The following is a 57671-nucleotide window of genomic DNA, read 5'->3' on the forward strand; positions in this document are numbered from 1 at the left end:
AAGCCATTAGGATAGAAGTAAATAGAGAGTTAGATGTTTTAATAGAATCAATTCCCAAAATGGTAAATTTTTTAAATCCAGGTGGTAGATTGGCAATTATTACATTTCATTCACTAGAGGATAGAATTGTAAAAGAAGGATTTAGAGAATTGTATAAGGATTGCATATGTCCTCCCCATCTACCTAAATGTATATGTAATAAGACTAGAGAAGTAGAAATTATAACTAGAAAACCTATAATACCTAGCAAGGGGGAAATAGATAGAAATCCTAGATCTAGATCGGCAAAGCTTAGGATAGCAGAGAAACTTAATGTTCTAAATAATAAAGGGGGAGAATAAATTGTTAGTAGCGAAAGAGCTTAGTTATTACCCTGAAAAAAAAGTGGAAGTAAAAGAAAATCCAAAACATAATAGGAGAAATAGTACTAAGAAAGTACAGGAAAAAAGAAAAAAAAGCAGTAGTTTTGCTAAATTAGTAATTTTAAGTATACCTATGTTTGGTTTAGGAATAGCCTTATTTATATTATTTGGATATGCTAATATAACTGCAGTAAGACATGAAATAACTAAATTAGAAACACAGAAGATTAGACTTGAGAAAGAAAAATTAGATTTAATAGCAGAACTTGAAGGGATAAAATCTTCAACAAAAATTTCAGAAGATGCAATTACTAAATTGGGTATGGACTATCCAAGTGAAGGACAAATCGTGTATGTGACAGTAGAGGAGAATATAATTAAAGATAAGGAGAAACCAGGCATAGATAAACAAATAAAGAAAATGTTCAGCATGGTTACAAACTTATTTTAGGAGGTGTTTGTCTTGGGAAAACCAAGCTACTCATCTAAGAAAAGATTATTATTTGTTTTTGGTGTAGTAGTTCTTGTTTCTATACTTTTAATAGGAAGATTAGGCTATTTACAGATAGTAAAGGCTGAAGATTTAAAAAAAGGGGCATTAGAGCAATGGACTAAAGGAATAACTATAAAATCAAAAAGAGGAATTATTTATGATAAAAAAGGTAAAAAATTAGCTGTAAGCATTAGTACGTCAACTGTATGGGCTAGTCCAGCCGATATAGAAGATCCTAGCGAAACAGCAAAGGAAGTAGCAAGAGTATTAAATTTAGATGAAGAAGCCGTATATGCTAAGATTACTAAAAAAATTAGAACTGAGAGAATTAAACAATGGATAACTAAGGAAGAAGCTATAGAGTTAAGGAAATTAAAATTAAAGGGCATAGAAATAGTTGACGATAATAGGAGATATTATCCATATGGTAATTTTGCTTCTTTTGTATTAGGTTTTACTGATATTGACAATAATGGATTATATGGTATTGAAAGAACCTATGATAAATATCTAACTGGAACTCCAGGAAAATGGGTAAAGATAACAGATGCTGCAAGCAGACAATTACCCTTTGATGGTGAGAAAATATATGAAGCATCAGATGGCTTATCTGTTGTTCTAACTATAGATGAAACCATACAACATTTTGCAGATAAGGCTGCAGAGGAAGCTTTTATAACTACAGGTGCTAAAAATGTTTCTATTATAATGATGGATCCAAAAACAGGGGATATTTTAGCAATGTCTAACAAACCAGATTATGATCCTAATGACCCAAGGACTCCATTAGATGAAAAAACTAAAAAAGAATGGGAAAACTTACCACAGGAAGAACTCCAAAAGCGTTGGTATGATATGTGGAGGAATTTTGCAATTAATGATGCATATGAACCAGGTTCTACATTTAAGGTGATTACTGCAGCAGCTGCCATTGAAGAAAATGTTGCAACTCCTGATACTCATTTTTATTGTAATGGATTTATAAGGGATATAAAGGGTGTAGTATTAAAATGTTCTAGATGGTATAACCCCCATGGAGATCAAACTTTAGCAGAGGGAATGAATACTTCTTGTAATGTTGTTTTTGTAAATTTAGGTAGAAAAGTAGGAAAAGAACGTTTATATAAATACATAAAGGCATTTGGATTTGGAGAAAAGACAGATATAGATTTAAATGGGGAGCAAGGAGGTATTATTCCAGCCAATACTGAAAATATCAAGGAAGTAAATTTAGCTACTATGTCTTATGGCCATGGTATTGCAGTTACTCCTTTACAGTTAATTAATGCAGTATCTGGGATAGCTAATGGTGGAAATTTAATGAAGCCTCGACTTGTAAAAGAGTTGATTGATGATGAAGGCAAGAGTGTTGAAACTTTTGAACCAGAGATAAAAAGAAAGGTTATATCAGAATCTACTTCTAAAACTATGTTAGGGATGATGGAGAAGGTAGTCAGTGAGGGTACAGGAAGTAAAGCATATATACCTGGATTTAGAGTAGGAGGGAAAACAGGAACTGCTCAGAAAATTATTGATGGTAGATATGTACCAGGAAAGTATATTGGTTCTTTTATAGCTGTGGCACCAGCAGACGATCCACAGGTTGCGATTTTAGTTGTAGTAGATGAACCTGTTGGTCCATATTATGGAGGTACTGTAGCAGCACCTATAGCTAAAACGGTCTTAGAGGAGACTTTAAATTATCTTGAAATTACTCCAGTTTTTACAGATAAGGAAAAGTCACAAATTATTGAGAAGGTCATAGTGCCTGATATAAGAAATATGAAAATTGGTAATGCTGGAAAAACATTAACGGATTTAGGACTAAAATATACTACTGAGTATTTGGATATAACTTCTGAATCAGTTGTAATAGATCAATTTCCACTGCCTAAGACTGAGGTTCAAAAAGGTTCCATAGTGGATTTATATGTGAATGAAAAAATAGGGGAAAAAATTATGATGCCTTACCTTATTGGAAAGGATAGAGAAGATGTAATAAAAATCCTTGATGAGCTGAACTTAAATTATGAGTTAAATGGAAATGGAAAGGTTAAGGAACAAAACCCAGTACCAGGTGAAGAAATCCCTATTAATACGAAAATAGAGGTTGAATTTGGCGAAACATAAGAGTAATATAGTTAGAGGCAACTTAAATAAAGTTGCCTTTTAATTAAATTATTCAATAAGGATAAAAGAAAGTAGGTGCAATATGAATCTAAAGGATATAATAAAAGATTATAAATTTGACTTAATTAAAGGAGATTTAGACACTGAGATAACTGGAATTGAAAATGATTCAAGGGAGATAAAAAAAGGTAATCTATTTATTGCGGAAAAAGGATTTACTGTAGATGGACATAATTATATCCATAAGGCAATAGAAAATGGAGCAGTAGCTGTGATTTTAGAAAAAGAAGTATCTATTTCAGAAGATATTACAATAATAAAGGTAGAAGATTCAATAGATGCATTAGCAAGATTATCAGGTGCTTTTCATAAAGAACCATGGAGATCTTTAGACATGATAGGTATAACTGGAACAAATGGTAAGACATCTATAACTTACTTTATTAAAAGTATATTAGAAGAGAATAATAAAAATGTGGGAATTATTGGAACTATTGGGGCAGTTATAGGAAATGAAAGGGTAAAGATTGATAATACTACACCAAATGCTTTGGTTATTCATGATTTGCTAAAAAGAATGGTAGATATGAAAACGGATATTTGTATTATGGAAGTTTCATCTCATTCTTTAGAATTAAAGAGAGTAGAGTACATGGATTTTCAAATAGGAATATTTACTAATCTTACTAAGGATCATTTGGATTATCATAAAACTATGGAGAAATATTTTAATAGTAAATTAAAACTTTTCTATAAAACAAATAAATTTAATATAATAAATATAGATGATAATTATGGGAAAAAGATTGTTGAAATAGTTGGAGAAAGAATACCTTTATTGACATATGGGATAGAGGATAAAGCAGATATTTTTGCAACTAACATAGAATTTACATTATCTAAAGTTGAATTTACCTTAAATACTCCAAAAGGCAGTATTAATATACTTCTAAATGTACCGGGAGAATTTAGTGTATATAATGCATTAGCAGCAGCAGCCTGTGCATATGCATATGAAATTCCCTTAGAAATTATAAAAAAAGGTTTAGAATCTGTTGAAGGAATAAAGGGAAGATTTGAAGTTGTACCTACTAATACACCCTATACAGTTATTATTGATTTTGCCCATACTGCAGATGGACTTGAAAAGGTACTTACTGTAATTGATAAATTTACAGAAGGAAGAAAGCTAGTTGTTTTTGGAGCAGGAGGTAATAGAGATAAGACGAAAAGACCTGAGATGGGGGAAACAGTAGGTCGCCATGCAGATTTATCTATTGTTACATCAGATAATCCAAGATATGAAGATCCAGAAATGATAATTGAAGATATATTAGTTGGGATAAAGAAGGTTAATGGGAATTATGTAAAAATAGTAGATAGAATAGAAGCTATAAAATATGCAATAGATAATGCAAAACCTAAGGATATAATACTTCTAGCTGGAAAAGGACATGAAACTTATACAATAATTGAGGATAAAACTTTTCCATGCGATGAAAGACAAATTGTTCTTGATTATATATGTTTAAAGGATAATTAGCAATAGGATTAGATACTTGAGAGGAGAAAATTAAATGATAGAATATATAGATATTTTTAGAACAATTTCCATTTCTTTTTTAGTTACTCTAATACTTGGACCAATAATAATTCCTTTATTAAGAAAGTTGAAAATTGGTCAAAGTGTTAGAGATGATGGTCCACAAACCCATCTAAAAAAATCTGGTACGCCTACTATGGGTGGAATTATTATTTTTATAGCACTGGCCATTACTGTATTGACTTCTGGTATGTTAAACAAGGATGTGTATGTTCTTTTAATATCCACCTTTGGATTTGGACTAATTGGATTTGTTGATGATTATATTAAAGTAGTTAAGAGGAGGTCATTGGGACTAAAGCCTCATCAAAAATTAATAGGTCAAATAATATTGGCTACTATACTAGCAATTTACCAATCTTCTACTTCTGTTTTAGGGACTAAATTAATTGTACCATTTTTAAAAAATCAATATTTAGATTTAGGTCATTTTTATATTCCTTTTATTGCATTTGTAGTAGTAGGTACTGTAAATAGCGTAAATTTAACTGATGGATTGGATGGATTAGCATCGGGTGTTACCTTAATAGTATTATCTTTTTTTGGACTTATGGCATTAAATTGGGGTATGGGAAGCATCTCCATATTTTCAACAGCTTTAGCAGGGGCTTGTTTGGGATTTTTGGTACATAATGCACATCCAGCAAAGGTTTTTATGGGTGATACAGGTTCTCTTGCTTTAGGTGGAGCTGTATCGGCAATAGCCATACTTTTAAATATTCCTCTTGTAATACCTATAGTAGGTGGGGTTTATTTTATGGAAGCATTATCTGTAATTATACAGGTAACATCATTTAAACTAACAGGGAAAAGGGTGTTTTTAATGGCACCATTGCATCACCATTATGAGCAGAAAGGCTGGAAGGAAACTAAGGTAGTAGCAGTATTTTGGACTATAACGGTTGTTCTTTGTTTAATTGGAATTTTAAGTTTAATTTAAGGAAAGTGAGCTGGTTTTATGTATTTAAAGAATAAAAGAGTCTTAGTTTTTGGGCTTGGGATCTCTGGACTATCAACTGTGAAAGCCCTTCATAAACTAGGTGCACAAATAATAGTATGCGATTCTAAGACTAAAGATGAGTTGAAGGATTTTTTTGACAAAATTAAAGATATATATGTTGAAAAACATTTGAATACTAACGAAATTCCTTTAGAGGATATTGATTTAATAGTTAAGAGTCCTGGTATTCCGCCAACAGCTCCTATTTTATTAAAGGCTCAAGAAAAGAATATTGAGGTCATCACAGATATAGAACTGGCATATAGGATTTCTCCTACAGATAATATAATAGCTATAACAGGAACAAATGGTAAAACAACTACTACAACTTTAGTAGGTGAGATTTTCAAAAAAGCTAATTTCAATACATATGTTGCAGGAAATATTGGAGTTGGTATATTATGGGATATGGTAAATGCTAATGAAGATGATGTTTTTGTAATAGAAGCAAGTAGTTTTCAATTAGAAAATATTATATATTTTAAACCAAGAGTGAGCCTTGTAACTAATATTGCACCAGACCATTTAAATTGGCATGGCTCTTTAGATAACTATATCCTTGCCAAGAAAAAAGTATTTAAAAATCAAGAAAAATCTGATTATACAGTGTTAAATTATGAGGATAAAACTCTTAGAGAAATAAAAAATGAGATTAATTCAAAGGTAATTTGGTTTAGTGCAAATCAAAAACTTGATAATGGAGTATTTATAGATGGAGATTATATAGTATTGAAAGATGGACAAAATCTTTCTAAGATTTTACCATATAGAGAGCTGAAAATCTTAGGTAAACATAATTTAGAAAATGCTCTTGGAGCCATAGCTATTTCTTGGGTAATGGGTATAAATCTAGAAGACATAGCCGAAGTATTAAGAGAATTTCCAGGGGTAGAACATAGAATAGAATATGTAAAAACTATAGATGGAATGTCATTTTATAATGACTCTAAGGGAACAAATTCTGACTCAACAATAAAAGCAATTGAAGCATTAAATAGTCCTATAATATTGATTGCAGGAGGATATGATAAAGGGGCTGAATTTGATGAATTAATTTTATCTTTCAATGGAAAAATTAAAGAATTAATACTCTTAGGTTCAACTAAAGACAAGATCAAGGAGACTGCAATAAATCATGGATTTAATAATGTACATTTAGTAGAGAATATGAAGGAGGCAGTTAAATTAGCTTATTATTGTGGTGAAGAAAAAGATAATATTTTACTATCTCCTGCTTGTGCATCCTGGGATATGTACAATAATTTTGAAGAAAGAGGTCAAGATTTTAAAGATGCCGTTTATGGTCTAAAGGGGGATTAAAATGGCAAAGAAAAATTCAGTGAAAAAGAAAAAGGCAGTTGATTTTAGTTTGCTAATGGGAACCCTAATGTTAGTATTTATTGGTATTATAATGGTATTTAGTTCATCTTGGCCAGAGGCTATGCAGGATTTTGGAAATGGGTATTATTTTTTAAAAAAGCAAATAATAGCGGCATCAATAGGTTTAGTTGGAATGATAATTTGTATGAATATTGATTATAGAATTTGGAAAAAATATTCATTTTTAATATATCTACTATCTTTGGGTTCTGGCGCATTACTTTTTACACCTTTAGGCAAATCTCTTAAGGGTGCAAGGAGATGGGTTAACTTAGGTTTTACAACTTTTATGCCATCTGATGCCATAAAAATTGGTTCAATTATTTATTTTGCAAACTTTCTATCAAATAAAAAAGAGAATATTAGAACTATTAAACAGGGTACTGTACCAGCTTTAATTATTATAGGTATATCCTGTGGCTTTATATATATACAAAAGGATTTAGGCACTACAATTACTTTAGCAGGTGCTTTAATGAGTATGTTTTTCATAGCAGGTATGAATTTATCTCACTTAATTTTTATGGGAGTTGGTTTAATAGGATTGGGATTTTTAGCATTGTCAGGAGAAAAAAATGCGTATAGACGAAATAGGATAACAGCATTTAGAGACCCCTTTGCTCATAAACTTGATATTGGTTGGCAAGCAGTACAATCTTTGTATGCTTTAGGTTCAGGAGGATTATTTGGTTTAGGTCTAGGTAAGAGCAGACAAAAGTTTTCATATATTCCCGAATCTTACAATGATTTTATATTTTCAATTATAGGAGAAGAACTAGGATTTTTAGGTACTTTAACTGTCGTACTGATATTAATGTTAGTTATTTGGAGAGGAATACGTATTGCACTTAGTATAGATGATAGCTTTGGTTGTTTTTTGGCTTCAGGCATCACTGCTTTAGTAACTGTTCAATCCTTAATTCATATAGCAGTAGTAACATCATCTATACCAACCACAGGGATTACACTTCCTTTTGTATCTTATGGAGGTACTTCTTTGATGATTTATATGTCTGCTATAGGGATACTCTTAAACATTTCAAGACACGCAAATTTAGATAGGAGTTGAACAATATGAAGTATTTAATAACAGGGGGAGGCACAGGAGGGCATATTTATCCAGCCTTAGCCATTGCAAATGAAATAAAAGATAAAGATAAAGATGCAAAAATTCTTTATGTAGGTACAAAAAAGGGATTAGAATCAGAGCTTGTTCCAAAGGAAGGATTTCAATTTAGAACCATAAGGGTTAAGGGAATGCCAAGAAAAATAAATAAAGAATCTTTTATAGCTCTTAAAGAATTATTTCATGGAATAAATGATGCTAAAAAAATTATAAATGAATTTAAACCAGATGTAGTAATAGGTACTGGTGGATATGTATGTGGTCCAGTAGTATATATGGCAAAAAAGAAGAAAGTTCCAGCAATGATACATGAGCAAAACGCCTTTCCTGGTATTACTAATAAGATATTATCAAGATATGTAGATAAAGTAGCCGTAACCTTTGATGAAGCAAAGAAATATTTCAAACATCCAGATAGAGTCATAAATGTTGGGAATCCAATTCGTAAGGAAATTCTTAATATTGATAAAGAAGAAGCTTATAAAGCATTAAATATAGATAAATCCATTCCTCTTATTTTATCTTTTGGAGGAAGTGGAGGACAAAAAATCCTAAATGATGGAATGTATTATCTTATAAAGGAAGCCGCAGATAAAAAGGATATACAGATAATACACGTAACAGGCAAAAGATTTTATGACGGATTTATAGATAGTTTGAAGAGAGATAATATTAAATTAGATAATAATATTAAGGTTTTTCCATATTTTTATCAGATTCCCGAAGCTATTAATATAGCTTCTCTTGTGGTTACTAGTTCAGGGGCAATTACTTTAGCAGAAATATCAGCAGTAGGGGTGCCTAGTATTTTAATACCAAAGGCATATACTGCTGAAAATCACCAAGAATTTAATGCTAGAGCTTTTGAAGATAAGGGAGCTGCCATATTAGTGCTTGAAAAAGATATAAGAGGGAATATATTAAATGACATTATATATGATGTAATTAAAGATAAAAAAAGATTAGAAGAAATGGCAAAGAATAGCAAAAAACTTGGAAAAGCAGATGCCTCTGAGAGAATATTTGAGATTATTAATACAATTGTTAAACAATAATATGTAACTTCATCTACGCCAATGCATAATATGGTCATATATACTTATTATGAGCATATGTGGAGGTGGTTAGATGGAGAAGTATATTATTAATGGTGGAAATAAATTAACAGGTGAAACCTCAATTTTAGGTGCAAAAAATGCAGTATTGCCAATACTGGCTGCTACAATTATAGGTGGAAATAAAAGTATTATATCAAATATCCCTAATTTGAGGGATGTGGAAATAATGAAGCAGATACTCATAGATTTAGGATGTACTGTTGATGTAGAAGGAACTACTATGATAGTTGATTCTAAACCATTGAATCAAATAGTAGTTCAGGAAGAATTGGTTAGGGAGATGAGGTCATCTATTATATTTATGGGTGCCATGTTAGCAAGGACTGGAGAAGTTATAATATCTTATCCAGGTGGCTGTGAAATAGGACCAAGGCCGATAGATTTACATCTTAAGGCATTAAAAGATATGGGAGCAGAAATTGAGGAATCTCATGGACATTTATATTGTAGGACTGGTGGACTTAAAGGTTGTGATATACAATTGGATTATCCCTCTGTAGGAGCTACAGAAAATATAATTTTAGCAGGAGTAACAGCAGAAGGTACAACGATAATCAGAAATGCAGCTAGAGAGCCAGAAATAGTTGATTTACAGAATTACTTAAATAAATCTGGGGCAAGAATTTCTGGAGCTGGCACATCGGTTATCACTATAGAAGGAGTAAAGATTCTTAGGGATGTAAAACATAGTATAATATCAGATAGAATTGTAACTGGTACAATTATGGCTGCTGCAGCAATAACTGGAGGGGATATAATAATTAATAATGTTATTGTAGACCATGTTCTTGGAATTGTAGCAAAATTAAAAGAAGCAGGAGTTACTATATATAGTAATGGTAATTCTATGAAGGTAACGGGACCGAGAAGGATTAACTCTATTGAAATGTTGCAAACTCTTCCTTATCCTGGATTTCCAACGGATATGCAGGCACAAATGATGGCTATTTTATCAATAGCAAATGGAACTAGTATAATTTCTGAAACAGTGTTTGAAAATAGATTTAAACATGCGGAGGAACTCGTTAGAATGGGTGCAAATATTAAAACATTTGGAAGGGTTGCAGTTATTAAAGGTGTGAAGGAGTTAACTGGTGCCAAGACTACAGCAAAGGATTTAAGAGGTGGTGCTGCTCTAACCTTAGCAGGACTTGTTGCAAAAGGAACTACTGAAGTTAATAGTATTTATCATATTGAAAGAGGATACGATAATCTTCATCTAACTTTACAAAGCTTAGGTGCAGATATTAACAAGGTAAAATAGCAGCAAAGGCTGCTATTTATCTAAAAGGACAAGCTTAGGGGTGGAAATAATGAAAAAGCTTTCACGTGTGGAAAGAAAAATTAGAAGAAGAAGATTATTTTTTCGGTTTTTATTATTAATTTCTTTTATCTTGTTATTGTTTATATTTGCCCTTAATTCCAATTTTTTTCTTATAAGTAATATAGAAGTATTAGGAAACAATAAAATTTCAAAAGATGTTGCAATTAGTGCATCTTCCATAAATTTAGGAGAGAATATATTTAAAATAAGTACGAGAACTGGAGAGAAAAATCTAACAAAATTACCATATGTTAAGGAAGCAAAAGTAAAAAGGAAGTTTCCTAAAGGAATTATTATTGATATTATAGAACGTAAAGCAATACTACAAATAAAAGAGATTTCGTCAATTAGGTTAATAGATATAGATGGATATATATTAGATATAGTAGATACAGAAGATGAAAAACTACCACTATTAGTAGGTTTAAATGTAGAAGATAAAAAACCAGGAGATAATATATTATCAATATTGGAATCTAAAGGATGTACTGAGTTTATATCTGAGGGACAAGCTAGAGGAATATTATCAAAAATGAAAAAAATTGATATGGTAGATAATAACAATGTTAATATAATATTAATTGATGGTATTTCTGTTGCCTTTGGTACCCTTTATAATGTAAAATATAAAGTAGGTTTATTAAATGAAATTTTAAAGGATATTGAAGAAAAACAATTGCCATGTAAAATGATTTTAATGGATAGGGGAGATAACCCTATTATTGTACTTAATGAAGAAGGGGAGGGATAAAGTGAAAAATGCTAAGGAATATATTGCATTAACTGTAGTATCAATTTTTTTAGGAATTATTTTATCCATCCAGTTTAAAACCATAAATAAAACTGTTGGTGAAGGAATTTTACCTACTCAAAGAGCACAACAATTAGCCTTAGAGCTTAAAAAAGCTCAAAATGAAAGAGAATCCCAAACCAAAAGAATTGAAGAACTGGAAGCTAAAATAAAACAATATGAAATGGGTGAAGTAGATAAAAATGTATATGCAGAAAATCTATATAAGGATACAATGAAATATAGAATGCTTGCAGGATATTTAGAATTAGAAGGACCAGGAATTGTAATGGAAATAAATGATCCGCCTGTAGATTTGGAGTTTGGTGAGGCCTATAGTATAGTAGATGAATTGGATTTAGTGCTTCAAGTAATATCTGTTTTAAATGCAGCTGATGCTGAGGCTATATCTATTAATGACCAAAGATATACAGCTTTTACAGAAATAGAGAAGGCTGGAAATCATATTGAAATTAATGGAGTATCAACATCTGCACCAATTGTCATTAAAGCTATTGGCAAATCAGAAACATTGGAATCTGCTTTAAATCTTAAAGGTGGGATAGTAACAGTACTTAGAAATTATGATTATCTTGTTCGAGTAAATCAGGAATCTAATATTATTATACCTAAATGTAGAAGAATCAAAGAATTTATTTACTCGACTCCAGTTGAAGAAAATACAAAGCAATAGGGGTGATTATTATGAAAAGAGATAATCCCAAGATCATCCTAACTTTATTTAGTATTATAGTAGGTATTTTTATAGCTACTCAAATAAAAATGAAATTAGAAACATATGCTCCAGCAACTATTAAATCATTACAGGCTACAAAAGCTGAAATAATTGCTATTAATAATGAAATCTCCGAATTGAATAAAATGATAAAAGTAAAAGAGGAAGAATTAGAATTGCTTGAAAATATTGCAAAGGGTGACGATAATATTATTGATTTCCTTTTACAAGAGCTTAAATACAATAAAGTACATTCTGGACAAACTGCATTAAAAGGGCCAGGAATAGTCATTACTATGTATGATAATCCAGAGGAAAGAAGTGCAGAATTTGATCTTAATGATGATATTATTCATGATGTATATATATTAAACATTATAAATGACTTAAGAGTAGCAGGCGCAGAAGCTATAAGTATAAATGGAGAAAGGGTACTTGCTACTTCAGAAATAAAATGTGGTGGTCCTATTATTAGGATAAATGGAAGAAGCTCAGTAACTCCCTTTGTTATTAAAGCTATAGGAGATCCTAAGCTATTATATGCTTCTGTTATTGCACCTGGGACTTATGGGGATATCTTGAAGAATGTTTATGAAATGGGTTTTGAAACAAGAGTAGAAGATCAGGTAATAATCCCAGCTTTTACTGGAATATTTAATTTCAAATATGCTAAATTAATAGGAGAGGGTGATTAAATTGTTTTTTGCATTAATTGGAATTTTAATAGGAGCTGTAATAGGCTTCATCTTACCATATACTTATAATACATCCTACTCACTTTATATATCTGTAGCAATACTGGCTTGCTTAGATTCAGTATTTGGTGGTATAAGATCTAATCTTGAAAAAAACTTTAATATAAATATATTTATTTCAGGTTTTTTTGGAAATGCAATATTAGCAGCATTTCTTGCATATTTAGGCGATAGATTAGGAGTTCCTTTATATTATGCTGCCATATTTACCTTTGGTGGGCGACTCTTTGAAAACTTTGCAAAGATTAGGAGGATTCTGTTATTCAAAAAAAAGGAATCTAATTAATTTATAAAAAACAATATGAAATATAAGATTATCTACAATAATACAAGGGGGAAAAAAAATGTTTGATTTTGATGTTGATGTAGATCAATTTGCTAAGATAAAGGTTATTGGTGTTGGTGGTGGCGGAAATAATGCAGTAAATAGAATGGTTGAACATGGAGTTAGAGGTATTGATTTTATTGCATTAAATACAGATAGACAAGCACTATATTCTTCAAAAGCAGAAGTAAAACTACAAATAGGAGAAAAATTGACCAGAGGATTAGGTGCTGGTGCTAATCCAGATATTGGTGCAAAGGCTGCAGAAGAAAATAGAAACGAAATTATGGAAATTGTTAAAGGCGCTGATATGATATTTATTACTGCTGGGATGGGGGGTGGGACTGGTACAGGAGCAGCACCAGTTGTTGCAGAAATAGCTAAGGAATTAGGAATCCTTACAGTAGGAGTAGTCACAAAACCATTTACATTTGAAGGGCCTAAAAGATTAAAACATGCTGAGCAAGGAATAGAAGAATTGAAATCTAAAGTAGATACCTTAGTTACTATACCAAATGATAGATTACTTCAAGTTTCAGATAAAAAGACTACTATGGTTGAAGCATTTATGATGGCAGATGAGGTACTTAAACAAGGAATTCAAGGAATATCAGATTTAATAGCAGTTCCTAATCTTATAAACTTAGACTTTGCAGATGTTAAAACTATAATGCATGATAAGGGAATAGCACATATGGGCATTGGACAAGCTGCAGGAGATAACAGAGCCACAGAGGCTGCAAAACAGGCAATAAAATCTCCATTATTGGAAACTTCCATAGAAGGTGCTAAATCAGTATTGTTAAATATTACAGGCGGAGAAGACTTAGGTATTTTTGAAGTTAATGAAGCAGCAGACTTAATTAGGGCATCTGTAGATAAAGATGCAAATATTATATTTGGTGCAGGTATTGATGAAGAGTTAAAAGATGAAATTAAAATAACTGTTATTGCAACAGGATTCGATATATTATCCGTAGACAAAAACAATACAACATTAGGAGTAAATGATATTAGCCCTAGTGATAGTGTAAAAGATGAGGCAGCATCTACCTTAGACGATGAAGAATTAGATATTCCAATTTTTCTTAGAAGAAGAGATAAGAAAGGACTATAATGAATTAAGTAGAAAAACGTATCTTATTGTTGAGATACGTTTTTTATTTTGCCCATAAAATGACAAAAAATTTATAATTTATGTCCTATAATCTTTATTAGAGAATAAAATAAATCAAAGGAGGTATTCCTTTGTATATAATAGCAGAATATTTATTTATTGAAAATTTTATTATAAACTATGCCATATTACAAAGTACAAAAGTTGTCACTAGAACAAAAGTAAAGAAAAGCAGAATTTTTATTACTGCAACAATATCAGCTTTGTATCCCTTTGTTTTGTTTTTTCCATTCTTGGATTTTCTTACAAAATTTTATATGAAAATAATTATATCAATTATTATAATAAAATTGGCATATAATTCTAAATCCTTTGTTTTATATATAAAACAATTGTCTGCTTTTTATATTATATCCTTTATATTTGCAGGAGCAAGCTTGGGCATTTATTATTTCAATAATACTTATTATAATATATTGTTTAAACATAAGACAGTAGGAGGATTTCCTGTAAAATATATAATAATGGGAATAATATTAAGCGGAATTATGATAAAAAACATACTTTGTTATTATCAAGAAAAATTATCACAAGAAAAAGAATTATTGGAGGTAACTGTTTACTTAAATAATGAAAGCTCATCTTTTGTAGCATTAACGGATACAGGAAATTCACTAATAGAGCCATTATCTAAATTACCAGTTTTTGTTGTAGAGTATAAGGTAATAGATAAGCTATTGCCTCAGCCAATAAGACAAATTTTTGATTATAAAAAAGAAAATGATTTTACAGCTATAGAAAATGCCATGAAAGAACTAGAAGAAGAAATAATTATTAGATTTATACCATTTAAGTCCATTGGTTCAAAACATGGTATGTTAATAGGATTTAAACCAGATTATATAAAAATTATAGAGAATGGACTTGAAGAAATTCATGATGAGCTGTTAATAGGTATAGTTAATGATAAACTTTCAATAGATAATAATTATAGGGGTTTATTGAATTTAAGTATATTAAATAGGGGGAATTTAAATGTTAACAAAAATTAAAATGAAATTACATATACTCTTAAATAAGATATTAAATAAATTAAAGTTAAATAGGGGGATTTATTATATTGGTAGTGGAGAAGTATTGCCTCCTCCTCTAAAACCTGAAGAAGAGGAATATTACTTATCCTTACTTAAGGAAGATGAAAGCATAAAAGGTATTCTTATTGAGAGAAATTTAAGATTGGTAGTATATATAGCAAGAAAATTTGAAAACACTAAAATATCCATAGAAGATCTTATTTCAATAGGTACAATAGGGCTAATTAAAGCTGTAAATACTTTTGATCCAGATAAAAATATAAAATTAGCTACCTATGCATCTAAATGTATAGAAAATGAAATTTTAATGTATTTAAGACGAACTAGTAAAATGAAATCAGAAATATCTTTAGATGAACCATTGAATATTGATTGGGATGGGAACGAGCTTTTGTTATCTGATATTCTTGGTACAGATGGGGATGTAATATTTAAAGATATAGAGATGGAAGTAGATAAAACACTGCTTAAGCAAGCCATAAGTAAACTTTCTAGTAGAGAAAAGGCTATAATAGAAATGAGATTTGGTCTCTATAATGGAAAAGAAAAAACTCAAAAAGAAGTAGCAGATTTGCTAGGGATTTCTCAATCCTATATATCAAGATTAGAAAAAAGAATAATCAAAAGGCTTAGGAAGGAAATGGTAAAATTGATGTAAATTGGTTTGCCTCTAATATTATTTTCTGAATAAAAATAATATTAGAGGCAATAATTTTATACGAAAGGGGCAATACAGCATGAAAGGATGAAAGTAAATGCATATGTCTAAAGTTGAGATATGTGGAGTAAATACTTCAAAGCTTCCAGTACTAACTAATGATGAAATGCAAAAGTTATTCATTAAAATAAAAGCAGGAGATTTAAAAGCAAGAGAAGAATTTATACAGGGTAATTTAAGATTGGTACTTAGTATTATTCAGAGATTTAATAGACGAGGAGAACATGTTGATGATTTATTTCAGGTAGGTTGCATTGGTTTGATAAAGGCTATTGACAATTTTGATTTAAGTCAAAATGTAAGATTTTCTACCTATGCTGTACCTATGATTATAGGAGAGATAAGGAGATATTTAAGAGATAATAATTCGATTAGGGTATCTAGATCTCTCAGGGATATTGCCTATAAGGCTTTAAATGCTAGGGAACAATTAATTAATAGAAATTCTAAGGAACCCACTATATATGAAATAGCAGAGGAGCTAAATCTTCCTAAGGAAGATGTGGTATTTGCGTTAGAGGCAATTCAAGAACCAGTTTCTTTATTTGAACCTATATTTCATGATGGAGGGGACGCTATATTCGTTATGGATCAAGTTAAGGATGAAAAAGCTGAAGATGAAATATGGTTGAAAGAAATAGCACTTAGAGAAGCTATGGATAAATTAAATAATAGAGAAAGACAAATTTTAAATTTAAGATTTTATGAAGGAAAAACTCAAATGGAGGTTGCAGAAGAAATAGGGATTTCCCAAGCACAGGTATCAAGGCTAGAAAAAAATGCATTAAGACAAATGAGAAAATATGTTTAATTACTAAATTCTAGTCATATTTCACCCTTATTATGATATATCATAATAAGGGTGAAATATTTTTAAAGGGGTGGGATTATGTTAAAATTATCAGAAATAAGAGAAAAGGAAATAATAAATATAAACAATGGGGAAAGAATGGGATATATTGATGATTTTGAATTAAATCTAGAAAAAGGTTGTATAGATTCAATAATAATAAATGGAATTAGCAAGGTCTTAGGTATATTTGGAAAAAGTTCTGAAATAGCTATTAATTGGAATGATATAATAAAAATAGGTACTGATACTATTTTAGTGGATTATAAGAGTGATATATCTAATTAGACTTTTTTTATTCATTATAATATAATAAAATTGAGAACATTGAAAGAGGTGAAAATATGAAATGTCCATTTTGTTCATACTTTGAATCAAAGGTGATAGACTCTAGACCTACTGATGAGGGACAAACAATTCGTAGAAGACGAGAATGTATAGAATGTAGTAAGAGATTTACCACATATGAAAAAATTGAAGAAATACCTTTAATTATAGTAAAAAAGAATGGAAATAGGGAATCCTATGATAGAAATAAACTCTTAAATGGGATAATAAAAGCATGTGAAAAAAGACCTGTTTCAATAAATACAATTGAAAATTTAGTAGATGAAATTGAAAAGAATTTGGACAATTCCTTACAAAGAGAAATTAAATCTGAAAAGATTGGTGAAATGGTAATGGATAAGTTAAAAGATATTGATGAAGTATCATATGTAAGATTTGCATCAGTATATAGACAATTTAAAGATTTAAATTCATTTATGGAAGAGTTAAAAAAGATATTAGACGAAGGAAAATAGGAGATAAATATGGGAGTTATAGAAAAAAATAAAAAAGATATATTATATTATGAAATAGAAGGATTTAATCTTGATAAGAAGATGAAGCACGTTTTTTCCACTAGATTTGGTTGGAAACAGGATAAACTGTTTAATAATTTATCTGAATTATTAAATATACCTGAGGAAAATATATATAGGATAAAACAGGTTCATGGAACAGATGTATTGATCATTAGAGATCAAGATAATATTAAGGTGAGCTTACAGGAAAAAGATGGTCTTATAACAAATAAAAAAGGTGTAGCGATTTGTACCTATCATGCTGATTGTGTACCTATTTATTTTTATGATAAGGTTAAAGAAGTTATAGCTTTAGCTCATGCTGGATGGAAAGGAACTTTAAATAATATCAGTAAAATAATAATAGAAAATATGATTCAAAATTTTAATTGTAATATAGAAGATATTTTAGTGTCTATAGGGCCTTCAATAGGACCTTGCTGTTATGAAATAGGACATGATGTAGAAAAGCTTTTTAAAGATAGGTATTATAATTATTCAGATATAATTATAAATAGGGATAATAAAATGTATTTAGATTTATGGAAAGTAAACAAGATAAATCTGATAAACTTAGGTATAAATGAGAGGAATATTTTTGAAGGAAAGTTTTGCACATCTTGTAATATAGATAAACTATATTCCTATAGAAGAGAAAATGGTACAAAAAACAGAATGATTGCCGCCATAACCTTAAATCAATAAGCTAGGAATGATAAAATGAAGAAAATTGATTTAAATAAAATAATAATGCAAAATATTTTGCATCATGCAGATATAGGAATTCATGTAATAGATAAGGAGAGACGAACTGTTATCTATAATGAAGTTATGGCTAGATTAGAGGGGGTAGATAGAGAACAAGTTGTTGAAAAGGATATATTAGAAATATTTCCAAGCTTAAATGAAGAAACTTCTACCTTAATAAAAGTTCTACATACTGGACGAGCAATTTTAAATAGTACTCAGACTTATTTAAATTTTAAAGGACAGAAAATAACTACTATAAATTCTACCATACCACTTTATGCTGATGAAAAGATAATAGGGGCCCTTGAAATAGCTAATAATATAACTCATATTAAAAATTTATCAGATCAATTAATAGAGTTACAAAATGAATTATCTTCAGCAAAATCATCTAAAAGGAACTTTAAAGCTAAGATAAAAAGATATAATTTCGATGATATAATAGGTGAGGACATATCTATATCATTAGCTAAGAGAATAGCAAAAAAAGCTACTAATTCAAGTTCATCTGTATTGATATATGGAGAAACAGGAACTGGTAAAGAATTATTTGCTCAAAGTATTCATTATGGAGGAATAAGGGCAGATAAGCCATTTATAGCTCAAAATTGTGCTGCTATACCAGAAACGCTTTTAGAAGGAATATTATTTGGAACTGATAAGGGGGGATTTACTGGTGCAATAGAAAGGGAAGGAATTTTTGAACAGGCTAACGGCGGAACTTTAATGTTAGATGAGATTAATTCTATGTCCTTACCTTTGCAAGCAAAGCTTTTGAGAGTATTACAAGAGGGCTATATAAGACGGGTTGGAGGCATAAAGGATATACCAATTGATGTACGAATAATAGCTACAACAAATGAAGAACCAATAGAAAGCTTGAGAAAGGGAATTCTCAGAAAGGATTTATACTATAGATTAAATGTTATTTCTATACGTATACCATTATTAATTGAAAGAAAAAATGATATATATTTATTATCAAATTATTTTATCAATAAATATAACTCTTTATTTGGAAAAAAGGTAGAAAACATATCTGAAGATATATTAAATTCTTTTATGGAATATTCTTGGCCTGGAAATGTTAGGGAATTAGGCAATGTAATAGAAGGGGCTATGAATATAGTAAATGATGATGAAAAAACTCTAAAAAGAGAAGATTTTATTTCCTCGATTTATATAATGCAAGATAAACCTTTGAAGAATTCAGCTATTTTTCAAGAAAAAAACAAATCTTTACCTAATATTTTGGAGGATTTAGAAAAAGATATTATATTCAGTACTTTAAGGAATAACCAATATAATATATCTAGAACTGCTAAAGAGTTGGGGATAAAAAGACAAACTTTACAGCATAAGTTAAAAAAATATGGGACTGACGCAAAAATATAGGCATTATAGTGCAAGTATTTTTGCGTTTTTTTAATTTAAAAATTCTAAATTATTAGAAAATATTTTGTGCTAATATGTTAAACTATCTAAAATACAGACTCTTATATAAAATTGTAATTAATTAAATAGTTGGCAAAAATATTGCATATATAATTATAAGGTGAAAATGAAAATAAAATTAGGGAGGTATAAAATGAGAAAAGAAAATGTAAAAGTTATAGTATGGGGTTTGGGCTCAATGGGTAAAGGTATTGCAGAAATGCTTTTAAACAAAAAAGGTGTAGAAATAGTTGGAGCAGTTGTAAGAGGTGATAAAATAGGTAAATCCATGTATGATTTCCTAGATATGGAAAGGGGAGATAGAGAAGATTTACTTACAGGCTCCTATGAAGATGTTATAAGAGAAGGTGTAGCTGATATTGTAGTAATTGCTACTGATTCCTTTACAAGAGATTCATTTGATAAGATGAAATATTGTCTGGAAAGAAAGATTAATGTAGTGTCTACTGCTGAAGAAATGGCATATCCACAAGCGCAAGAATCAGAATTAGCTAAAGAACTAGATAGAATAGCTAAAGAAAATGGTGTTACAGTATTAGGTACTGGTATCAACCCAGGACTTATAATGGATTTATTAGTAATTACATTAACTGGAGCATGTATAGATGTTGAAAGTATTAAGGCAGAAAGAATAAACAACCTTTCTCCATTTGGACCAGCTGTAATGCATGGACAAGGAGTTGGCATAACTGTAGATGAATTTAATAAAAGAGTAGCAGAAGACAACCTAGCTGGGCACGTAGGATTTCCAGAATCTATTACAATGATAGCAGATGCATTAGGATGGAAATTAAGTGATGAAATTGAATTACACAGAGCACCAATTGTATCATCAGTATATAGAAAAGCTCCTTATGCAGAAGTACAACCAGGAGATGTAGCTGGATGTAATATGAAAGGTTTTGGTTATGTTGATGGAGAATTAAAGATCGAAATGCTTCATCCACAACAAGTAGAGCCGCAATTAGAAGGCGGAACAACTGGAGATTATATAACTATAAAAGGGACACCAAATGTAAATATGCAAATTACCCCAGAAGTACCTGGTGGTATTGGAACAATAGCTATGACAGTTAATATGATTCCAAATGTAATAAATGCAAGACCAGGCTTAAAAACTATGATAGATTTACCAGTTCCAAGAGCTATTATGGGAGATATGAGAGAGTTAATAGAAGAATAATTGATAATTAAAACATAAAGAATTAAATATGTAGGGAACGACACTCTTGTCGTTCCTTATAGAATATGCTTTGTACAACAATTTCTTTTATATTTTGTATTGTATTAATGATTTTAATTGTTAATTGTGAACTGTGCATTGCCAATTGATTAAATGGAGGGATATAAATGGATGCAAAACGTGGTGATTGGGTAAGAATTCATAATATAGTGTTGGAAGTAGGAGAAAGGGCAACAAATATTCCAGAGGATACACAGAATGTGCCATTGGAAATGTGGGTTAAAGGATTTTTACTTAATGATAGTGCAAACATTGGTGATAGTGTAAAAGTAGAAACTTATATTGGAAGAACAGTGGAAGGCAAATTATTGGAAGTTAACCCTTACTATAAACATGACTTTGGGAAATGTGTTCCTGAACTTTTATATATAGGACGTCAAGCAAGAGAATTATTAGCAAAGGATGGTGAATAATAATGACTAGAGATATGAGTTATGATGCTGTTATAGCAAGAAGACCGGAGATAATGAAAAAAGCAGTAGGTATGGATTATGACATATTTGAATCAGGTAGTGTAGCCTTTGATTATGAAAAGATGATGAGAGAAACGGGATATAGCTTACAAGAAATTGAAGAAATTCAAGGAAGAACAGGAGTAGGCAATACACCTTTATTTGAATTAAGAAATTTAACAGAATTAGGGAGAATGTTTGCACCAAAAGGAAAAGGAGCTAGAATTTTTATTAAAGATGAAGCGGGTAATCCTTCAGGAAGTTTTAAAGCAAGAAGAGCAGCTACAGCTTGTTATCATGCAAAAAAATTAGGATATAAGGGTGTTATAGCTGCTACATCAGGTAATTATGGGGCTGCAGTAGCATCTCAGGCAGCTATGCAAGGATTGAAATGTATTATAGTACAAGAGTGTTATGACTCAAGAGGAGTAGGTCAACCAGAAATAATCGAAAAGGCTAGGGCATGTGAAGCCTATGGTGCAGAAGTAGTTCAGCTTACAGTAGGGCCAGAACTATTCTATACTTTTCTAGTACTATTAGAAGAAACTGGTTATTTTAATGCTTCTTTATATACTCCATTTGGTATAGCGGGAGTTGAAACTTTAGGATATGAATTATCAATGGAGTTTAGAGAAAGAGAAGGAAAAGATCCAGATGTAGTAGTAGTTACAAATGCAGGTGGAGGAAACTTAACTGGCACTGCTAGAGGTTTAATAAAAGCAGGAGCTACAAATACCGAAATTATAGCTGCCAGTGTTAGTCTAAAAGGACTTCATATGGCATCAGATACACAGTTTAATAAGAAATCCTTTACTACAGGACATACAGGATTTGGTATTCCATTTGCAACTTGGCCAGATAGATCTGATGTTCCAAGGTCGGCAGCAAGACCTTTAAGATATATTGATAGATATGTTACTATGAACCAAGGTACAGTATTTTACATGACAGAGCTATTAGCACAATTAGAAGGACTTGAAAGAGGACCAGCAGGAAATACAGCTTTATCAGCTGCATTTAAAATAGCTCAAGAAATGAATGAAGACCAAATAATTGTAGTACAAGAGACTGAATATACAGGAGCAGGTAAGCATATTAATCCACAACTTACATTTGCTAAGGAAAATGGTATAGAGGTTATAGTTGGAGATCCTGCTGATGAAACACCTGGAAAAAATATTATACTTCCAAAAGATCCATCATTTGTAAAAATATATGAATTAGATTTAAATAAGAGTAGAAAATCTCTTATTAGAAACGCGATAAATCATGTTAATGCAACTAAGGTAACAAAAGAAGATATAGAATTCCTTGTTGAAGAAACTAAATCCAATGTTGAATTTGTGAAAAGTGCATTAGATGAACTAGGAATAGTCTATTAATTAGGAGGTTATAGAATGAGCAGAGAAGATGATTTTCAAGAAAGAAGAAAACATTTAGCTAATTTAACAGAAGAAGAGTTAGAAAATAGATTTTGGGAGTTAGCTGGAAAGATTGTTGACCCAATTGTTGAATTAGCTAGAAAGAATACATCTCCATCTATTGAAAGATCAGTATTACTAAGAATGGGTTTTTCAAGTATAGAAGCTAAATCTATTGTAGATGGAGCAATTGATAGAGGTCTAATAACTAAAGGTGTAGGACATATAGTATATAAATTAGCTAAAGAAAAAAAACTAGATATTAGGGAAGCAGGTCTCAAACTAGTTAAAGGTGAAATGTGGGATGATGTAGTAGTTTTATTTAAAGGAGGTGCCAACTAATGGAATTAAAGCCAAATAAAAAGTTAGATATAGAATATATCTTAAAAGATATTGATAAATATAAACCTAGAAGAAGAGGTTGGCACTGGAGAGAAGGAGTAGGAGAAAAAAGACAAATTGGTAAATTTGAATATTACGATACATCTGTAAATCTTGAGAATAGTCAACCACTACCAGCAGCTAAGTATTTTGATAATATAGACCCTCAAAATAAGGCAGTTATTACAACTGAAATCGCTTCAGGAAGATTTGAAGATGATATTAGACGTATGAGAATGGCTGCGTGGCATGGAGCAGACCATATAATGGTTATTAGAACAGCAGGGCAATCTCATTTTGAAAGCCTTATAGAAGGAACTCCTCAAGGAGTAGGTGGAATTCCTATTTCAAGAAAACAAGTTAGAGCTCAAAGAAAAGCTTTAGATTTTATAGAAGATGAAGTAGGTAGACCAATTAATTATCACTCTTATGTTTCTGGAGTAGCAGGTCCAGAAATTGCAGTAATGTTTGCTGAAGAAGGAGTAAATGGAGCTCATCAAGATCCTCAATATAATGTTCTTTACAGAAACATTAATATGATCAGATCCTTCGTTGATGCTGCAGAAGCTAAGAGAGTTATGGCATGGGCAGATATAGCACAAATTGACGGAGCTCACAATGCAAATGCTACTGCAAGAGAGGCTTGGAAGGTAATGCCAGAACTCATGGTACAACATGCTATAAACTCAATTTTCTCAGTTAAAGTTGGAATGAAGAAAGAAAATATCTGTCTTTCAACAGTACCACCAACAGCACCACCAGCACCTTGTATGAGATTAGACTTACCTTATGCTGTAGCATTAAGAGATTTGTTCAGAGAATACAAGATGAGAGCACAAATGAACACAAAATATATGGAGTCCTCTACTAGAGAGGCAACTGTAACCCATGTACTTAATCTATTGATTTCTCAATTAACTAGAGCAGACATTCAATCTACAATTACTCCTGATGAAGGAAGAAACGTACCATGGCATATATATAATATTGAAGCAATAGATACTGCTAAGCAAGCTTTTGCAGGTATGGATGGTTTAGGAGCAATGGTTGAAATTAAGAGAAATAAAGGTGAATTAGCGGAAAAGGTTAGAGAATTAAAAGAAAGAGCAATTTTATTTATGGAAGAAATCATTGAAGTTGGTGGATACTTCAATGCAGTAGAAGCAGGGTTCTTCGTTGATTCTGGATATTATCCAGAAAGGAATAGTGATGGTATAATTAGAAAAGCTAATGCAGGAGTAGGGGAAGGAACAGTATATGAAAGAGATACTGATTATATGGCTCCAGTAACTGCACATTTTGGATATAATAATGTGGTTCAATATGACGAAGATTTAGTAGATAATCCAGCTGCTTTAATTGGTGGAGGAACATTTGAAGACTCATCTAAGATTATATTTATAGATGAATTAGATGAAAATGATAATGTAAATGTAAGATTAGAAGAGGTTAAAGAACTAAGAACTACATCTAAGATTAAACCTGAAATGGAATGGTTAGGGGATGGTATAGTCCTAACAACATTATTCTTACCTACTGATGAAAGAACTGCTGAATTTGCTGCAATTGAAATAGGTAAGAAAATGGGCTTAGAAGATGTAGAAATAATTCATAAAGAAATAATGCAAGAAGCCGAAGGAACTCGTGTAGAATTAAAAGGAAGAGTTACCTTTACTATAGATACTAATGAGCTAATTATTCCACCTAAACCAAAGGAATTAACTGAAGAAGAAATTCGTGCAGATATTAAAGCTAAGCCGCTGAAGGTTGTAGCAGCAACTGTTGGCGAAGATGAACATTCCGTAGGAATTCGTGAAATCATTGATATCAAACATGGTGGAATAGAAAAATATGGTATTGAATGTCATATATTAGGCACATCTATACCAGTTGAGAAATTAGTTGATGCCGCTATAGAATTAAATGCTGATGCTATTCTTTCATCAACAATAATTTCCCATGATGATATTCACTATAAGAACATGAAGAAATTACATGAATTATGTATTGAAAAGGGTATAAGAGATAAAATCATTCTGGCTGCTGGAGGAACCCAAGTATCCAATGAATTAGCCATCCAATCTGGTATGGATGCTGGATTTGGTAGAGGAACGAAAGGTTCCCATGTAGCTACGTTTTTAGTTGAAAAGAGAAGAGAGATGTCTAATGAAGATTAATCTATTAGTTGCAGAAATAGGTAGTACTACAACAGTAGTTAATGCATTTAATGATTTAGATACCTGCCCAAAGTTTATTGGGCAGGGTCAATCAGCCACATCTGTATTAGAAGGTGATGTTAATATTGGACTAAAAGGGGCTATAGATGATTTAGCAAAAAATCTTGGTGAAAAATCTATAGACTATGATGAACTTATAGCCACCAGCTCTGCAGCAGGAGGTCTTAGAATGACCGTTCATGGATTGGTATATGATATGACTGTTAAAGCTGCTAAAGAGGCTGCATTAGGTGCAGGGGCTAATATTAAATTCATTACAGCTGGTAGGTTACGAAAGTCTGATTTAAGAAAGATAGAAGAAATAAAACCTAATATTATCCTAATTGCAGGTGGAGTAGATTATGGTGAAAGAGATACTGCTCTTTACAATGCAGAGCTTATTGCAGAAATGAATTTAAACATACCTGTTATATATGCAGGAAATATTGAAAACCATGAAGATGTAAAGGAGATATTCCAAGGAAAAGAAACGGAACTTTATATAGTTGATAATGTCTATCCAAAAATTGATGAATTAAATGTAGAGCCTACAAGAAAAGTAATTCAAGAAGTATTTGAAAAACATATAATTCATGCACCAGGTATGGAACATGTGAGGGAAATGGTAACAGGACCTATTATGCCAACACCAGGTGCTGTAATGGAGGCTTCCCAACTTCTATATGATGATATTGGGGATTTATTAACTATTGATGTAGGAGGAGCCACAACAGATGTTCATTCTGTTACAGAAGATAGTGACGAAATATCAAGAATTTTAATAAATCCAGAACCTAAGGCTAAAAGAACTGTGGAAGGTGATCTTGGAGTATATGTAAGCATGAAGAATGTAGTTGAAATGGTGGGCAAAGAAGAATTAACTAAGGAATTAAAGATTTCTATGGAAGAACTTGAAAACTTAATTTTTCACCACAAGCCAATTCCAGAAACTAATTTAGAAAAAAGGTTTGTAGAAGAATTAACATTACATGCTACTATTACAGCTGTGAGAAGACATGCAGGTGGGTTGAAACATTTATATGGACCATCTGGAAAGAAAACCATTGCAGAAGGTAAAGATTTAACTCAAGTGAAATATATAATAGGTACAGGTGGTGCGCTAACTAGATTACCTAATAGAAAAAAAATACTTAGTGAAATTGCACTTTCAAACAAAGGAAATGATTTGCTTCCAAATACTGAAGCAGAAATTTTAATAGATAATCATTATATAATGGCATCACTTGGAGTAATGGCTAAAAAATATCCACAAGTAGCTTTAAAGCTTTTGGAAAATAGTCTTAAGGGGGAATAAAATGTGAGCTATCCCAAAATGACAATTAATTTAAAAACCATAAGAGATAATGTACGGGCTGTATCTGGACTATGTAATGATAAAGGTATAAAGGTGGCAGGGGTAACTAAGGTTTTTGGTGGAAATCCAGCAATTGCTAAAGCATATATTGAAGGTGGAATATCTTATTTAGCTGATTCTAGAATTGAAAACCTTATAAGATTAAAGGACTTGAATATACCTAAGATAATGTTAAGATTACCTATGAAATCTGAAGTAGATAAAATAGTAGATTATGCAGATATTTCCCTTAACTCAGAATTAGATACTATTACTTCTTTATCAGAAAAAGCCTTAGAAAAAAATAAAATTCACAAGATTATCTTGATGGTAGATTTGGGAGATTTAAGAGAAGGATATTATGATGAGAAAGCTTTATTTGAAGATGTAGAAAAAATAATAGAATTAAAGGGAGTTAAACTCATAGGTTTAGGTACTAATTTAACTTGTTATGGCGGAGTAATACCAAATAAACATATCTTAGATAGATTAGCTAAGTTAGAGGAAAATATAGAAAAAAAGTATAATATAGAATTAGAAATATTATCTGGTGGAAATTCAAGTACAATACATCTCTTATTAAAAGATACTAAAATAGATAAGATAAATAATTTGAGGCTGGGGGAATCTTTAGTACTTGGTACTGAATTTGCTTATGGAGAACAAATAGAAGGTACGAAAAATGATGCCTTTAAGCTTCAAGCAGAAATTATTGAAATAAAAGAAAAGCCTTCCGTTCCTACAGGAGAAATAGGAAAAGATGCTTTTGGCAATATACCTACCTTTATAGATAGGGGTATTAGGAAAAGAATACTCTGTGCAGTAGGTAAACAAGATGTGGATTTTGAAACTCTTCATCCCTTAGATGAGGACATAATTATTCTTGGCGGTAGCTCAGATCATCTTATATTAGATGGTTCAGATAGTAAAATAGATTATAAAGTAGGAGATATTATTGAATTTAGGATGTCCTATGTTAGCATTCTAAGGGCAATGACATCTAGATATGTTGAAAAAGAGATAATAGAATAATTAAAAGAATGATTAAAAAAGCTTTGAAGGAATTACTTCAAAGCTTTAATTTTATTTATAAAGAATAATAGATAATTTGTTTATTGAAATATTTTTATAAATATAATATGTTATAATAAACAATAAAACAACTTTAAAAAATAATCAAATATTATTAATAGATTATATAAAAGCTATTAGAAAAAATTGAAATAAATTTTAGGTGGGATTAATTATGATAGAAAAGATTAATGATATTACTTATAGTATATTAAATGATTTAAAGGAATTAAATGAATATATTTATAATAATCCAGAACTAGGAAATGAAGAGTTTAAATCTTCAAAGGCTCATATAGAGCTTTTAAGGAAATATGGTTTTCAAGTAGAAGAAGAATATCTTGGTATAAAAACTGGATTTAAAGCTTATTATAAAAGTAAAAAAGAAGGACCTGCAATATCTTATTTATCTGAATATGATGCTTTACCTAAAATAGGACATGGTTGCGGGCATAATTTACTTGGTACTACTAATACAGGAGCAGCTATAGTTTTAAAGTATTTATTAGATGACATAGGAGGAACTGTTGTAGTATTTGGAACTCCAGCGGAAGAAACCAATGGAGCAAAGGTTAAAATGGTAGAAGAAGGAGCTTTTGAAGGTATTGATGTAGCCATGTTAGCCCATCCATCTTCTACATATAGTAAAAGTGGTACATCCCTAGCTATGGAAGCTATACAATTTACATTTAAAGGAAAAGCTTCTCATGCTGCTTCAGATCCAGATAAAGGTATCAATGCCCTTGATGCAGTAATAATGACTTTTAATAGTATTAATGCCCTAAGAGAGCATATATTGCCTTCTGCTAGAATTCATGGGGTTATAAGAGAGGGAGGTAAAGCTGCAAATATAGTTCCAGATTTAGCTATTGCTCAATTTTATGTAAGGACTCCCAGGAAAGCCTATTTACAGAAATTAACAGAAAAGGTTAAGAATTGTGCTAGAGGTGCTGCATTAGCAACAGGAGCTAGTCTACAAATATCTAATTATGAGCTTGGATATGATGATTTAGTTACTAATGAAACTTTATCAGAAATATTTACAAAAAACCTTAAAAGTCAAGGAGTACAAAATCCTGATAATATAAAATTAACCTTCGGTTCTGTAGATATGGGAAATGTAAGTCATGTATGTCCTGCTATTCATCCCTATTTTGGGATACATGGTGATGATAGTATTGCGGCACACACTGAAGAATTCAGAGATGCTACACTAACAGATAAAGCCTATGAAAATATGATTATTACAATTAATGCTTTAGTAAATACAGGAGTTCAAGTTATTCAAAATAAGGATTTACTTGAGAAAATAATAGAAGAGTTTAATGCTAGTAAAAATTGATTAAATTCATTTCTTATATGATATAATACTATATATAATATAAAGGTAATTAGGTGATTAAATGGATTTGTTTACTTTGAGTATGGAAGAAAAGCTTAAGAAAAGTGCACCCTTAGCCGATAGAATGAGACCTGAAAAAATAGAGGAATTTGTAGGGCAAGAACATATATTAGGTGAAGGGAAATTTCTAAATAGAGCTATAAAGGCAGATAGGATTACTTCTATGATATTTTTTGGACCTCCTGGAACAGGTAAGACTACTTTGGCCACTATAATAGCCAATACTACAAATATGCTTTTTGAAAAATTATCAGCTGTAACATCTGGAGTAAGAGATATCCGAGAAGTAATGGATAGGGCTGAAGAAAATTTAAAATTGTATAACAAGAGAACTATTCTTTTTGTAGATGAAATTCATAGATTTAATAAGTCACAACAAGATGCATTACTGCCTTTTGTAGAGAGAGGAATAATTATTTTAATCGGTGCCACAACTGAAAATCCCTACTTTGAAGTAAATAAAGCTTTATTGTCTAGGGTAATGGTTCTAAAACTAGAATCTTTAAATAGAGATAATCTGAAAAAATTAATTTATAATGCTTTAACTAATTCAGAAAAAGGATTAGGTAATTATAAAGTAAATATAACAGATGAAGCAATTGATTATTTAATAACTATTTCCGATGGAGATGGGAGAACGTTACTCAATTCTTTAGAAATTGGAGTTCTTTCAACACCTATAGATGAAAACGAAATGATTGAAATAGATTTAGATACAATAAAAGAATCTATTCAAATAAAAACGGCTAGATATGATAAAGGTGGGGATGAGCATTATGATACTATTTCTGCCTTTATTAAAAGCATGAGAGGTGGAGATGCCGATGGAACTTTGTATTGGTTAGCAAAGATGATTAATGCAGGGGAAGATCCCAAATTTATAGCTAGGAGAATAATTATATGTGCATCAGAAGATGTGGGAAATGCAGATCCCAATGCACTGAATATAGCAGTGTCTGCTTTTAATGCAGTAAATGTAATAGGTATGCCAGAAGGACGAATACCCTTAGCACAAGCGGCGGTATATATAGCTGCTGCTCCAAAAAGTAATGCAGTCTACGTTGGTATAAATAGTGCATTAAAAGATATAAGGGAAAAAGAAATAGGTAAGGTTCCAACTCATTTAAAAGATGGTTCTTACCCTGGAGCTAAGAATTTGGGCAATGGTATAGGCTATAAATATCCTCATGATTATGAAGGAGCTTTTGTTCAACAACAATATTTACCTACTGAATATATAGACAAAAAATATTATGTACCTACAGAAAATGGATATGAAAAAGAGATAAAAGAAAGATTATTGACTTAAAAAAAGTATAGTTATAATTTGTTTTTATAGTTTTTCTAAACTAATATTGATAGGTGATAATATGTTGGAACAGTTTAATTGTAAAAATGTAGTTATTGTTAACAACAAAGGAGAAATTATTTATTTTACCATGAATAATTTGCCTATTTATGACTTGGAATTAGAGAATACTATGGGCAGGAAGGTTACCTCTCTTTATAAAAATTTAGATAACAATAATAGTTCTATGATTGCCTCTATAAAAACAGGAAAATCTTTTATAAACTTAAAACAAGGTTTAAAAACACAAAATGATAATTTAGTTTATCAGGTGGGATCTACATATCCGCTTATAGAGGGAAATAAGGTAATTGGTGCCATTGAATTTGCAGATATTGTAGATGAAAATAATATTAGTATCTACAATAGAGACTATAAATATAAAATATATTATAGACAAAACGGTACTTGCTATACAATTGATGATATAATTACAAGAAATGCTAAAATGCTTGAAATTAAGGAAAAAATTCGTAGAGTATCAAAGACAGAATCTACAGTTTTAATTCAAGGTAATACAGGTACGGGAAAGGAATTAGTTGCACAATCAATTCATAATTGTAGTAATAGAAGAGATGGACCTTTTGTTTCTCAGAATTGTGGAGCTATACCAGAAAATCTATTAGAAGGTATTTTATTTGGTACAGCAAAAGGTAGTTTTACAGGTGCTGAAGAAAAAGAAGGACTTTTTGAATCGGCTAAAGGAGGAACTCTATTTTTAGATGAGATAAACTCTTTAAGTCCTATATCACAAGTAAAAATTTTAAAAGCAATTGAAGAAAAAAGAATTAGAAGAATAGGAGGTACTCAAGAGATACCTTTAGATATAAGAATTATTGTGGCATTAAATGAAGAGCCACAAAAACTTATGAAGGAAGGTAGAATGAGGAGTGATTTATATTATAGACTTTCAGTAGTTCAAATAATTTTACCAGATTTAATTCATAGAAAAGATGATATTGAAATTCTATCTAATTATTATATAGAAAGATATAATAGGGAATTAGGATATAAGGTGAGGCCTATTTCAAAAGAGTTACTTTCTGCATTTGAAGATTATCATTGGCCTGGTAATATTAGAGAGCTGAAAAATGTAATAGAAGGTGGTTTTAATGTTATTATTAGAAATGAAATTACCCTAAAGGATATACCAAAAAGAATTTTAGAAAGTAAAAATACTCTTCCAATACAAGCTTTACAAAGCTCTAATTATGATCTAAAAACATATTTGGAGAATCATGAAAAAAATATTATCTTAGAAGCATATAAAGTGCACCAAAATAATTTAAGTTTAACAGCTAAATCTTTAAAGATTTCAAAACAATTACTAAAATATAAGATAGATAAGTATATGAAATGATATAGTATTTTATAAATACGTATAATGAACTTATAAATCGTAAAAGATATTTTACAGTAAAAGAAATTTTACTATAAAATATCTTTTTTATTTGACTAAAAAATATCAAAATATAATGAAAATTAGCTATATTCACAATTGATTTTATTTAAATGTATTGGCATAAATCTTGCTGTAATATGATAATGAATAAAAAATGAAGGAGGAAGAATGATGGATTCTTTTGTAAACTTTATAGTCACAATTTCTAACTGGATTTGGGGCACGCCTATGCTTATTATTTTATTTGGCGGAGGATTAATTCTTAGCTTTTCTTTAGGTTTTTTTCAATTTAAGTATTTTGGATTTATTTGTAAAGAGACATTTGGTAAAATTCTTAAAAATCCTGAAAAAGGTGAAGGTACTGTGTCGCCTTTTCAAGCCGCTTCTGCTGCATTGGCTTCTACAATAGGAGCTTCTAATATTGTTGGAGTACCTGTTGCCATAGCTTTTGGCGGACCTGGTGCAGTATTTTGGATGTGGCTTACTGCTTTAATAGGTAGTGCATCAAAGTTTAGTGAAATTGTCTTAGGCATCAAATATAGACAAAAGAACGAACTAGGAGAATTCGTTGGAGGACCGCAATATTATCTAGATAAAGGCTTAAAAGCTCCATGGTTAGGTAAATTATTTGCCTTCTGTTTGATGCTTGAAATAGTTCCTTCTGTAGCCACTCAAACCGTATCAGTAGTACAAACAGCTAACACTCTTAATATTCCAAACTGGGTTTCAGGAGCAGTGGTTGCTATTTTAGTTGGTATTGTTGTTTATGGTGGAATTAAAAGAATAGTTCAAGTTTCAGAAAAATTAGTTCCTTTTATGGCAGGACTTTATTTAATAGGTGCATTAGTTATTACAATTATAAATATTGGAGAACTACCTTCTATTATTGTTTTAATTTTTAAAGGTGCATTTACTCCTATGGCTGCAGCTGGTGGATTTACTGGTGCTGCTATAGCTCAGGCTATTAAAAATGGAGTTGCAAGAGGAACTTATTCCAACGAGGCTGGTATGGGTACCGCTTCTATTGCTCATGCTGCTGCAGTAACTGACCATCCAGTTCGCCAAGCCTTCTGGGGTATCTTTGAAATAATAGTTGATACTTTAATGGTATGTACTATGACAGCTATGGTTGTTCTAACAACTGGATTATGGAAAACTGTTCCATCATCAGATGCAGCCAGTATTCCAGCAAGAGCTTTCCAGCAATTGTTAGGGGAAGGGCTTGGTGGTGGTATTGTAACATTTAGTATTACATTATTTGTACTTTCAACTATAATAGTTATTGTATTCTATGGTGAAAAACAAGCAGAATATCTATTTGGAACAAAATTTGCAAAAATAATGAAGTTTATATATCTAGTAGCTATTTTCTTAGGAGCATATGGGGGTATTGAGTTTTTATATAGTTTCTTAGATATATTATTGGCTTCTATTGTAATTCCTAATATGATAGGATTAGTATTGATGAGAAACCAAGTTAAGGAACTGAAAGATGAATTTTTCAGTAGTTCTGAATTTTATGCAAGTATAAAAGCTAAATAAAAGAGAACTAAATATTATAGGAGGCAGAGTATGAATAAAGAAATTGCAGCAAGAATTGAGCAGATTGCAGTAGAGTTAACAAAAGAGCTTAGTGTGGTAGAAACATTAGGAGAGTTAGATTCTGTGCAAAAAATTTATGATATTTTTTTAGAAATGGATTATTATAAAGAAAATCCTAATCATATAAAATTTGTGGATATAGCGAATGACAAACTAGGTAGAAAATCTGTATTAGTAATATTAAAAGGAAAAAAGGGAAATAGCAATAAAACTGTATTGATGATAGGGCATACTGATACAGTTGGTATCTCAGATTATGGCAGCTTGAAAGAATATGCTAATAAACCATATGAGTTGACAGAGAAATTTAAAGAGATAGCATCTACATTACCAGAAGAAGTAAGAAAAGACTTGGAATCGGGAGATTATTTATTTGGCAGAGGAATTTTTGATATGAAAACTGGTGATGCTATAATAATAGCATTGATGGAATATATATCAAAGAACATTGAAGACTTTGAAGGTAATTTGATTTATGCTGCTGTTTGTGATGAGGAAGGAAACTCAGGTGGTATGTTATCTATAATACCAGAGTTAGTTAAAATCCAAGAAAAAGAAGGATTTGAATATCTAGCTCTTTTAGATACTGATTACATGACATCTGAATTTGAAGGCGATGAAAATAAATATGTTTATATAGGAACAGTAGGTAAATTAATGCCATCATTCTATATAGTAGGAAAAGAAACTCATGTTGGTGAATCATTTAAAGGAATAGATCCTAATCAAATAGCTTCTTCTATTACCAATAGAATCAATTTAAATACTGACTTTTGTGATGTGGCTGAAGGTGAAGTTTCACTTCCTCCAATTACTTTAAAACAAAGGGATTTAAAGCCAGAGTATTCAGTTCAAATAGCGAAAACATCTACTTTATTCTTTAACTATGCAACACATTGCAGTACACCAGATGAAGTATTGGTGAAGATGAAAGATGCAGCCATGGAAGCCTTTGAGTCAACAATTGATAATTTAAATATCCAATATGAAAGATTTTGTCAGCTAGCAGGAAGAGAATATAAAAAGCTTCCTTGGAAAGCAAGAGTATTAACATATGAAGAATTATATAAAAAAGTAAAAGCAGAAATGGGCAATAAACTTGATGAAAAGATTGCTGAACTTACAGAAGAAATGTTAAAAGATGAATCTATAGATCAAAGAGATTTTTCCTTAAAGTTAGTAGAAGCAGTTCACAATTTATGGTCATATAGAGAGCCAGTTGTTATAGTATATTATACACCTCCATATTACCCTCATATTTATGTAGAGGGAAGTGCACCAAAAGAAAAAGCATTGCTAAATGCAGTAGCAGATGCTGTAAGTACAACTAAATCAGATTATAAATTGGTTTATAAGAAGTTCTTTCCATATATTTCAGATTTAAGCTATGGGGCAGCCCCAAAAGATCCAAAGATCATAGCAGCACTGAAAGATAATATGCCTGGATTTGGAACTAAATATGATTTACCACTAGAAGATATGCAAAAATTAGATTTACCAGTGTTAGATATAGGGTCTTTTGGTAAGGATGCACATAAGTTTACAGAGAGGATTGAAAAGAAATATTCTTTTGAAGTAGCACCGCAATTAGTATACAAAACTATTATGAACTTATTAAAAAATAATTAATTAAAAAAATAGTGCATAGTATAAAAGAATGTTATTTAAACAGCATTCTTTTATACTATAAATCTAATAAAATGGATATAATAAAAAAGAATTTCAAAGAAATATTAAAGATAGTATTTTTGAAACTTATATAGAGAAAGTTCATATTGTAAAAAATAGCAAAGCTATGGTTTCACTAGTAATTATAAAATATAAAGTAAAGATTAGCTAAATCCATTGACAATACTAGGGAAAATAACTATAATTATATAAAAGTAAAGAAAACTTTGATAGGAAGAGTAGATATAAGAAGTAGTCAAAGGGAGCCTATGATAGTGAGACATAGGCACGAAGCTTATATTGAAGAACATCCTTGAGTTTCTAACCGAAATCTTAGGAGAGTAGACTTAGACGGATTCACACCGTTATCAGTGACACATATTGTAATATGTGTTAAAGTGGCTGTTAGCAATTAGGGTGGTACCGCGGAAGATAAACTTTCGTCCTTTTGGATGAAGGTTTTTTTATTTTTTGAGAAAAGAAAGGAGAATAAAGATGAAGACTACAATTAGAAACATTTACAAAGACACAGATAAATATTTAAACCAAGAAATTCAATTAGAAGGATGGATAAGAACATCAAGATCATCAAAGATATTTGGATTTATAGAATTAAATGATGGAACATTCTTTAAAAATATTCAAATAGTTTATGAAGAAGGATTAGAGAATTTTAAGGAAATAGAAAAATTACCTCTTAGCTCTTCAATAAAGGTAAAGGGGAAATTGGTATCAACGCCAGAAGCAAAACAACCATTTGAGATAAAGGCTAGTGAAATTGAAGTTGAAGGATATTCAGCATCTGACTATCCCTTACAAAAGAAAAGGCATACTTTTGAATATATGAGAACTATTGCTCATCTAAGACCTAGAGCCAATACTTTCAATGCTGTATTTCGAGTAAGGTCAATACTTGCATATGCAATACACAAATTCTTTCAAGAAAGAGGATTTGTATATGTTCATACACCAATTATTACAGCTTCTGATGCAGAAGGTGCAGGTGAAATGTTTAGAGTATCTACCTTAGATTTCTATAATATACCTTTAACTCAAGATAAAAAGGTGAATTTTTCTGATGATTTTTTTGGTAAAGAAACAAGTTTAACAGTATCTGGACAGCTAGAAGCTGAAGCTTTTGCCCTTGCATATAAAGATGTTTATACCTTTGGACCAACTTTTAGAGCTGAAAATTCAAATACTGCAAGACATGCGGCAGAATTTTGGATGATAGAGCCAGAGATTGCTTTTGCTGATATTAATGATAATATGCAATTAGCAGAAGATATGATGAAATATATAATCAAATATGTAATGGAAAATGCTAAAGAGGAAATGGAATTTTTCAATAACTTTGTAGATAAAGGTTTAATTGAAAGACTTGAAAATGTAGTTAATTCTGATTTTGGCAGAATAACTTATACTGAAGCTGTTGAACTTTTGAAAAAATCAGGAGAAGAATTCCAATATCCAGTAGAATGGGGCATAGATTTACAAACTGAGCATGAAAGATATATTTCAGAAAAGATATTTAAAAAGCCAGTATTTGTAATTGATTATCCAAAGGAAATAAAAGCATTCTATATGAGAATGAATGAGGATAATAAAACAGTAGCTGCCATGGATCTTTTGGTACCAGGTGTAGGAGAGATAATAGGCGGATCACAAAGGGAAGAAAGGCTTGATGTATTAGAAAAGAAGATAATAGATAATGGTATGGAACCAGAAGACTACTGGTGGTATTTAGAACTACGAAAATTTGGTGGTACAAAACATGCAGGATATGGTCTGGGATTTGAAAGAGCTGTTATGTATATAACAGGTATGTCAAATATTAGGGATGTTATTCCATTTCCAAGAACAGTTAAATCGGCAGAATTTTAGAAAACAAGACCCTATGGGATAGAGTTATTTTTTATTCCCATAGGGTTTGTTTTTGCTCTTTGACGAAGAAACATGAAAAAATAGCAGATAATATTATATTCTAAGTATAGAAAAAGAGAAGTAAAATATTTAAAATAGAAAAAAGAAAATCTAAATTTATGTTATAATGTAGAATAATATGAAGTGGAATAAACTTAATATAAGGAGGATGTATTATGAGAAGGATAAGATTATTTACTATATCTCTATTTTGTATGACATTGGTCATTACTAGTTGTGGAAATATCCAAAAAAAAACTCCTATTGAAACACCAATAGAAACTAAGCAAGGTAATGATACAGAAGAAACATCTGACGATAAGATATATGATAAAATAAGTGCATATATGGAAGAAGAATCTAAGAAAGCTTTTTCTCCATATTATGAATTATTAGACTTTCAAATGACAAATTATCAAGAGGGAGTTGCTAATGAACGAACTGAAGCTATTTTTGACTATAAGATAATTCATAAAAATTATGACAAGGATCCAGATACAGTAGGTTACATTAAGGAAGCAAAGGAAAGTGACAACAGTAATTATCAGCAAATGTATGATGAGTATTTGCAACCTAAAGAAATGAATTTTCATTTAAAAGCTATTATTGACGAAAATGGCTCAATAACACTATATTCTAATGTTTCTCCTATAGGAATTGAATGGGAAGAGACCAAAATGTCTGATTTTATTTTAAGTAAATAAGGTTAATTTTTATTATTGGAGTAATTCTAATGTCAATAATATGAAGAATTCTATTAAAAGTAAACAAATATGATTATGTTGTATAGTTGTAGATAGATGCTGCTTAAATGATTATAATATCTTAAACAATATAAAGCTCTTATTGGGAGGTTTTTAATGGTGAAAAAGACTATAATAGGTTCGGTAATTATGTTATCAGGTGTAATAATAGGGATGAGTATAATTATTGCCGCCGCATTTTATGCTCCAAGCATAACAAGCTGGAATGGTTCAAAATTATGGTATGCAATTTTTGGGTCAAGGCAATATGGGAATGAAGTAGTTCAAAGTTTGTTTCTAGGAATACCTTTTATAATTGGAATAATACTAGCTATTATTGGACTAATTATATTAACAGTAGAGTATTCCAATAAGAATAATTAAGATGTATTCTTTATATTAGATACAGCAGAAAGAAATGGCTATATAAAAAATTAAAAGATTGGATTAGGGGACAGTGGGAAATTATTTTGTAGATATAAAGGTAATGGATATCATAGTTTAATAAAGTTAGATAATGGAAAGGAAGAGGTATTAGGCCATGATATTATTATTGGTTCTGAAATCTTAGAAGGTATAGATATATTTTTAAACAAAAAAGAGAATCTATATTCTGAATCTGAATTTATAAACTTAGGTGAAAATAATAATATAACTTTCAATCAATAAATAAATAATAGACTAAACCAACTTGCAAACTGAGACTTTTGTATTGGAAGAGAAAGTATCCTTTGAGAAATATATATCTAACAAAAATTTGCCAAGATTTGCTGATAAAACATTAGAATTAATACAAAAACAGGAGTTACAAGGTGGACATGGAGTGGATATTTTTGCTACAGGTCATTATGCTGTAAGAAAGGTGAATAATCTTAGTTTATGGGAAAACGAGGAATGGGTAAAGGATGTTTTTGGCAAATTGAAAGATTTTGATGGAAAAGAAAATAAATGAAACATGGTATCAAGTCCCTGTTGCTATAAACGATAATTATGGATTTGAAGATATTGGTCATGATTTAAACTCTGGAGATAATAGAGAATGGGAAATCAATTGGGACTGACTCTATGGAAGTCTGGAGCCTGGTGAATATCGTATATTGAAGGATATGTTTTTTAAAGATGGAGATATGATAAGTGCTATTTAGGGACAGAGTTTAAGTTATATTAAGCATATGCAGAAAATGATTATAGGAGTTCTACAATATAGTCGTAAAGTATTATGAAATATGAAGAAAGAGGTATTAAAGGGGGAAGAAGTAATGGAATTTATAATTCCATTACTTCTTTTTCTTTAGCATTACTTTTGGGGAATAATTATTTTGAAAATCAAGGATTGTGGAATTTTGGAGTGTTATTATATTTGAGTTAATATGTTAATTTCTTCCTCAGTAAAGGTTTTGCTTCATATGTATTTTTACATATTTAATATTTTTTATTTTGAACAAGGTCTTTTATTTTACATAAGATTAACAAAAACATTACGAACAACTTAATTAGATTTAACATAGATAAGTTATAGTGTAATTGTAAGAAAAAAATAATATGGAGGGATATTATGTTTAAAAGAGTTTTATCGTCTTTATTGTTTGTAGCAATGATAGTTGCAGTTGTGTCGGGAAGTTTATTAGTTTCGGAAGCAAATCTAACACCCCAATTAGTTGAAGCAACGGGAGATTTAGTTGCAGCAAAAGAAGCGGTAAGAACTGCAAAATACATATTTATGTTTATTGGAGATGGTATGGCAGCAGTTCAAGTGAATTCAGCTCAGATTTATGGTGGAAATAATCAACACAATAATATGAAATTAGATTCACTAAATTTTCAAGATTTTGAAGCAGTAGGATATCAAACTACCCATGATGCAACTTCATTTGCACCGGATTCAGCTTCTACAGCTACAGCATTATCATCAGGGTATAAAACATGGAGTGGTACTATAGGGTTAAAGCCAGTAGGCAATGTTACAGGTAATAAGGTTGAAAATGTAAAATCAGATAATGTTCCTAAAACTATTGCGGAAAGGCTTAAAGAAGAAAAAGGTATGAAAATAGGTATAGTTTCAACGGTTACTTTAAATCATGCAACACCAGCAGCTTATTACGCACATACAGCATCCAGAAACAATTATTATGATATAGCAATGCAAATGTCAGAATCAGGATTTGATTATTTTGGTGGTGGAACATTGAGTCAACCAAAGGGAAGAAACAATGATCAAAAAGATGCATATGAAGTTATGAAAGAAAAAGGATATAAAATAGTAAATACTAAAGAAGATATTTTAGCTCTAAACAATAACTCAGGTAAAGTATATGCAGTAACTCCCGTAGTTCAAGATGGTGGTGCTATGCCATATGCAGTAGATAATAAAAAAGGAGATCTTACTCTTGCAGATTTCGTTAAAAAAGGTATAGATGTTCTTGATAATAAAGATGGATTTTTTATGATGGTTGAATCAGGAAAAATTGACTGGGCAGGGCATGCCAATGATGCAAAAGCAAATATTGGTGATGTTTTAGCTTTTGAAGATTCTATTCAAGTAGCTATTAATTTTGCCAAGAAACATCCAGAAGATACACTAATAGTAGTAACAGGGGATCATGAAACAGGTGGTATGACTATAGGTCAAGCTACAACGGGATACGATACAGCATTAGGAATATTAAAAAACCAAAAGATGTCTTATATAGCCTTTGATGCATTAATTGATGAAATGATAGAAAAAAATCCTAACTTAACTTTTGAAGATATAATGCCAGTTATCACTCAAAATTTTGGTCTTAAAAATGAATATGAAGATGGTGAAGGAGATAAACCATATATGGCTTTAGAACTATCAAATAGAGAAGTAGCAAAATTAAAGAGAGCATTTGCTGAAACTATGGCTAAAGAGCCTATAGAAAAAGATAAAGAAGAATTGCTAATATTATATGGGGGTTACAATCCGCTCTCAGTAACATTAACTCATATATTAAATAATAAAGCTGGTATAGGATGGACTTCTTATGCTCATACAGGAGTACCTGTTCCTGTATATGCTACAGGTGTACAAGGAGAATTATTTAACGGAGCATATGATAATACAGAGATTTATTATAAATTAGTTACTGCAGCAGGACTTAAATAATCAGAAAAACAAGGCTGGAATATTTCCAGCCTTGTTTAAATGAAAGGGGTGTTAATTCTTGAAATATATTTTAAAAAATGTTAATAGAAAAGAAATAGGATTTATACTTTCTCTTATAATTTTATTAACAATACTTGCATTCTTACCAACGGGATTTGACAGGCAACTATATATATTTACAGAGGGAGTAAAGGCTAAGGTAATATCTGTTGATAATTCAGGGGTAATTAATACTGGATTATTTAGACAAGGAGATCAACAAGCTATAATACAAATAGAAACAGGTTCATATAAGGGACATATAGTATCCGCCAACAATATGTTGACAGGTAGTCTTGCAGAAGATAAAATTTTTAGAGAAGGAGATAAGGCATGGGTACTTATTGGTTTTGATGAAAATAGAAATATTAGTTTTGCTAATATGGTGGACCATTATCGATTAAACAAGGAAGTTGTACTTATAGGGTGTTTTGCTATAGTTATTATAATTTTTTCAGGAGTTATAGGAGTTAGAACATTATTATCCTTCGCTTTTACACTTATGAGTATATGGAAGATATTGATTCCAGCTATGTTAAGGGGATTCAGTCCTATTGTAGTAGCTTTGATAGTAGGAAACTTCTTAACAATCATAACTATTTTATTAGTGACAGGATTTACAAAAACAGCTTACGCTGCTATTATAAGTGCAATTTCTTGCTCCTTAGCTACTTGTATTTTAGCAGTCATATTTGGTAAGTATTTCAACATTCACGGTACAGTTATGACTTTGTCAGAATCATTACTTTATGCAGGTTTTTTGAAGCTTGATCTAACAGCTATTTTTCAAGGGGGAATATATCTCACAAGTTCAGGAGCCATATTGGATCTAGCAGTAGATATTTCAACGGCATTAGATGAAGTTGTAAAGAACAATCCTAATATAACTCGAAAAGATTTGATAGCATCAGGGTTCAATATAGGAAAATCCGTAGTTGGAAGCCAGACTACAACCCTTTTATTTGCATATATGGGAAGTTATTTATCAGTTATAATGGTATATATAGCTCAAGGAACACCAATACTTAATTTGTTAAATTCAAAGACAGTAGCAGCAGAGATACTTCACACTTTTATAGGCTGTATAGGACTTGTATTGGTTTCGCCCTTAACATCAGTGATTTGTGGATTTATGTTTAAGAGGAGTGAAAAGTGTACTAATGAATAAAATAAAAACAATATTGATTTTGTAATAAGATATACACCAATAGAAAAGTTGATACTAGGTCGGGTTGTAAGTAGCAAGGCCAAAATATGAAGCTGATTTTTAAAATAAGAAAATTTATATTTTGTTGTGCAGCTGTAGGATTATGGGTACTAAAAATTATTTACATAATAGGAGGTGTGTTATATATGGAGAACTGTTTGGCACAGCGTGTTGATAATACATTGTTAAGTATGGGGATGCCAACACTTAAACACCCTATCTTTTATAACTGTCCCATTGGTTTGAGGTTTGAAATTTCAGAGCCTTGGGGAGATAATGAATGTTTTAATTACTTTAAAAATGCATTTGAAAAAGTATTTCATATTTATAGTGATTTATCAGCAGATTTTAATATACTTCGGATTGATGTACTACTTGATGCAGATGATTGTCAAGGGAGTAGGCTTACTGATAAGGAACAAGATATTAATGTTATTTGTAGTACAACAGGATTGCCGTTTCCCATGGAAGAAAGAGAATGCACCATTCTTTATGATATAGGTAATGGGGAAACTGTAACCCTTATAGAGGTTCAGTATTACTGGAATTTAAAACTGATTTCTTTTGATATAAAAGCTTTACTAATGCAAATTATTCTTACAGACTTTCCATCACAAGGTGGTGGCAATCCACAATTTGAAAGCTCGGTGTTCCTTTTTGCTACAGATAAATATTTGATGTTTCATTTATATGATGATAGAGGTCTTGGTCTTGTCTCTAAAGATAAGGAAACACTTTATCCATTCTATAAGAAATACAATAGTTGGATAATGGATTATGATAGAAAACGTATAGAAAACATATTTACATCATGAGTATAATATAAAGTTTAGTTATTCTTAATGTTTATAAAACATACTTTAGTCATAGAAAATAGGGGAAATATAAAAATTTTTAAAATATCCTTGATTTTATAAGATTTCTTTGCTACAATAGACTTTAAATTAATAAAGACAAAGAAAGGAAGTAGTAAGTTGTATGTCAATTGTAGAGAGCTATCGTTTGGTGAAAGATAGTATTGATAAAGACTGAACTCGTCCTTGAGTTACTAAGATGAATAAAGTAATCTTAGTCGGTTAAATGCCGTTATATTTTGAGTGGATAGCAATATCAACAAGAGTGGTACCGCGGAATTTTACCTTTCGTCTCTATAAGAGACGAAAGGTTTTTTTATGACCTAACTTAGCGAAGGATAGTGAGCTTTAGTAAGTCAAACGCAATGAGTACCAAAGTTATATAACCGATAGGGAGCAAATAAATTTGAGTTGCGAAACTGCGTAGAATGACGTAATTCAATGAGTGTTAGTGATTGTATAAAGAGGAGGAATATTATGAGAGAGTATAGACCAAATGAAATTGAAAAAAAATGGCATAAGGTTTGGGAAGAAAGAGAGCCTTTTAAGGCAGTAAATAAATCTGATAAGCCAAAGTTTTATGCATTAGTAGAATTCCCTTATCCATCAGCAAATGGATTACACGTAGGACATCCAAGACCATATACTGCACTAGATATTGTCTCTAGAAAGAGAAGACTTGAAGGATATAATGTATTGTTTCCAATGGGTTGGGATGCCTTTGGATTACCTTCAGAAAACTTTGCTATAAAAAATAAAATTCATCCAGCTATAGTTACAGAGCAAAATGTAGCTAGATTTAAATCCCAATTGCAATCCATAGGATTTTCCTTTGACTGGTCTAGAGAAATAAATACTACAGATCCACATTATTATAAATGGACCCAATGGATATTTTTGAAGTTATATGAAAAGGGATTAGCATATAAACAAGAAATGCCTATTAACTGGTGCCCTTCCTGTAAAATAGGGCTAGCAAATGAAGAAGTTATCCAAGGTAGTTGCGAGAGGTGTGGTGGTGAAGTAGTAAGAAAAGTAAAAAATCAATGGATGCTGAAAATAACTGAATATGCTGATAGACTAATAAGTGATTTAGATAAAGTCGATTACATTGAAAGAGTAAAGGCTCAGCAGACAAATTGGATTGGAAAATCTGAAGGAGCAGAGGTGGATTTCCAAATTGCAGGTAAGGAAGATAAACTAAGGGTATTCACCACAAGACCTGATACACTATTTGGCTCAACCTATATGGTTATTGCAGCTGAACATCCTTTAATAGAAAAATATAAAGATGAAATAGAAAATCTAGAAGAAATTAAAGAATATCAACATGAAGTAAGTAAGAAATCAGATTTTGAAAGAACTGAGCTATCAAAGGAAAAAACAGGGGTAGAAATAAAAGGTTTAAAAGCTATTAACCCTGCTACAGGTCGCGAAATTCCTATTTGGATTTCAGATTATGTGCTTATGACCTATGGTACAGGAGCTATAATGGCAGTACCAGGACATGATAGCCGTGACTGGGAATTTGCTAAGAAATTCAATCTTTCAATAGTAGAAGTAATAAAGGGTGGAGATATAGAGAAAGAAGCTTTTACAGATACAGAGGCAGGAGTTGTTGTAAACTCTGATTTTATCAATGGTATGGAAGTAAATGAAGCAAAAGAATATATGATTAAATGGCTAGAAGAAAAAGGCCTTGGAACTAGAAAAGTAAACTTTAAGCTTAGGGACTGGGTATTCTCTAGACAAAGATACTGGGGTGAGCCAATACCACTAGTACATTGTGACGAATGTGGTTGGGTGCCAGTACCTGAAGAACAACTACCTGTTATGCTACCAGAAGTAGAAAATTATGAGCCAACAGACACTGGTGAGTCACCACTTGCTAATATTAAGGATTGGGTAGAGACTACATGTCCAAAATGTGGAGGTAAAGCTCATAGAGAAACAGATACAATGCCACAATGGGCAGGTTCTTCTTGGTATTTCCTGAGATATATTGACCCATGCAATGAAGAAGAATTAGCATCCCAAGAAGCAATAAATTATTGGATGCCAGTAGACTGGTATAATGGTGGTATGGAGCATACTACACTTCACTTACTTTATTCAAGATTCTGGCATAAGTTCTTGTATGATATTGGAGTAGTACCTGGACCAGAGCCTTATGCAAAGAGAACTTCCCATGGTATGATATTAGGAGATAATAACGAGAAAATGTCAAAGTCCCGTGGAAATGTTATAAACCCTGACGATATAGTAAGGGACTATGGGGCAGATACACTAAGAACCTATGAAATGTTTATTGGAGACTTTGAAAAGAGTGTACCTTGGTCAGAAAATGGAGTTAAAGGCTGTAGAAGATTCCTTGAAAGAGTATGGAGACTTCAAGATATAGTAGTAGATGGTGAAGGCTATACAAAGGAATTAGAATCAAGTATTCACAAGACAATTAAGAAAGTAACTGAAGACTTCGAGACATTAAAATTCAACACAGGAATAGCGGCTTTAATGAGTCTATTAAATGAATTTAATGATTATGGAAAGATTACAAAAGAAGATTTGAAAACTTATATAATACTACTAAATCCAGTTGCACCTCATATTACTGAAGAACTTTGGGAAATCTTAGGATTAAAAAGTTATTTACATGAAACTACATGGCCAGAATATGATGAAGAAAAGACAAAGGATAAAGTAGTCCAACTTCCAGTTCAAGTTAACGGAAAAGTAAGAGGTACAATAGAAATTAGTGTTGAGGATCCTCAAGATATAGCTCGAGAAAAGGCAAAGGCTGATGATAATATTAGTAGATTCTTAGAAGGAAAGCAAATAGTAAAAGAAATATTTGTTCCAGGAAAAATCTACAATATAGTAGTAAAATAAATTATTAAAACCCCGTATATTAATACGGGGTTTTAATATATTTATTAAGTCATATCAAATATGCTCATAAATGATAGATATGATTTACAATAAATATTGAGAATTAGCATTATCTACAGCCACATCCTCCAAACATATCTTCATTGCAGAAAATAAGCACTAATAATAAAAAGAAAAATAATAGTGAACTATCGTTACAGCAGTCATCTCTCCTACCTAATAAATCACCCATGAAAACACCTCCAATATAATTTATATCTAAGTGAAAGTAAAGGTATTCATAATACAATATGTCAAATAGCCAAAAAATGTTAATCATTTTTATTCCCAATGATAGTAACCACACTTTGTCCTAACTTGTATAAAAAAAAACCCTATGATATAATTTTCATACGGATTTTACTGATTTGAATTGCAATAAAAACAAGTAAAATGGAGGGATATTCCAATATGAAGATAATTTCAGGTCGAGCCAAGACAGGTAAATCCACTTATATATATGATGAAATAAATAGAGAAATCAACAAAAATACAGGAGATAATTTTATACTTATAGTCCCAGATTTAATCACATATCAGACAGAATATGATATTATCCAAAGACTTAACTTAGAAGGTATTATGAGTGTTGAAATTCTTAGCTTTAAGAGGTTTGCAGATAAAATATTAGAGGAAATGGGAGAAAGTAAAACTCAAGATATTAATCCTTTTGGAAAGATTATGCTATTAAAACAGATATTCGAGGAAAATCGTAATGAATTAAAATTATTTAAAAAAGCCTCAGGACATGGAGGTCTTTTAAAAGAGTTTAATTTACTTATACAAGAATTAAAGCAAAACTTAATCAGCCAAGATTCCCTAGAAGAAGTAGCTAAAAATACAGATAATATTCTTTTAAAAAGCAAATTATCAGATATAGGATGGATATACTCAAAATACAATGAAAAAACTAAGGATAAATTCCTTGATGAGGAGGATAGATTTAACTTAGTTATTTCAATGATAAAGGATTCAAACTATATTAAAAACTCTAGAATTTGGATTGATGGATTTGAAAGCTTTAATCAACAGAGGATAAAGATGATTAAAGTGTTATCAGAATATTCAAAGGGTGTTACCATGTCTTTAAACATAGATAAATCATATCTTAAGGATATAGAAGCTTTTCATGATTGGGAAGCATTTAAAACCATATATGATACATTTGCATCTATTGAATCAACTTTAGATGATAATATAGAAATCATACCTATATGGGAAAATAAAATTTCTTCAAATGAAATAAAAACCATTGAAAAAAATATATTTTCTATTGATATAGAACCCTTTACTGAATCTACTGATAATATAATAATCTATTCATCGATGAATACATATACTGAAGTAGAGAAAACTGCTCAGAAAATTATATCACTTGTAAGAGATTATAATTATAGATGGCAAGATATAAAAATAGCAGTTGGTGATATGGAAAGTTACATAATAAATATAAGAAAAGTTTTTGATAAATTTGATATACCTTATTTTCTAGATACAAAGCGAGATATTATGAATAATCCAGTTAGTAAATATATTCTATCTATATTAGATATCTTTATATGGAATTTCAGATATGATGATGTATTTCAATATCTTAAAACAGGACTTGCTCCATTAAATAGCAGCCAAATAAATTATCTTGAAAATCATGCTCTTCAATATGGAGTAGAAGGCATAAAATGGTTCCAAAAGATAGATTCAGATGCATTGGTGTATATAGAGGATATAAGAAAATTATTTATATCAGATTTTATAGGTAAGATAAATGAATTTAAAAAACTTTCAACAATAAGTGAAATTACAGCTTTTATCTTTGAATACCTAAAGCTTCATAGAATTAATGAGAAAATGAATAATTCTATTGAAAATTTTCTAAGACAAAATAAATATGAAGAATCAAGTGAATATGCACAGGTATGGAATCAAATAATGGAAGTTTTTGAGCAAATTTTACTTATAGGGGAAGATATAGAAATCACTCCATTAGAATATAGAAAAATTTTAGAGGTTGGCCTTAAGGAAGTTCAAATTAGTATTATTCCGCCAACTATTGACAGGATTGAAGTAGGGGATATAGAAAGAATTGCTGTAAGTAAACCAAGAGCATTATTTATCTTAGGGACCAATGAGAAAAATCTTGATTCTAATAAAGAAAAAGGCTTGTTATCAGATGAAGAAAGAAAAACTATACTGGATAACAATATTAAAATTATAAGTGGCTCAAGTTTTTCATATTTTAAGGACAAGCATATGCTTTATAAAGTATTTTCATCTCCTACAGAAAAATTATTTATTAGCTATGCTCTAGGAACCATAGAGGGCAAATCAATGGAGCCTTCCCTATATGTAGATACATTAAAGAGAATATTTCCATCTATTAAAGAGGAAACTGATATTTCATGTAAAAATCAATTAGAATATATATCAAATTATAATGGAACCTATGATATTCTTGTTGAAAATATGCGAGAATATATTGATGGCGGCGAAATAGATGATATATGGAAAGCTGTATATATATGGTATAAGAAGAATTACAATGATAAATTTCATATTATAAACAAGGGATTTAATTATATAAATAAAATATCAAAATTAGAACCAGAAATAATTAGGAATAGATTTAATGATAATATCAATATAACAGTTTCAAAACTAGAAAGATATGCAGAATGTCAGTTTAAATATTTTGTTGAGAATATATTAAAGCCAAGTCCAAGATTAATTCAAAAAATAGAATTTTTTGACATAGGAAATATAAATCATGCTGTTTTGGAGGACTTTATAAATAAACTTATAGTTTTTAATGATAAAATAGACCTCTTGACTAAAGAGGATATATACGAATTAGTAGAAGAATCTATAGAGAAGGTTCTCTCTATAATGTCAGAAAAAGTCACAGCATTTAATGCAAATAACAGAAACAACTATTTAAAAAAGAAAATAAGTAGAATATTAAAGAGAACAGCTTACACATTAGTTAAACAGCTCCAAAGCAGTGAATTTAGACCAAAATATACTGAATTACAAATTGGAATAATAGATGAAAAAGATGAAAAAATACAAAAGGGAATATATATTGATTCTTTAGAAATTAGCTCAGATAATTATTCTATAAACTTAAGAGGAATAATTGATAGGGTAGATGTTTTTGAGGATACTAATGGTGATATATATTTAAGTATTATAGACTATAAATCTTCTGGAAAAGATATAGATTTTACAGATACCTATGAGGGAATTCAGACTCAGCTACTTGTATATTTGAATGTAATAGTAAATAATGGAGAAAAATTATTTGGCAAAAAACCTAAAATTGCTGGAGTATTTTACTATCATGTAGATGACCCTATAATTAAAGGTGAGGGTGAAGATATAGAAGAACAGATACTAAAGAGCTTAAAGCTAAAGGGATTTGTACTTAAGGATAAAGACCTTATATATAAAATAGATAGAAATATTGGAACATCTTCTAATATAGTTCCTGCAGGAATAAAAAGGGACGGAGATTTTACTCAGGTTTCTAATGTATTAACGGAAGAAGAGTTTGATGGCGTTCTATCCTATATTGATTTTAAAATAACTGAATTATCAGGTGGTATTTTAAGTGGTAATTTTGATATGAATCCATATAGAAAAAAAGATGGAAGTACTCCATGTAAATATTGTGATTATATAAGTATCTGCCAATTTGATAAAACCATAGGCAATCAATATAGACAAATTAAGAGCATAAAAAAAGATGATTTTTTTGATAAAATCTCAGTGAAAGGAGGGAATTAAGAATATGGAATGGACTAAGGAACAAAAAAGGATAATTGATTTAAGAAATTCCAATATTCTTGTATCAGCTGCTGCTGGCTCAGGTAAAACTGCTGTACTAGTAGAACGTATAATTAATCTTGTTAAAAATGAAAATGAAGATATAGATAAATTTTTAGTGGTTACATTTACAAATGCTGCAGCTGCTGGAATGAAGCAAAAAATACAAAAAGCCTTAGTACAAGCAGTTCATGAGGGAAAAAACCAAAAGCATATAAGAAAGCAGTTAAATCTTTTAAACAAAGGACATATTACAACAATACACTCCTTTTGCCTTGATGTAGTAAAAAAGAATTTTCATATAATAGGTTTAGACCCTAGTTTTAGAATTGGAGATACCAGTGAATTAAGTATTCTTTTTCAGGACTCTATTGATGAAGTATTAGAAAAAGCATATACAAAAGAAAATGAGAATTTTAAAATTTTAGTAGAAGGATTTACTGGGAATAGGGGAGATTTAGAGTTATGTGAAATTATAGGTAGAGTCTATAAATTTTTACTTAGCTTTCCAGAGCCTTTTGGGTGGTTAGAAAATAGTGTAAATAGACTTAGTATGATAGAGGAGGAGTTTAAAAACTCCCTATGGTATAAAGAGATTTTAAATTATGTTCAAATGCAAGTCGAAGGGGCTAAAGGTATTGTAGAATTAGCATTAAAAATATCCACCGAAGAGGATGGACCAAAAGTATATGAAAAGACATTACAAGAGGATTTGCTAATTTTAGATGAAATAAACAGTTCCTTAGAAAAGGAGCTAGTTGAAGCTATAAATGAAATTCATAATTTTAAAGCACCTAGAATATCTTCCTTTAAAGCAGATGACCCCAAAAATATAAATGTAAATATAGAAAAACAAAAAGAAGTAAAGGATATATTAAGAGAAGAATATAAAAAAATCATAGCCTCATTAAAAGAGTTATTACCATATAAAAATCTTTCTGAATATGTAGAAGATATTAATTTTATGTATGAAGCAATGGAAGCATTAAAGGAATTAATCATTGATTTAGACAAAATATATAAAGGTAAAAAACTTGAAAAATCTATTGTGGATTTTAATGATTTAGAGCATTATGCATTGAGTATATTAAGAAAACCTATAATATCAGAGGAGTCATCAGTTAGATATATTCCCTCTGATATTGGTGCATCTTATAAAAATAAATTTAATTATATATTCATTGATGAATATCAAGATAGCAATAGTATACAAGAAACCATAATTGAACAAATCAAAAGAGATAATAATTTATTTATGGTAGGAGATGTAAAGCAAAGTATTTATAGATTTAGATTAGCTGATCCAAGTATTTTCAATAGTAAATATAGAGCATATACTAAGGATAGGGAAGATTTAGATGATAATATAATTAATAGAGTAGTTGAATTAAATAAAAACTTTCGAAGTAGGGAAGAAATCTTAGAGGGGACAAACTATATATTTAAGAATATTATGTCAGAGGATTTAGGAGAAATTGATTATAATGAGAATGTATTTTTAAAATGTGGAAATAAAGAATTTTCAACTAATAATCCTGTGGAATTAAATATAATAGAGAAAAGCTCAATTAGTAGCAAGGATAAACTAGAACAATTAGATGATATAAATGATGAATTAGAATCTATGAAAACGGCAGAAATAGAGGCTTTATTTGCCGTAAAGAAAATCAAAGAGCTGTTAAATGAAGAGATATATGATGGGAATAATGAAAACAAATTAAGAAAAATAGAATATAAGGATATTGTAATATTATTACGCTCAGTTTCAGACTGGTCCAATATATTTGAAGAGGTATTTAATAAAGAGGAAATTCCATTTTATTTTGATGGTGGAGCTGGTTATTTTAATACTATAGAAATACAGATTATGATTAATTTATTAAAATTAATTGATAATATTAGGCAAGACATACCATTGATTAGTGTAATGAGATCACCTATTGGAGAATTCACTACAGAAGAATTAGTAAAAATAAGATCTAAATATACAAAAGGTAGCTATATAGATGCATGTATAAAATATATAGGTGAAAATGATGAAGAATTAAATGATGAGAATTTTTTACCTGAGATTATTGAGAAATTAGATAGTTTTTTAAAAATGATTAATGATTGGGTAGATAGGAGCAAATATACGGATTTAAGTGATTTAATATGGGAAATATTAATGGAAACTAATTATTATCATTTTGTAGGCACCTTGCCAAAGGGAAAAATCAGACAAGCTAATTTAAGACTTCTTGTAGACAAGGCCTATGAATTTGAAAAAACATCTATGAAAGGATTATTTAAGTTCTTACGATATATAGAAAAACTGAATTCTGATGGAAATGATAGTTCAAGTATAGCAAAAACCTTAGGTGAAAATGATAATGTAGTTAGACTAATGACTGTACACAACAGTAAAGGTTTAGAATTTCCTGTAGTTATTTTATGTGGATTAAATAAAGGATTTAATTTACAGGATACAAGGGCTAAAATATTGATGCATAAAGAATACGGTTTAGCACCTAAATATATAAATATAGATAAACGTATTGAAAAAGATACAATAGGAAGAATAGCAATAGCTAAAAAAATTAAATTTGAAAATCTATCTGAGGAAATGAGAATTCTCTATGTAGCTATGACTAGAGCTATTGATAGGCTAATAATGGTTGGCTCAGTTAATAAAATAGATGATAGCATTAAAATATGGAGAAAGGGACATTTAAGGTATTTCTTATATAGGGGTAAATCCTATATGGATTGGATAGGAAGCTGCTTATTTGAAGGTATGGATTCAGAGGCAATAAATGAAATATTTGTTAAAGGTCAATATGAAAAATGGAAGGTAAATAAAGTTTCAGTTACAGATTTATTACAAGATAGAAAAACCTATAACAATGTTGACAATATAGAAAAGCTAAATAATATTGAAGGCTTTATAGACATAAAATCCTATGAAGAAATAGAAAGGAGACTTAGCTATAAATATCCCTATGAAAATGCTGTAAATATTCCTGCTAAACTAGCTGTTACAAAGTTGAAAAATATAAATACAGAAAAACTTTCAAGTTTAAAATATGATATTCCAACTTTATCTAATCTTTTAGAATTTGATAAAGAAAGTAAAAGATTCATCATGGATAAAAAGGAATTAAAAGGCTCTGAAATTGGTACTCTTATACATCTTATAATGCAGCATATAGACCTCAGTGGGAAATTAGATAGAAATGATTTAATACAACAAATAGAACAAATTACTTCTAAAAATCTTATAACGGATGCAGAAGCTAAATTTATACTTAATAACTATCTCGATAAAATTGAAGGATTTTATAATTCTAATATAGGTTTAAGAATGAGGAAATCTCCATTGATTAAGAGGGAAATTTCCTTTGTAATAAAAAAGAAGGCAGATGAAATATTAGAAAATCTAAATGGAAATGATTTTATTCTTGTACAGGGTATTATAGATTGCTATTTTGAAGAAGATGATGAAGTTGTAATTATAGATTATAAAACTGATAATATTAATGAAAAGGAAATAGAAAAACTTATAATTGAATATAAAGACCAAATTACATCATATAAAGAAGCAATTGAAAAGATAAAGAAGAAGAAAGTAAAAGAATCCTATTTATATTTATTTTCATTAGGTACTGAGGTAGCTATAAGATAATAAAAAATATTTATCAATAAGCTTCTGAATATAAGAATAAGATTTTAATGAGAATGGAGGAATAAATATGACAGGCTTTGATACAAAAGTAATTCACGGAGGAATTAAAGGTAAAAATCCAAGTAATGCATTGAATCCACCTATATTTCAAACTTCAACCTTTGTCTTTGACAATATAGAACACGCAAATAAAATAATGTCTTTTGAATCCGATGACTATGTTTATACTAGAGGAAACAATCCTACACTTCGACTATTTGAAAATCGAATGGCAGAACTAGAACATGGAGCAGGTGCAGTTGCTTTTTCTTCAGGAATGGCAGCCATTAGCTCAACTATATTTTCTTTATTAAAACCAGAAGATACTATTATAGTTCATAAAACTTTATATGGTTCATCCTACAGTGTAATTACTGAATTGCTTCCAAAATACAATATTAATTATAAAATAATAAATCTTACAAATTTAGATGAACTTAAAAATGCAATAGATAGCTCTACTAAAGTAATATATTTTGAAACTCCTTCAAACCCAGATTTATCAATTATAGATATAACTAAAGTTTCCGAAATAGCAAAGAAAAACAATATTAAAGTAGTAGTAGACAATACCTTTGCTTCCCCTTATTTTCAAAACCCACTATTATTAGGAGCAGATATTGTAATCCATAGTGCTACAAAATATATTTGTGGTCATGGAGATGTAGTGGGAGGAGTTGCCATAGGAAAGGATATAGATTATATTCAATATTTAAAATTTGGATATATGTGTGAATTTGGGGGAGTTATGAGTCCATTTAATGCCTGGCTTTTACTTAGAGGATTAAAGACTTTAGGTATTAGGATGAGACAACATGAGAAAAATGCAATAGAAGTAGTAAATTTCTTGAAAAGTCATCCAAAGATAGATTCAGTTCTATATCCAGGTTTGGAAGATTTCAAGGGTCATAGTATAGCTAAAGAACAGATGAAGGGCTTTGGAGCCATGATAAGCTTTGAAGTAAAAGGTGGTTTGGAATCAGCAATAAAATTTGTAGATGGATTAAAACTAGCTCAATTGGCAGTTAGCTTAGGGGATTGCGAAACTTTAGTTCAACTTCCAGCAGCTATTACTCATAGAGGATATCCGAGAGAGAGATTGGCTGAATTTGGGTTAACTGAAAGCATGGTAAGAATATCCGTTGGATTAGAGGATAGCAAAGATATAATAGAAGATTTAGAACAGGCACTTAAATCAATATGAAATTAAGATATTAAGAACAGGGGGATTTTATGGATTTAAACCGAAAAATCTTAAAAAGAGGGTTAATCATTATAATCTCAGGACTTATAATTTCCTCAGGAATTGCTATATTTATGAGATTAGATAAACCAGTGTTTCTTAAAAATTATTCAGAAACAGTATTTTCAGTTTCTGGAGATTATATTGATGAAGGTAATTTCACCTTCCAATATATTACAAATGTTTCAGATAAAAGAAAAGTTACAGATATTCAATTTGAAGAATGTCCTAATCTTGTTTTTTATCCAAGAGGAAATGGAGGGTTTGGAGATGTATTTTATATGTTTTCACAAAATAACTATCACAGAGAAGATATTTATGGTAGATATGTGATTCGTAATATCTATATTACTATTGATGGAAGGGATTTAGGCGAGTATGATGAAATAGAATTAAGTAATGGAAAGATTACCTTCGATAATGGGGACGTAATGGATGTAAATCTTGGCAGAATAAAACTATATAATTATAGTAAATATAGAGGAGAACATTTTGATTATTCCAGCGGTAGTAGTTCCTCTGATGGCACTTCATCTAGTAAAGCAAAGGTTAAGGAGGATATAACTTTAGTGGATATAGATGCCTCTTTATTAGAGGAAATAGAGGATTTAGTAGAAATTAAAATAGGAAATATAAACTATAAGGATATTTCAGGAATTCAATATAAAGATGGGGATCTTATGAATATATATTCAAAATTCCAAGAACCACAGGATATTTTAAGGAAATTTAATATATATGATATAGAGCCAAAATTTAATTATAAGACTTCAGATGACAGAATTTTTTATAGACCAATAAATAATATAAGATATGAAAAACGTGATTTTAATATTTGGGAAATAATTAAGTATTTAAGGGCAAGGGGGGAGATTTAGTGTTTGAAGGATATAGTCAAATTCTTTGGGGAATATTTATTACAACTTTTAACATAAAATTTGGGGTAGTTAAAATTCTACCTGTTTTTGTAGGTTTATTATTGGTTTCGAATGGATTAAGAAAGCTATATGAAGAAACTAAGATAGAATCATTTCATAAAGCTCAAAATATAGGATTATTGGCTACAGCTATGTCATTTATAGCTGGAATATTGGATTATTTTTACAATGGATTAATAAATCATTCTATATTTATGTTGATTTGGATGGTATTATATCAATTACTGGAATTGATTTTATTTTTCAAAACATTAGAATCTTCTATTGAATATTTAGCTTATAATAATTATCCCGAGGCAGCCAATGAAAATACACAAAAGCTTAAGAGTTACACTATTATTTCAATTATTAATATTGTTTTACTAAATTTTGCTTTTTTATTTAATATTAATGTTTTAATGTTTTTTGTTCCTATTATTGGAATAATATTAAAAATATTTATGATGGTATTGATTTATAGATTAAAAAAAATATTTATCGAAGCTGAGCCTTCAGATTAATATAAAACTCCATCTATCTAGATGGAGTTTTATATTTAGAGATATAATCATATTAAATATGATCATAAATGATAGATATATTTATAAGATGTTTTTTTAGTAATTAATATTTTATTTTCCATTTTACAAATAATGTAATCAGTGCTTGATTTTTCCATAGGAACAGAGTAAGATTGTTTTTTATGAAACAGCATTACAGACATTTTTTGACAAGGATATAAAGTAACATTAGACAGAAAACTAGAAGAAGATATTGAAGGAGAGGTAATGTTTCCTATGACTTATGATGTAGAAGGGTATGTGAGTAAGGATGATAAGAATAAGATAGTAGGTATGGTAATAATACAAAGAGCATAATTCCTCTTGAAAAATGTATTGTTAAGGTAGAAGACATAAAAAAAGCATTTGGAGGGAAAGGGGAATCATTTAGTTATTAAAATAGAATTTCTAGGTTTAGCTCAAATGAATTTCGCACCAATGATGAAGGATACCAAAGAATGAACGTACTTTAATATTAATATCAATAAAAAATTACATATATTTTCTAGCTACATATAATTTTCTAGAATTATCTATAGTGGCTAGATAGACCTTAGAGATATCATCTATATTATACATACTAAGATTATTCATAAGCCATTCTTTATTTAATTTTAAATCTTTTAAATTTTCTTCGAATAATTTTCCATCATTAATAACTACTACAGGTAAACTTAGAGGTCTAGCAGTTAAATTAAGATCTGTAGGAGTGATATATCTATTAGGTTCTTTTTTTATAACACTTAAATGTCCATTGGGTTCTAAAATTGCATATTTTATTTCTGAAATATCAAAAATATTTTTAAGTCTCAATTGACTTAAAAACAAGTCAATATTTATAAATTGCCTTTTAAAATTTTTTCTAATAATTTTACCATCCTCAATTAAAATCGTAGGTTTACCGTTGAAAAATAATCCTAAAATTCTACTTTTAAAAGATATAAGGCTTATTATATAGTGCCAGAAGAATAAGGTTAATAATGGAACTATTATATATGTAAAAGAAATTTCCCCATCTATCAATGGGGCGGCTATAATAACTCCTAGTATCCAGACTACTGTAAAATCATAGGC

At 30.2% G+C, this 57671-nt stretch carries 50 protein-coding genes and 2 other annotated features (2 of these 52 cut by a window edge); of the genes, 48 read left to right on the plus strand and 2 right to left on the minus strand.

Going from position 1 to position 57671, the window contains the following annotated elements; all coding sequences use genetic code 11:
• The 43 genes from rsmH to leuS form a co-directional block, all read left to right on the plus strand.
• A protein-coding gene (gene rsmH / locus RT714_RS08860) for a 16S rRNA (cytosine(1402)-N(4))-methyltransferase RsmH (protein WP_313757214.1) crosses the window boundary here: on the plus strand, positions 1 to 341 show its end. 619 nt of this gene lie to the left of the window's left edge; 341 of the gene's 960 nt are visible here — the last part of the coding sequence; the start codon falls outside the window, past its left edge; it ends in the stop codon at positions 339 to 341.
• Between the two features lies 1 nt (position 342).
• Positions 343 to 813, plus strand: a complete 471-nt coding sequence (locus RT714_RS08865) for a hypothetical protein (RefSeq protein WP_313757215.1) — start codon at positions 343 to 345, stop codon at positions 811 to 813.
• 12 nt (positions 814 to 825) lie between these two features.
• Complete coding sequence (locus RT714_RS08870; RefSeq protein ID WP_313757216.1) at positions 826 to 2985, plus strand: penicillin-binding transpeptidase domain-containing protein; 2160 nt, start codon at positions 826 to 828, stop codon at positions 2983 to 2985.
• 82 nt (positions 2986 to 3067) lie between these two features.
• A complete protein-coding gene (locus tag RT714_RS08875; RefSeq protein WP_313757217.1) occupies positions 3068 to 4528 on the plus strand; it encodes a UDP-N-acetylmuramoyl-L-alanyl-D-glutamate--2,6-diaminopimelate ligase in 1461 nt (486 codons plus the stop codon).
• Between the two features lie 34 nt (positions 4529 to 4562).
• Positions 4563 to 5528, plus strand: a complete 966-nt coding sequence (gene mraY / locus RT714_RS08880) for a phospho-N-acetylmuramoyl-pentapeptide-transferase (protein ID WP_313757218.1) — start codon at positions 4563 to 4565, stop codon at positions 5526 to 5528.
• Positions 5529 to 5546: 18 nt separating this feature from the next.
• Complete coding sequence (gene murD / locus RT714_RS08885; protein WP_313757219.1) at positions 5547 to 6908, plus strand: UDP-N-acetylmuramoyl-L-alanine--D-glutamate ligase; 1362 nt, start codon at positions 5547 to 5549, stop codon at positions 6906 to 6908.
• A 1-nt stretch (position 6909) separates the two neighbouring features.
• Positions 6910 to 8037: a putative lipid II flippase FtsW gene (ftsW, locus tag RT714_RS08890; RefSeq protein WP_313757220.1), complete on the plus strand. Its 1128-nt coding sequence runs from the start codon at positions 6910 to 6912 to the stop codon at positions 8035 to 8037.
• Between the two features lie 5 nt (positions 8038 to 8042).
• Positions 8043 to 9149, plus strand: a complete 1107-nt coding sequence (gene murG / locus RT714_RS08895) for an undecaprenyldiphospho-muramoylpentapeptide beta-N-acetylglucosaminyltransferase (RefSeq protein WP_313757221.1) — start codon at positions 8043 to 8045, stop codon at positions 9147 to 9149.
• A gap of 73 nt (positions 9150 to 9222) precedes the next feature.
• A complete protein-coding gene (gene murA / locus RT714_RS08900) occupies positions 9223 to 10476 on the plus strand; it encodes a UDP-N-acetylglucosamine 1-carboxyvinyltransferase (protein ID WP_313757222.1) in 1254 nt (417 codons plus the stop codon).
• Between the two features lie 49 nt (positions 10477 to 10525).
• On the plus strand, positions 10526 to 11287 hold the full coding sequence (locus tag RT714_RS08905) for an FtsQ-type POTRA domain-containing protein (protein ID WP_313757223.1): 762 nt from the start codon (positions 10526 to 10528) through the stop codon (positions 11285 to 11287).
• A 1-nt stretch (position 11288) separates the two neighbouring features.
• Complete coding sequence (locus RT714_RS08910; RefSeq protein ID WP_313757224.1) at positions 11289 to 12020, plus strand: DUF881 domain-containing protein; 732 nt, start codon at positions 11289 to 11291, stop codon at positions 12018 to 12020.
• Positions 12021 to 12031: 11 nt separating this feature from the next.
• Positions 12032 to 12757, plus strand: a complete 726-nt coding sequence (locus RT714_RS08915) for a DUF881 domain-containing protein (RefSeq protein WP_313757225.1) — start codon at positions 12032 to 12034, stop codon at positions 12755 to 12757.
• Between the two features lies 1 nt (position 12758).
• Positions 12759 to 13103 (plus strand): small basic family protein, encoded by a 345-nt coding sequence (locus tag RT714_RS08920; protein ID WP_072972718.1) that lies wholly within the window; start codon positions 12759 to 12761, stop codon positions 13101 to 13103.
• A 58-nt stretch (positions 13104 to 13161) separates the two neighbouring features.
• Positions 13162 to 14259 carry a cell division protein FtsZ gene (ftsZ, locus tag RT714_RS08925; protein WP_313757226.1) on the plus strand — a complete coding sequence of 366 codons (1098 nt, stop codon included), beginning with the start codon at positions 13162 to 13164 and terminating at the stop codon, positions 14257 to 14259.
• Positions 14260 to 14390: 131 nt separating this feature from the next.
• Positions 14391 to 15311, plus strand: coding sequence for a sigma-E processing peptidase SpoIIGA (locus RT714_RS08930; RefSeq protein WP_313757227.1), 921 nt, complete (start codon positions 14391 to 14393; stop codon positions 15309 to 15311).
• Positions 15295 to 16011, plus strand: a complete 717-nt coding sequence (gene sigE, locus RT714_RS08935; protein WP_072972710.1) for an RNA polymerase sporulation sigma factor SigE — start codon at positions 15295 to 15297, stop codon at positions 16009 to 16011. The genes RT714_RS08930 and sigE overlap by 17 nt, the downstream gene beginning before the upstream one ends.
• A 97-nt stretch (positions 16012 to 16108) precedes the next feature.
• Complete coding sequence (sigG, locus tag RT714_RS08940) at positions 16109 to 16882, plus strand: RNA polymerase sporulation sigma factor SigG (RefSeq protein ID WP_399326453.1); 774 nt, start codon at positions 16109 to 16111, stop codon at positions 16880 to 16882.
• A gap of 78 nt (positions 16883 to 16960) precedes the next feature.
• A complete protein-coding gene (locus tag RT714_RS08945) occupies positions 16961 to 17209 on the plus strand; it encodes a YlmC/YmxH family sporulation protein (protein ID WP_313757229.1) in 249 nt (82 codons plus the stop codon).
• Positions 17210 to 17265: 56 nt separating this feature from the next.
• The gene (gene nrdR, locus RT714_RS08950) at positions 17266 to 17724 is read left to right on the plus strand and encodes a transcriptional regulator NrdR (RefSeq protein ID WP_313757230.1); all 459 of its coding nucleotides are present in this window, start codon (positions 17266 to 17268) and stop codon (positions 17722 to 17724) included.
• A 9-nt stretch (positions 17725 to 17733) separates the two neighbouring features.
• The gene (gene pgeF, locus RT714_RS08955) at positions 17734 to 18471 is read left to right on the plus strand and encodes a peptidoglycan editing factor PgeF (protein WP_313757231.1); all 738 of its coding nucleotides are present in this window, start codon (positions 17734 to 17736) and stop codon (positions 18469 to 18471) included.
• A gap of 15 nt (positions 18472 to 18486) precedes the next feature.
• On the plus strand, positions 18487 to 19911 hold the full coding sequence (locus RT714_RS08960) for a sigma 54-interacting transcriptional regulator (protein WP_313757232.1): 1425 nt from the start codon (positions 18487 to 18489) through the stop codon (positions 19909 to 19911).
• Between the two features lie 193 nt (positions 19912 to 20104).
• Positions 20105 to 21154, plus strand: a complete 1050-nt coding sequence (gene ord, locus RT714_RS08965) for a 2,4-diaminopentanoate dehydrogenase (protein WP_313757233.1) — start codon at positions 20105 to 20107, stop codon at positions 21152 to 21154.
• Between the two features lie 167 nt (positions 21155 to 21321).
• Complete coding sequence (gene ortA, locus RT714_RS08970; protein ID WP_313757234.1) at positions 21322 to 21627, plus strand: 2-amino-4-oxopentanoate thiolase subunit OrtA; 306 nt, start codon at positions 21322 to 21324, stop codon at positions 21625 to 21627.
• 2 nt (positions 21628 to 21629) lie between these two features.
• Positions 21630 to 23048, plus strand: coding sequence for a 2-amino-4-oxopentanoate thiolase subunit OrtB (ortB, locus tag RT714_RS08975; RefSeq protein WP_313757235.1), 1419 nt, complete (start codon positions 21630 to 21632; stop codon positions 23046 to 23048).
• Positions 23049 to 23063: 15 nt separating this feature from the next.
• Positions 23064 to 23429, plus strand: coding sequence for an ornithine aminomutase subunit alpha (locus RT714_RS08980; protein ID WP_313757236.1), 366 nt, complete (start codon positions 23064 to 23066; stop codon positions 23427 to 23429).
• Entirely contained in the window at positions 23429 to 25645 is a 2217-nt protein-coding gene (oraE, locus tag RT714_RS08985; RefSeq protein ID WP_313757237.1) for a D-ornithine 4,5-aminomutase subunit OraE, read from the plus strand. Before RT714_RS08980 ends, oraE begins: the two co-directional genes overlap by 1 nt.
• A complete protein-coding gene (locus RT714_RS08990; RefSeq protein WP_313757238.1) occupies positions 25635 to 26999 on the plus strand; it encodes a GlmL-related ornithine degradation protein in 1365 nt (454 codons plus the stop codon). The genes oraE and RT714_RS08990 overlap by 11 nt, the downstream gene beginning before the upstream one ends.
• 3 nt (positions 27000 to 27002) lie before the next feature.
• Positions 27003 to 28070 (plus strand): ornithine racemase Orr, encoded by a 1068-nt coding sequence (gene orr, locus RT714_RS08995; RefSeq protein WP_313757239.1) that lies wholly within the window; start codon positions 27003 to 27005, stop codon positions 28068 to 28070.
• 214 nt (positions 28071 to 28284) lie between these two features.
• Positions 28285 to 29451, plus strand: a complete 1167-nt coding sequence (locus RT714_RS09000) for a M20 family metallopeptidase (RefSeq protein WP_313757240.1) — start codon at positions 28285 to 28287, stop codon at positions 29449 to 29451.
• A gap of 61 nt (positions 29452 to 29512) precedes the next feature.
• The gene (locus RT714_RS09005; protein WP_313757241.1) at positions 29513 to 30820 is read left to right on the plus strand and encodes a replication-associated recombination protein A; all 1308 of its coding nucleotides are present in this window, start codon (positions 29513 to 29515) and stop codon (positions 30818 to 30820) included.
• A 64-nt stretch (positions 30821 to 30884) separates the two neighbouring features.
• On the plus strand, positions 30885 to 32219 hold the full coding sequence (locus RT714_RS09010) for a sigma 54-interacting transcriptional regulator (protein WP_313757242.1): 1335 nt from the start codon (positions 30885 to 30887) through the stop codon (positions 32217 to 32219).
• Between the two features lie 213 nt (positions 32220 to 32432).
• On the plus strand, positions 32433 to 33803 hold the full coding sequence (locus RT714_RS09015) for a sodium:alanine symporter family protein (RefSeq protein ID WP_313757243.1): 1371 nt from the start codon (positions 32433 to 32435) through the stop codon (positions 33801 to 33803).
• Positions 33804 to 33833: 30 nt separating this feature from the next.
• Positions 33834 to 35492 (plus strand): M20/M25/M40 family metallo-hydrolase, encoded by a 1659-nt coding sequence (locus RT714_RS09020; protein WP_313757244.1) that lies wholly within the window; start codon positions 33834 to 33836, stop codon positions 35490 to 35492.
• A 257-nt stretch (positions 35493 to 35749) separates the two neighbouring features.
• Positions 35750 to 35982 (plus strand) — a binding site (T-box leader).
• A 44-nt stretch (positions 35983 to 36026) separates the two neighbouring features.
• Positions 36027 to 37415 (plus strand): asparagine--tRNA ligase, encoded by a 1389-nt coding sequence (asnS, locus tag RT714_RS09025; RefSeq protein WP_313757245.1) that lies wholly within the window; start codon positions 36027 to 36029, stop codon positions 37413 to 37415.
• 215 nt (positions 37416 to 37630) lie between these two features.
• Positions 37631 to 38158 carry a hypothetical protein gene (locus RT714_RS09030; protein ID WP_313757246.1) on the plus strand — a complete coding sequence of 176 codons (528 nt, stop codon included), beginning with the start codon at positions 37631 to 37633 and terminating at the stop codon, positions 38156 to 38158.
• 156 nt (positions 38159 to 38314) lie between these two features.
• Complete coding sequence (locus RT714_RS09035; protein ID WP_313757247.1) at positions 38315 to 38581, plus strand: hypothetical protein; 267 nt, start codon at positions 38315 to 38317, stop codon at positions 38579 to 38581.
• A gap of 328 nt (positions 38582 to 38909) precedes the next feature.
• Entirely contained in the window at positions 38910 to 39149 is a 240-nt protein-coding gene (locus RT714_RS09040) for a hypothetical protein (protein WP_313757248.1), read from the plus strand.
• Positions 39130 to 39258 (plus strand): immunoglobulin-like domain-containing protein, encoded by a 129-nt coding sequence (locus RT714_RS09045; RefSeq protein WP_313757249.1) that lies wholly within the window; start codon positions 39130 to 39132, stop codon positions 39256 to 39258. Before RT714_RS09040 ends, RT714_RS09045 begins: the two co-directional genes overlap by 20 nt.
• Before the next feature lie 158 nt (positions 39259 to 39416).
• Positions 39417 to 39566, plus strand: a complete 150-nt coding sequence (locus RT714_RS09050; RefSeq protein WP_313757250.1) for a hypothetical protein — start codon at positions 39417 to 39419, stop codon at positions 39564 to 39566.
• 186 nt (positions 39567 to 39752) lie between these two features.
• On the plus strand, positions 39753 to 41324 hold the full coding sequence (locus RT714_RS09055; protein ID WP_313757251.1) for an alkaline phosphatase: 1572 nt from the start codon (positions 39753 to 39755) through the stop codon (positions 41322 to 41324).
• A 58-nt stretch (positions 41325 to 41382) separates the two neighbouring features.
• Positions 41383 to 42531 carry a YibE/F family protein gene (locus RT714_RS09060; RefSeq protein ID WP_313757252.1) on the plus strand — a complete coding sequence of 383 codons (1149 nt, stop codon included), beginning with the start codon at positions 41383 to 41385 and terminating at the stop codon, positions 42529 to 42531.
• A gap of 185 nt (positions 42532 to 42716) precedes the next feature.
• A complete protein-coding gene (locus tag RT714_RS09065) occupies positions 42717 to 43385 on the plus strand; it encodes a DUF3885 domain-containing protein (RefSeq protein WP_313757253.1) in 669 nt (222 codons plus the stop codon).
• A 132-nt stretch (positions 43386 to 43517) separates the two neighbouring features.
• Positions 43518 to 43723 (plus strand) — a binding site (T-box leader).
• Positions 43724 to 43901: 178 nt separating this feature from the next.
• Positions 43902 to 46313: a leucine--tRNA ligase gene (gene leuS, locus RT714_RS09070; RefSeq protein WP_313757254.1), complete on the plus strand. Its 2412-nt coding sequence runs from the start codon at positions 43902 to 43904 to the stop codon at positions 46311 to 46313.
• 109 nt (positions 46314 to 46422) lie between these two features.
• Here leuS and RT714_RS09075 read toward each other — a convergent pair whose 3' ends face one another.
• Positions 46423 to 46545 carry a hypothetical protein gene (locus RT714_RS09075; protein WP_313757255.1) on the minus strand — a complete coding sequence of 41 codons (123 nt, stop codon included), beginning with the start codon at positions 46543 to 46545 and terminating at the stop codon, positions 46423 to 46425.
• Positions 46546 to 46763: 218 nt separating this feature from the next.
• On the opposite strand from RT714_RS09075, the gene RT714_RS09080 reads away from it, so the two are divergent.
• The 5 genes from RT714_RS09080 (at position 46764) to RT714_RS09100 (ending at position 56558) form a co-directional block, all read left to right on the plus strand.
• Positions 46764 to 50135: a PD-(D/E)XK nuclease family protein gene (locus RT714_RS09080; RefSeq protein ID WP_313757256.1), complete on the plus strand. Its 3372-nt coding sequence runs from the start codon at positions 46764 to 46766 to the stop codon at positions 50133 to 50135.
• A 4-nt stretch (positions 50136 to 50139) separates the two neighbouring features.
• The gene (addA, locus tag RT714_RS09085; RefSeq protein WP_313757257.1) at positions 50140 to 53838 is read left to right on the plus strand and encodes a helicase-exonuclease AddAB subunit AddA; all 3699 of its coding nucleotides are present in this window, start codon (positions 50140 to 50142) and stop codon (positions 53836 to 53838) included.
• 67 nt (positions 53839 to 53905) lie between these two features.
• Positions 53906 to 55081 (plus strand): PLP-dependent aspartate aminotransferase family protein, encoded by a 1176-nt coding sequence (locus RT714_RS09090; RefSeq protein WP_313757258.1) that lies wholly within the window; start codon positions 53906 to 53908, stop codon positions 55079 to 55081.
• Positions 55082 to 55110: 29 nt separating this feature from the next.
• A complete protein-coding gene (locus RT714_RS09095; protein WP_313757259.1) occupies positions 55111 to 55998 on the plus strand; it encodes a hypothetical protein in 888 nt (295 codons plus the stop codon).
• Positions 55998 to 56558 (plus strand): hypothetical protein, encoded by a 561-nt coding sequence (locus RT714_RS09100; protein WP_313757260.1) that lies wholly within the window; start codon positions 55998 to 56000, stop codon positions 56556 to 56558. The genes RT714_RS09095 and RT714_RS09100 overlap by 1 nt, the downstream gene beginning before the upstream one ends.
• A 531-nt stretch (positions 56559 to 57089) precedes the next feature.
• On the opposite strand, the gene RT714_RS09105 is transcribed toward RT714_RS09100, so the two are convergent.
• On the minus strand, positions 57090 to 57671 hold the 3' portion of the coding sequence (locus RT714_RS09105) for a DUF421 domain-containing protein (RefSeq protein ID WP_313757261.1). 126 nt of this gene lie beyond the right edge of the window; the window shows 582 of its 708 coding nt (coding positions 127-708); the start codon falls outside the window, past its right edge; the stop codon is at positions 57090 to 57092.

Source organism: Tissierella sp. (genome assembly GCF_032104385.1).
In the GTDB taxonomy this organism is placed as follows: domain Bacteria; phylum Bacillota; class Clostridia; order Tissierellales; family Tissierellaceae; genus Tissierella.

Coding starts and splice junctions, on each gene's coding strand:
- pgeF (WP_313757231.1), top strand. CDS start 17,734: ATGGGAGTTATAGAAAAAAATAAAAAAGATATATTATATTATGAAATA.
- RT714_RS09005 (WP_313757241.1), top strand. CDS start 29,513: ATGGATTTGTTTACTTTGAGTATGGAAGAAAAGCTTAAGAAAAGTGCA.
- RT714_RS08875 (WP_313757217.1), top strand. CDS start 3,068: ATGAATCTAAAGGATATAATAAAAGATTATAAATTTGACTTAATTAAA.
- leuS (WP_313757254.1), top strand. CDS start 43,902: ATGAGAGAGTATAGACCAAATGAAATTGAAAAAAAATGGCATAAGGTT.
- RT714_RS09055 (WP_313757251.1), top strand. CDS start 39,753: ATGTTTAAAAGAGTTTTATCGTCTTTATTGTTTGTAGCAATGATAGTT.
- RT714_RS09050 (WP_313757250.1), top strand. CDS start 39,417: ATGAAATATGAAGAAAGAGGTATTAAAGGGGGAAGAAGTAATGGAATT.
- sigG (WP_399326453.1), top strand. CDS start 16,109: ATGCATATGTCTAAAGTTGAGATATGTGGAGTAAATACTTCAAAGCTT.
- ftsZ (WP_313757226.1), top strand. CDS start 13,162: ATGTTTGATTTTGATGTTGATGTAGATCAATTTGCTAAGATAAAGGTT.
- addA (WP_313757257.1), top strand. CDS start 50,140: ATGGAATGGACTAAGGAACAAAAAAGGATAATTGATTTAAGAAATTCC.
- sigE (WP_072972710.1), top strand. CDS start 15,295: ATGTTAACAAAAATTAAAATGAAATTACATATACTCTTAAATAAGATA.
- RT714_RS09020 (WP_313757244.1), top strand. CDS start 33,834: ATGAATAAAGAAATTGCAGCAAGAATTGAGCAGATTGCAGTAGAGTTA.
- ord (WP_313757233.1), top strand. CDS start 20,105: ATGAGAAAAGAAAATGTAAAAGTTATAGTATGGGGTTTGGGCTCAATG.
- ortA (WP_313757234.1), top strand. CDS start 21,322: ATGGATGCAAAACGTGGTGATTGGGTAAGAATTCATAATATAGTGTTG.
- mraY (WP_313757218.1), top strand. CDS start 4,563: ATGATAGAATATATAGATATTTTTAGAACAATTTCCATTTCTTTTTTA.
- RT714_RS09075 (WP_313757255.1), bottom strand. CDS start 46,545: ATGGGTGATTTATTAGGTAGGAGAGATGACTGCTGTAACGATAGTTCA.
- RT714_RS08905 (WP_313757223.1), top strand. CDS start 10,526: ATGAAAAAGCTTTCACGTGTGGAAAGAAAAATTAGAAGAAGAAGATTA.
- oraE (WP_313757237.1), top strand. CDS start 23,429: ATGGAATTAAAGCCAAATAAAAAGTTAGATATAGAATATATCTTAAAA.
- ortB (WP_313757235.1), top strand. CDS start 21,630: ATGACTAGAGATATGAGTTATGATGCTGTTATAGCAAGAAGACCGGAG.
- RT714_RS09035 (WP_313757247.1), top strand. CDS start 38,315: ATGGTGAAAAAGACTATAATAGGTTCGGTAATTATGTTATCAGGTGTA.
- RT714_RS08915 (WP_313757225.1), top strand. CDS start 12,032: ATGAAAAGAGATAATCCCAAGATCATCCTAACTTTATTTAGTATTATA.
- RT714_RS09045 (WP_313757249.1), top strand. CDS start 39,130: ATGGAAAAGAAAATAAATGAAACATGGTATCAAGTCCCTGTTGCTATA.
- RT714_RS09015 (WP_313757243.1), top strand. CDS start 32,433: ATGGATTCTTTTGTAAACTTTATAGTCACAATTTCTAACTGGATTTGG.
- RT714_RS09000 (WP_313757240.1), top strand. CDS start 28,285: ATGATAGAAAAGATTAATGATATTACTTATAGTATATTAAATGATTTA.
- murG (WP_313757221.1), top strand. CDS start 8,043: ATGAAGTATTTAATAACAGGGGGAGGCACAGGAGGGCATATTTATCCA.
- ftsW (WP_313757220.1), top strand. CDS start 6,910: ATGGCAAAGAAAAATTCAGTGAAAAAGAAAAAGGCAGTTGATTTTAGT.
- RT714_RS08980 (WP_313757236.1), top strand. CDS start 23,064: ATGAGCAGAGAAGATGATTTTCAAGAAAGAAGAAAACATTTAGCTAAT.
- RT714_RS09095 (WP_313757259.1), top strand. CDS start 55,111: ATGGATTTAAACCGAAAAATCTTAAAAAGAGGGTTAATCATTATAATC.
- asnS (WP_313757245.1), top strand. CDS start 36,027: ATGAAGACTACAATTAGAAACATTTACAAAGACACAGATAAATATTTA.
- murA (WP_313757222.1), top strand. CDS start 9,223: ATGGAGAAGTATATTATTAATGGTGGAAATAAATTAACAGGTGAAACC.
- RT714_RS09030 (WP_313757246.1), top strand. CDS start 37,631: ATGAGAAGGATAAGATTATTTACTATATCTCTATTTTGTATGACATTG.
- RT714_RS09065 (WP_313757253.1), top strand. CDS start 42,717: ATGGAGAACTGTTTGGCACAGCGTGTTGATAATACATTGTTAAGTATG.
- RT714_RS08945 (WP_313757229.1), top strand. CDS start 16,961: ATGTTAAAATTATCAGAAATAAGAGAAAAGGAAATAATAAATATAAAC.
- RT714_RS08990 (WP_313757238.1), top strand. CDS start 25,635: ATGAAGATTAATCTATTAGTTGCAGAAATAGGTAGTACTACAACAGTA.
- RT714_RS08960 (WP_313757232.1), top strand. CDS start 18,487: ATGAAGAAAATTGATTTAAATAAAATAATAATGCAAAATATTTTGCAT.
- nrdR (WP_313757230.1), top strand. CDS start 17,266: ATGAAATGTCCATTTTGTTCATACTTTGAATCAAAGGTGATAGACTCT.
- RT714_RS09080 (WP_313757256.1), top strand. CDS start 46,764: ATGAAGATAATTTCAGGTCGAGCCAAGACAGGTAAATCCACTTATATA.
- RT714_RS09090 (WP_313757258.1), top strand. CDS start 53,906: ATGACAGGCTTTGATACAAAAGTAATTCACGGAGGAATTAAAGGTAAA.
- murD (WP_313757219.1), top strand. CDS start 5,547: ATGTATTTAAAGAATAAAAGAGTCTTAGTTTTTGGGCTTGGGATCTCT.